Source organism: Rhizobium sp. P2_G9 (assembly GCF_056403475.1).
This window is the reverse complement of the sequence record NZ_JBFUFK010000030.1, coordinates 56011-97927: the sequence shown is the minus strand read 5'-3', so window position 1 is coordinate 97927 and position 41917 is coordinate 56011. Positions and strand designations below refer to the sequence as shown.

Sequence of the window (41917 nt, the reverse complement as noted above, 5' to 3'; positions counted from 1 at the left end):
GATTGGTTCAACAATCGACGACTTCTGGAGCCCATCGGCAATATTCCACCAGCTGAAGCCGAAGAACGATACTACGCCATGCTGGACGAACCAGCCGTGGCCGCATAACTTAAACCAAACGGTCTCCGGCAAAGCCGGGGCGGTTCAGACCCTTTTGGTGGACGTCCGGCAAACCCCATCCGTAAGAAACCTATGGAAATGGCGTCGCTTCGGATTCCTTCTGATAATAGGGGCGAAATCGCAGTACTATGGATAGGTCGTCACCAAAAGTCTTAGGATGTTCGACGTCAACTAGGCGACAAAGACAAATATCGCCGTCAGGATTTGCTGTCGCAAATAGCTCCCCTCGATTCAAACTAATTGGACCTTCCCAGTGTATTTGGATTGGCTCCGCGGTGGCGGTGGCAGGGGTTATGTCGCCCACTATGTTTTCGTCGATGCCGTGGACCCAGATCGAGTCAACACCGTTCTCTGCAACGTGAAACATGAACTGTAAGCTACCTTGCTCGATCTGGATTGATCCACCGCCATAGGAGAGCACGAAGCGTACGGAACGGGTGGAAAGATCTGCAAATCCTGCAACCAAAGGGGTTCCATCACTCGCAGGTAAGACATTTCCGAGAACATTGTCGATTTTTGCCCTCTTAATGATCCTGAGCTTCGATCTCGCCCACGAGAATTCTGGGCGCAACGTGCTGATCTCACTGAGCATTGCGAAGCGCCGTTGGGCAAACCTCTCAAGCGCCGCAAAAAAACCAGCCGATTTCGGAAACTCTGTGAGCCGGCGCTCGTCGTATTTCTGGGCTAGTTCAGAGGAGAAAGATTTGAAATCCTTGGTTTGCTTTGCGGCCTCCCAGAGGAAGCGTCCCGCTCCTTGCATCGCCAACACGGTGAAAGCCGTACCTGCGGAACCCATCATCCACGATAGGCCCCCTACAATTGCAACCAGCGCTGAAGCGGTGAACACCATCCTAAGATATCCACTCCGTGCGGGTTGAGGATCGTTCGGGATCGGGCGTGTTATCTCTACGATTGCATCGCCAGTTGAAGGCTCAATAAGCTCGGTCGCTTCCGACAAGGCAACTCCGAATTCCTCTATGAGCCTGTCTTCACGCTGCCTGTCGTGGGGAGTAGCATCATATTCTCTTGCGTTTGCAACAATTTTCCTGCCCGAGGCCGATGACATAATCAGTGGACCATGCAAATCGCAAACGGTATCGATGGCTTCCCCCTCAGCCGGCTCTAAACGGGGCCACTCCCCGGACGATACTTCTTGTTCAGCGCGGCGTTTCGCGGCAATAAGCCGTGCCCCACGCGAATAGAGTAAGGTGAAATTGATCTCCCTTGGTTCTTTGATGAGTTCGGCGAGATAGGCTAAGGTGAGTGGACCTAATAGCATGGCTTGCGGAGTATTAGATTCTTGCGAATATCGTTGCTGCAGGAACTGAAGAAGCTCCAAAAGCTCATCTCTGAATGCCTCGATGCTAGCATAATCGTTTTCATCGCTCGATGTGGCGACAAGATGCAATTTCCCGCCCGCCGACACCTCAAACCGGACAAGAGGGTCCTGGTCTGGAATAGACGCGGCATTTTTAATTAGAGCCTCGCCTTGCTCGTCCGGTGGGGGGTTGGCATCAAGAAAAAGCGTCGAAAACGTCTTAAGATCCCTATAAAAGATTTCTGCTTCGAAACCGAAGGGTGCAGAAAGCTGTTGACTGACTTTCCGGGACAGCTCGTTAGTGTGAGCGGCTCGGGAGAGCGTACTCCCGGCCAAATTGACATAGGATGCCAGCTTTGAGATGCTGGCAGGTCTCTGAATTAAACCTGCTGCCGTCGCAAAGTGGGTGAGAATCCACAACTTATCTCTCATGTTGGGTGCGTGTCTAATTGTTACCGCCATCGGCCTTTTACCCAACAAACGAATGCGTGCATTGCGCTTTAACGTACAAGTCGGGCTGGGCAGATACAAGTCGGCACGCGTGTCCTTGCCGTTACAAAATGCCTTGACAATACTAGTATTGGCGACACACGACGATGATGCCAGGGCCACAATCCGAGAGTTGTTGCTTGATGCCGACTTCCTGCGCGATCAGCTTCACACCGCGTCTTGCTTGATGAGCAGCGGCATGGGGCGCGGATGGCGGCCTAAATACGAGAGGGTGACGTCATGAGCCGTGAGGATGACCCGGCGATGGACGTGGCGGTCGTGCTGCGAATTACTTTGAAAGCTTGTCGTGAAGCCGCCCCATCGTTCGGCAACATTAAGTTGAAAAAGAGGCGAATATCCCCTATCCTCTTCGTGTGGGTTGAAGACACCATTCTTGGAGACAGCTAGAAATTTGACGTGCATTAGGCTCGGTAGGCTCCGAGCTGGCATTGGAAACGATGGAGATTTCAAGCATGCCTAAGGACTTCAAGGTTGTTGTTGTCTCAGTTAAGAGCCCACGTTGGGCAAACGCGGAACACACAGCGATTGATTGCATTGTGGAGACCGAGCATATGCGCGGGGCACACCCGTTTACCGCGAGTCCGTACGATGTCGAGCCCCACGGTATCGCCATATTCAATCGTTGCAAAGCTGGCGAATTCGGTGACGTCGCCGAATACGTTCCCAGGCATAAAAACGAACAAGCTGATTCCGGCGACTTCGAGTTACCGGACGCTTGGCCCGATATTCACGCGTTCCTGCGCGACGCGAACGACGAGAATGCTAATGGGACGGAACGCGGCTGCGTTCTCGTGTGGACGTCGATGATAGACGAGCTACTTCGGAGACTTCTTGAAGTGTTCTTCGTTGCTGACAGCGCACGATCAGTAGATTTTTTTCGTCATAATGGACCCGCAGGTTCGTTCTCAGGTAGAGCAAAGCTTGCGTATTTCTCGGGGCTAATCGCAGAGGATGAGCTCAGAGTAATCGATAAACTGCGGGACATTAGGAACGATTTTGCGCATCAATATGGGAATACCCTTGCCGACCCTGACTATGCCGGACGATGCGAGTACCTTTACAAGACCTTGTGCGGAGACGCTGTGAGCTTCCCACCCAGGCTTCAGTTTACGAGTGCCTGCGCAAGAGTTGTAATGATCTTGGTGCAGCGATATGCGGCCGCGAAGGCTGAAAGGCGGACGGCACCAAAAGATTTGTTGCCTTTGAATGAGCGGTAGCATTTGACACATTAGTACAACTCCTCAAAATGGGACCCGATGGCGGCACGACGAACGTGCGGAATACTCCAAGCTCTCACTGGCGGCCATGGCTTGGGGTGGAAAACCGCTGCATCGTCCCCGTAACGCAATTCGCCGAGCCTGTGACCCCGCAAGCAAACCGGAAGGTGGCCGGACGCCGAACGCATGGCTTGCTTTGAGCGAAGACAAGCCGCTGTTCTGGTTTGCCGGCATATGGGTGCCGCAATGGACCTCAGTGCGAAAGGTCAAGGAGGGGCCGGTCACGGTGGACCTGTTTGGCTTCCTAACGACCGAGCCGAATGGCATCGTTGCGCCGATCCACCAGAAGGCCATGCCGGTGATCTTGAAGGATGACTTGGAGATTGACTTATGGCTCACGAAGCTCTGGAGTGACGTCAAGCACCTCCAGCGGCCGTTGCCTGATGATGAGTTAGTATTGTTGCCGAGAGCGGCCTAGGTCTGCGCACATCCGCCGTGGCGGTGCCGGGCAGTTCTTCCCGGCGGTCGGACTCGGTGGTAACAACGTTAGGAAATCAAGTACAGTCAATCTCGTAACCGCACTGCTAAGGCGAATGCCCCGAAACGAAACGGAGCCACGATGCGCATGTTGCTTGCCGCCTTGTTACTGTTGCCCGTTGTAGCCCACGCCGACAGCACGCTGAACTTTTCTGGAAAATATCTTTGCAGGACGACATCAGCTGTTAGTTTCGCGGCAGCCAGTTCGGCGGGCGTTCGACCGCAGGAGGTGCCCCCAAAAAATGAATACGTCGTGACAGTCACCCCCTTAGACTTTTCGGCTGGCTATCTAATTCAGGTCAATCGGATTGGGAAAGAAAACCTGGGAGACCTATGCAAACGATTTGTTTGGGGCGATTTTACCTCAAATGTCGGAGTGCCAGAAATCTTGCCTTTCAAAGATTCCCTCACTTGTTATGACAGATGGGGCCGGTTCCGCTTTGAGCTTATAAGCGGCCAATTTACGCATCTGGCAGAGGACGTCGGACTAGAATACCACGGCAGCCGCCTAGTTGGACCGCTACTGGAACTCGGAGGATGCGAAAAGATATAGCCTGAAGCCATATGTGATCGCGGAGCCTGAATTTCTTGAGGAATGACAGCTAAAAGGAACGAATTACCTGCGTGTCATGGCGTGAAGCCAATCGAGTTGACTACAACCTATGTGGCATAGCAAACTTTCACAGCATCCTTGAAGCCCGGCACAGCGGTCATCAACTTGACGCTCGCCTGAAAGTCCAATGTCTTGGGATCGGACTGCCCGCCTGCATCGAAATCCATAGCCCGGTGCATCGCGGCGCACGTGTGGTCAATGACTGACTGCCTATCCCAGATGATGCCGCCAAGGATTACAAGGGTGACCAGGAAAGGCCATCGGAATCGATGCCTAACCGCTTGTAGCTGATCGGGCCTACCAGGATTGGGACAAAGGGACCCATACGCAGCGCAAGCGGTCAATGCTGCAAGGCCGCTAAAGATCAATACTGTTTCCATTGTGTTCCTACCCTCCATACGGAGTCGAGGTTGACCTGCGTTTAGTGCTTGGGAGTGTCCGACCTACCAAAAAGAACAAAGCTGGTTGTTATGATGGGGATGGGCAAGGACGGAAACTATGTGCAAAGTTGCCTTGAGCTCTTTCGAGCGGCAAGACCTGGACCATGGACAAGCGTCAACGACGTGGCCTATGCGGACGGTCAAATCGTGGTGGTGCTGCATACAGATCATTTTAAAGTGCAAGGCGCTCACCTGACAAATTGGCTTTCAGGGAAGGAGCATCCGCGGGGACGGTTTGGCATCTTAGCAAGGGAAGCCGTATATTACTCGTTGACAAGAGATCGGAAGGCTGCGGGAGGCAAAGCTTGACCACCATCCTCGCCGACAGCTTTACCGCCGCCCTCGCCAAGCTCACCAATGACGAACAGAAACAGGTCAAGCTGGCGGCGTTCGACCTGCAGGCCGATCCCGACCGGCCCGGTCCGACCCGGGGAGATAGGTAACAACCTGGTGCTGAACGGGTTGTCGATGGTTTGCAGGGTTCTCTATTCCAAATCGATATATCCGAGATCATAGCGCATGACTGTGCCGAAATGACCCGCTCCGCGCTTGCTCACTTGGCAAGCACAACCCCTCCGGCCTATGACCACTCTCCACCAACAACCATCATCCCCCACCGCCATGTCCGACGACGAAAAGCACCCACAGCACCTGCTCTCCATCGATCCCGTCACGCGGGCAGCGATCGGGCGCATGACGCATCGCGCGTCCTGCCCCTGCCTGACGGTTCGGACAAAGAAGGGGACGCCGCTGGTTCCGAAGATGCATGTCGAAGCGCAGGATGAAACCAAGCCGGGTTGGGCGCTGATTAAGCAATTGGTCGCGCATGCCGAAATCGCGCACTCATCCGTTCTCGAACCGTCGGCGCATATCCCCTGGGACGATTGGCTGCATGTCGTGACACTTCCGCCGGACATCGGCTCTCTCACCGAGATCCGCGCGTTGCGCCTCTATGGCAGCCCCCTGCGCCGGCTGCCGCCGGAGATCGGCGCCATGTCGGCGCTGCAGGATTTGGACGTCTATACGTCCTATTGCCTGCATTGGCTTCCCTATGAAGTCACGCGTTGCCGGCATCTCACCTCCAGCCGGATGAGCACGCGCGCGCTCTATGGAAACCGGAAGACCCGGCTGCCGTTTCCACCGCTTCGTCAACCCATCGAAACCTTGCTGCCCCAGACCTGCAGCGTCTGCGACCGGGCGTTTGGCGAGCGGGCGCCAGAGCTCTTCTGGACAACGCAGCGGATCGGCACCGACTTTGTGCCGCTGCTGATCCACGGCTGTTCGCGCGATTGCATCGACTCGGTGCCATCCGCGCCCGCTGGATTTTTCGCGCGGCCGCACAAGGGTGGCGGCGGCGTGGGGATGCCGTTGACAGGTCAGGATTGAGCAGTTCCGGTGGGTATGCGCCCCAGACAGTGCGAGACATCAGACATTGCCGGGCGTCCGATGCTTTGCACCAACGTCTCCGCCTGCTTCCTCTCCAGAGCCAGGCAACTGTTCGTCAAGCACAGCGTGGATGGAAGAAGCCGGTTTCAAGTTTTGTTTTTGTTTGGTTTTGTTTTCCATCTCCGTTGTCTGTCTCAGTCTGCGTCTCTGTCTCTGTATGTCGACACCCGTGCGACACCGGTGTCTGACCGGTGTCGGATGGGTGTCTGAGGGCTATCATAGGGCTGCCGCCATTTGTCGTTACTCAGCGCGACGCGCGCCCGGCTGAAACCCGGCGGCCTCGATCTGCCGACCCTTTCCCTCCGCCCTCTCCGCCTCCGCTGCTCGCCGGCCCCACACTGGCAGCGGGTCCCTACCTGCCGCTCTGCGCTGGTCGAAGCCTTTGCACACCGCCGGTCATCAAAACACGAAATCCGACTTGCCGAGATTGTCGATGTCGACATTCTGCAGCGCCAGCACGTCGCCAAGGCCGTCATCGCACCAGGTGTCCTTGCCGTGGGCATGAAGCAGCGTCACGACATCCTGGAACGTGTCGATGCCCTTCAATCTCGTGAGGTCGACGACGTCGTGATTATGGCCTCTGGCCTTGAAGTCCTCGATCGTGTCGTCGCCGTCGCCCTTGGCGAAAATGAAGGTGTCGGCACCGGCATCGCCCCTCATCACGTCGTTGCCCCTATGGCCCGCGATGCGGTCATTGCCGGCAAAACCTTCCAGGAAATCATTGCCGCCGCTGCCGGAAAGCACATCGTTTCCGTGCAAGTGGCTCGACATATATTTGGGGATGAGCGCCGGGTGCGAAAGAACGTAGACGGCGTCTTCGACCGACAGCCTTATTCCGGCAATGGACCCGATTTCCTGACCATCGCGCGTTTCGACGATTTTTGTCACGCTGCCCGATCGCACGTGGCCGAGTGAATCATGCGCAAAGCCCGATCCATGCACCTCGAAAGTGCCGACGGCGGTCTCAATATCGAACTGCGATCTGGTGAAATGGGCCGCCGGGAAAAGCGTGATCGTGCCCATCTCGAACGGGTTGTCATGCGTATTCATGGCGAAACCGGATTTCCAAACGACGCCCATGATCCACCTCCCAAACTTTGCCGCATAGTCATGGCTGCGGCATCACAGGATCGCAAACATCAGCGCCATTGGCTATCTATTTCATTAGCATTCGCAAATATATATCCTCCAAGCGTGCGATTTGACCACGACAATCACTGACCTGTAGCCCCGCCCGGCTGTGTCCGGGGCGCTCCCTGCGCCGACAGTCCCATCCGATGTGTCCATTCGTCTTTCGCAGCGCCACGCGCGGGAGACATGCCCCTGGCGGGTGAGGAGGCAGCGTTTCCTCTATGGCTGGGTCGCCAGGGCAAGGCGACTGGCCTCGACCCTCAGCCAGCCCAGAAATTCATTCGCAGCCTCCTTCGGCTTGCGCCGTTTCGGCAGCACGACGAAATAGGCGTTTCGGGTTTTCACCGTGGCGTCCGTCAGTCTCGTCAGCCGGCCCTGCGCCAGCAGATCGTCGACGAGCCGTTTCCACCCCAAGGCAATGCCTTGCCCGTTCAGCGCGGCATAGATCGCCTCTGTATAGAAGCTGCAACGCAGGCCCAAGATTTTCTTCGGCGCTTTCACCGAAAACGCGGCCAGCCACTCGGTCCATCCCGTCCATGTGGGATCGTCGACATCGTTGGAGATCAGCGGGTATTCGACGAGGTCGCCCGGCGACGAAATCCTTGCCGCGGCATGCGCATATGACGGGCTGCAGATCGGAAATATCTCGTCGTCGAACAGCAGCTCCGCCTGGCCATCCCCCCACATGCCGCTTCCGAACCTGATGGCGACGTCGAGTTCGCCCGATTCGATATTCGGCATCGTGTCCTGCGTCACGATCCGCAGATTGATCTTCGGGAACTGACGCGAAAACTCCGAAATCCGGGGCAACAGCCAGAAATGCGAGAAGGCCACTGTGGCCGATATGGTCAGCTGATCGGCTTGTCCCTCGCGGGTCAACTCGGCCACCGATGTCGAAATAATGTCGAAGGCGTCGGCGGCCGCCGATGACAAGGCCCTGCCCTTTTCCGTCAGTTCGATCCGTCTGTGCAGCCTGGCGAACAGGGGAAAGCCGAGATGGTCCTCCAGCAGGTGAATCTGGCGGCTGACGGCCGCTTGGGTGACGCCCAGTTCATCCGCCGCCCTGGTGAAGCTCGAAAGCCGCGCCGCGGCCTCGAATGCCGTCAGTGCGGTCAGCGGCGGCAGATTCCGTCTCAGCGCCATCATCGACCTCCGTTAGCGGTTTTCCCGGGCCATTCTAGCATTACAATTTGTAATGCCAACGAGAATTATTTATGCCGTTGAAAGGGATGATATTTCCGAGCATGCTCCGGCAGAACGCATAATCTGTGGTGCCGTCATGCTCAACAAGCTCCAGTCATCCATCACCTCGCTGCTCGACTCCCGGCTGGAGGGTCATTCCCTGCCGGCCGGTCTTTACACCCGCGAAGACGTCCTGCAGGCGGACCTGGATGTCATGTTCGCCAGGCATTGGATCCAGGTGGGCCTGGAATGCGACGTGCCGGAGCCGGGCGATGCGGTGGTCATCGATATCGGCAAAACCAGCCTCATCCTTCTGCGCGACGACGACAGCCAGATTCGCGTCGTGCACAATGTCTGCCGCCATCGCGGTTCGCGCCTGGTCGATTCCGGCCCCACGGTTCTTTCCAAACTGGTATGCCCCTACCACCAGTGGACTTACGAGCTGTCGGGCGAACTCAGCTACGCGCCCCACATGGGCAAGGACTTCGACAAGGGCTGCAAGAACCTCAAGCCGGTGCATTCCAGGTCGATCGGCGGCCTGATCTTCGTCTGTCTCTCCGACAACCCGCCGAAGGATATCGCCACGCTCGCAGAGGTGATGGAGCCGCGCCTCGCGCCTTATGGCCTGCGCGACGCCAAGGTCGCGCATCAGGTCGATGTCGTCGAGAAGGGCAATTGGAAGCTCGCCATCGAAAACAATCGCGAATGCTATCACTGCTCGGCAAACCATCCCGAACTCTGCGTCTCCTTCATCGATCTCGACTTCGGCTATGATCCGGAAAATCTCAGCGAAGAAGACCGGCAGGAAGCCGAACGGCATTTCGCCATGTACAGCGATCGCACCGAAAAGTGGGAGGCCGAAGGCTATCCCTCGGCCACGATCCAGCACACGCGCGATTGCGTCACGAATTTCAGGACGCAGCGCCTGATCATCGCCGGCGCGGGAGAGTCCCAGACCGAAGACGCCACCGCGGCGTGCTCGAAACTGCTCGGCACGATGACCCGCAAGGACCTCGGGGACATGCATCTCTGGGGACACAATGCCTGGAGCCATTTCATGGGCGACCATGCCGTCGTCTCCACGATCATTCCGCTGTCGCCCGACACCACGCTGGTGCGCACCAAATGGCTGGTGCACAAGGATGCGGTCGAAGGCGTCCACTATGACCTGGAAAAGCTGACCAGCGTCTGGATCGCGACCACAGACCAGGATTCCGAGCTGGTCGGCCGCTCGCATGCCGGCATCCAGGATCCGGCATATGAACCCGGCCCCTATTCGCGTTTCACCGAAGGCGCGCTGGACGATTTCGCAACCTGGTATGTCGAAAGGATGCGTGCACATGGCTACTGAATTGCTCGACAGGCCGGCACGGTCCGCAGCAGCCGGTTTCTGGAATCCGGAGACCGACGACCAGCTTGTCTGCGTCGATGTCCATGACGAAACCCATGATGTCAAAAGCCTGACATTCGTTTCGCCGGAGCGGAAAAACATCGCCTTCAGCGCCGGGCAGTATTTCATGTTCGAACTGGGCGTCGACGGCGAAGCGGACGGGCGCTGCTACAGCATTTCGTCCTCGCCGTTCCGCACCAATGCCATCACCATCACGGTCAAGCGCGTTGCCGGAGGCAAGGTGTCGAACTGGCTTCATGACAATCTCAGGCCCGGCATGACGGTGAAGGCATCCGGCCCGCTGGGCGCATTCGCGCGGCCGGCGGCGAAGAAATACCTCTTCCTGTCCGGCGGCAGCGGCATCACCCCGGTCATGTCGATGGCGCGGGAACTGGCGGATGCCGGCGAAGCCGCGGACGTGGTTTTCCTGCATGCGGGACGAAGCCCCGGGGATCTGATCTTCCGTGCCGAGCTGGCCAACATCGCCAACCGCCTCAAGGGCTTCCGGCTGCATATGCTGCCGGAGGATGTCTCGACCGAACGCTCATGGCCGGGCATTTCCGGCAGAATATCGAAAGAATTCCTGGCACTGGCCGTGCCTGACATCGCCGAACGCGTGGTGATGTGCTGCGGGCCTGCGCCGTTCATGGCGGCAGCACGCCGGCTCAGCGCCGAAATGGGCGTTCCGGCCGGACACTATCTCGAGGAGAGTTTTGACGCTGCCGTCATCGAGGACGCGCCAGCGACGGAGACGGTCGAAGCGAGATCCTTCAGCGTCCAGTTTGCCAAACAGGCAAAGTCGATCGACGTGCACGCCGACCAGACCGTGCTGTCCTGCGCCAAGAAATCCGGCGTCAGGCTTCCATCGTCATGCGCCAACGGCATCTGCGGCACATGCAAATCAAAGCTCGTCAGCGGCAGCGTCGACATGAAGCATGGCGGCGGGATCAGGCAGCGGGAGATCGATGCCGGCTTCTTCCTGCCATGCTGTTCGAAGCCGTTGAGCGACCTGGTGGTGGATCGCTGAACGCGCCAGGCCTCCGACTTCGCCGTGGAACATTAACGAAACGGGTGCGTTTCCTTCCGGTCGCTCGACCATGTTCCAGACGACGGAAAGCAAGATGCAAGACCTCGATAGCGAATCCGCTTTGAAAGCGCCTCGTCCCGACGAGCGCCGCGAAATCACCGACGCCGCGTTCCGGCAGATCAGGAAAGCCCAGACGGAGGCACGTCAGGCGAAATCCGAGCGCCTGCGCCAGGCAAGAATGGCGGCGGCAGTCGATTCGTGACGCCGTGTCGGATCATTTATTCGATGGCAGGCGAATGCCTGAAGCCACGATGGTGATGGCGGATGCCGCAGTTCCGGCTAAGCAAAGGACTCCAAGCGGATGGTTCGTTGGCTTGCCGCCGAAAGTCCGCTAGCCGACGATGGAAAAACTGGCCGCTGTGAGCGCAAGGTTCTGGCTGATCGTGGCGAACAGGACCTGCGCCTGCCCGCCGGTGCCGTCGGCGTCATAATAAATCCTGCCGGTCGATGCGTCGTAGATCACACGGTCGTCGCCATCATGCGCAGCGGTTCCGGCGAAGAAAGCCGAACCGGCGAGCGCGCCGACTTGGCCGGCTGCGGTGAAGACAGTCTTGTCCAGCCCGATCATATCGTCGGCGATTGCGAAGTCGGTGATCCCGTCGGCATTGGCAATGTCGAGCACCGCGTTGAAGACGAAGAGGTCCTTGCCGTCTCCCCCATGCAGCTCGTCCGTCCCCCCGCCGCCGATCAGCTTGTCGTCGCCGGATTTGCCGTAGAGGCGGTTGTTGCCGGAATTGCCGATCAGCGTATTGTTGTCGATACTGCCGAAGAGATCGAAATTGATGCTGCCCAACAGCACGCCGATCTCGACATTGCTTGGCATGACATAGCTGTCCGGCGCGCCGTCGATATGGATCGTCGTTATCTCGATCCTGTCCTTGTTGCCGCCGCCGGCGTCTTCCGAGAGCAGATCGTAGGCGCCGCCGGACGAACGGTCTATCAGTTGGTATGTGTCATTGCCGGCGCCGCCGAACAGGAAATCCTGGCCATTGCCGCCATTGAGCGTGTCGTTGCCGTCTTCCCCGAACAGCGAGTTGTCACCGAAATCGTCGAACATCAGGTTGTTCATGCTGTTGCCGTGCAGCGAAAAGCCCGATGCATCATGGCCGATGATGGCGCCGCGCTCGACATTATCCGTCATCGTATATTCGCGCACGTCGCCGTGGGTGTCCCGCACCAGGACGATATCGTCGCCGGCATTCTTGTTCTCCAGCACGGTGTCGTAGGCGCCGTTCGTCACGTCGAAGAGATTGTAGACGTCATTGCCCGATCTGCCGTCGAGCGTATCGTTGCCGGTGCTTCCATAGAGCGTGTCATTGCCGCTCCAGCCGATGATCAGGTTGTCGAGTTCATTGCCGTTGCCGGTGAAGTCGGAAAAATTGTTGGGGCCGACAAAGTTCAGTTCCTCGATGCCGGCACCAAGCGTATAGCTGGTCAGCGCCACGTTGATGCGGTCGGCGCCACCGCCGCTGTCTATGACCACGTCGCCAGGATTGTCGACCCGGTAGGTGTCGTTGCCGCGCTTGCCGATCATCGTGTCTGCGCCGCCGAGGCCATCGATGACGTCGTCGCCGTTCCAGCCCAGGATGGTGTTGTCGAGATCGTTGCCGGTGCCGGTGAAGCCGGATGTCGACGGACCTTGGTAATAGAGATTCTCGACATTGGCCGACAATGTATAGCGCGCCAGCGTCACCTCGACCGTGTCCTTGATATTGTCCAAGGTGGCGCTTGCGACCTCCTTGACGATGTCGTCGGCACTGTCGACGAAATAGGTATCATTGCCGGTGCCGCCAACCATCCGGTCCGCGCCCTTGCCGCCGTCGATAACGTCGTCGAGGTTGCTGCCGTAGATCGTGTCGTCGCCGCCGCCGCCGACCGCTCTGTCGAGGTCGCAGGCAAGGAAGATGTTGTTGGTCAGGCCATCAGCGCTGGAAAAGGTGCCGGTGACCATGCTGATCGTCGACGGCGTGTTCCAGCCTGACAGGTCCAGCGTATTGTTGCTTCCGGTGCCCCAGATCGTCACCACCGGGTCTTTGTTGATGTCGAAATTGAAGAACAGGCCGACATCGCCGGTGATATTGCAGTTGAAGCCATAGACATGGTTGCCGCCGACCAGCGGTCCCGTGGTCGGCGCCCCGTAAAGGCGCTGGATCGCCAGGATGTCGAGCAACATCGGCGTGGTGGGCGCCACGACATAATCAGTGTTGTCGACCGCATCGTGACGAGTGCCCCATTGCGTGTCAGTCACCGGATAATCATCGAAGAAAAATGCGCTTTCATCATCCGGCTGGACATAGGACATAATGCTCCAGAGCCGGCTGTCGAGCCGGCCGAACTGCTGCTTGGCCGGGTCGTCGTTCTTGAGGGAGGCATCGTAGGGACCGGTATGGCCGAGTCCGATCAGGTGACCCATTTCATGAATGATCGTATCAGCGCCATAGCCGGCGTCGCGCTGGAACAATGCGCCTGATCCGGGGTCGCCAAAAAAGCCGAAACCACCGCCTCTGGTGAAGTGCATGACACCGTCGGTCGCCTGGGGAAGGTCGAACGATCCGACGGTTGCCGAGGAATCGGCATGGACGGTCGTATTGCTCTTGCCGTCATTGCCACGCTCGATCGTGACGTCAGCGGAGGAGGCGTGTCTGGTCCGGGTGAAACTGATATTCGCCTCCGCGCTCCACAGCGCAAAGCATGCAGTGAAGGCATGCCGCTCCCCGGCAGTCCACTTGGCCGCCGGGGCGAAGTAGTAACGCACGGTCCCGCCGCCATCAGGCGTTTGGTGGCTACCCCATTTGAGCGCCCCCGTATGCTCCGCGTCATAGGTTGCGGGCTTGTCGAAGTGCCAGCCTCCATAGCTGATCGGAATCACTTTCTGAGCGAAATCGATCCCGCAGATGAAGCTGATTTCGTCCCGGTCGGAATCGGTGAAGTCCACCGGTGTGGGTGCGGTAGGCGCGGCCGCCGCGATCACGCCGCCGGCGGATGCGCCAGTTTTCACCAGACCCGGCTGCATCCCACCCTCGTCAATCCTCGACCCAGCCTCACCAGGTGCGAGGTCGATCAGACCGGGATAGAACGCCGGTTCGGCAGTCCATGATTGCGATTGCGGCAGAGCCGCGAACGCCCATCGTTCAGCCGAGCCCCCAAGACGAACATCACCCCAGGCACTATCGAGAGGGTCAAGCCATCCGATATCGAGACCATCCAGGTTTCCTCGGGAATCCGACTGAATGCGCATCATCCGCCTCCCATCCCATAAGGGCAAACAATTGGCGTGGCCGGTCGCTGTCTTGCGCCCGAACCGAAGCCAAAGAATACGGCGATACTGCTGTTTGTATTATGAGTTAATAATATGCTGCATATTGGAAACCGATGCAACGCCGATTTACATGGGCGCGCGATTTGCCAGCCTGCATGAGAGCCCGGAAACGCTCCAGGTTGCAGTCAGGGTTCGTAATTAGACTACGGGTAACTATCGCTACATCGCCGTATGCTCGATGACCCGATCCGGACGTGAGCACATGTTCCGCCGTCTCGTCGATCATCCCGTCATGTCCTCAGCACCCGGTAGATGGCCGGGATGACCAGCACGGTGAGCAGGGTCGAAGAGATCAGACCGAACAGCAGCGAGATCGCCAGCCCCTGGAAGATCGGATCGGTGAGGATCACAGCGGCGCCAATGATTGCCGCCAATGCGGTCAGCAGGATCGGCTTGAAGCGGATCGCACCCGCCTCGATCAGCACGTCGGTGAACGGCCGGCCGGCCCTGTCAGCATGACGAATGAAGTCCACGAGCAGGATCGAATTGCGCACGATGATGCCGGCAAGCGCGATGAAGCCGATCATCGATGTCGCCGAAAACGGCGCGCCGAACAACCAGTGGCCCAGGAGAATGCCGATGAAGGTCAGCGGCACCGGCGTCAGGATGACGAGCGGCAGCTTGAACGAGCCGAACTGGGCGACGACCAGGATATAGATGCCGACGAGCGCGATCATGAAGGCGGCGCCCATGTCTCGGAAAGTCACCCAGGTCACCTCCCATTCACCGTCCCAGAGCAGGGTCGTATGCCGCTGGTCATCCGGCTGTCCGTGCAGCGCGATGACGGGCTTCTGCAGCCCCGTCCAATCCTGCCTGTCGATTGCCTGCTGGACGGCGAGCATGCCGTAGAGCGGCGCTTCATAGCTGCCGGCCAGTTCGGCGGTCACCATTTCGGCCGCATTGCCATTGTGCCGGAAGATCGGAAAAGACGTCTTTTCGTCGCTGACATGCACGACATCGCCGAGTTCGACGACACCGTTTGCACCGGGCAGCACGTTGGCCGGGATCGGCGTCGTCAGAAAGCGTTCGTCCAGCGTCTTCTCGCCCTTCGCCCGTTCGAGGCGGATCGGGATGGGCGGACGGCCCATGCCGCGATGCGAATAACCAATGGTCTTGCCGTTTGAAAGCACCGCGATCGTATCGAAGACGTCGCTTTCCTCGACCTTGAAATAGTCCGCATCGTCGGTGGAGATGGTCAGCCGCTTTCGCGGCGCCTGCGTGCCATAGGAGTTATCGACATCGACGATGAAGGGCACGGAGCGGAAGGCAGCCTCGACCTTGTCGGCGACCTTGCGCCGCGTCTCGGCGTCGGGGCCATAGATTTCGGCAAGCAGCGTCGCCATGACCGGCGGTCCGGGTGGCGGCTCGACCACCTTGAGGCTGGTCCCGGCCGGGATCTTCACGGCCGCCAGCCGCTTGCGGATGTCGAGCGCGATCGCGTGGCTGCTGCGGCTACGCTCGCCCTTGGGCGTCAGATTGATCGCCACGTCGCCCATGTAGGGCGAGGCGCGAAGATAGGAATGGCGCACCAGGCCGTTGAAGTTGAAGGGTGCAGCCGTTCCGGCATGGGTCTGCACCGAGACGACTTCGGGCATGGCGAGCACGATGCGGGCGATCGATTGCGCCACCGCATCGGTCGCCTCGATGGATGCGCCTTCCGGCAAGTCGATCGTCACGGACAGCTCCGACTTGTTGTCGAACGGCAGCAATTTGACCGTGACGTCCTTGGTGTAGAACAGGCTGAGCGAGCCGAGCGTCAGCGCACCGACGACAAGCAGAAAAGTCCAGCTCGCCGCCTTTGACGAGAGGATCGGCCGGGCAACCGCTGAATAGACGCGGCCGAGCATGCCGCCCCCATGGCCGTCGTCATGAGCATGGGCGGGTGCCCTGCCCGCAACCTTCAGCATCAGCCAGGGCGTCACCATCACGGCGACGAAGAACGAGAAGATCATCGCCGCCGAGGCATTGACCGGAATAGGGCTCATATAGGGTCCCATCATGCCGGAGACGAACAGCATCGGCAGCAATGCCGCGACGACGGTCAGCGTCGCCACGATGGTCGGATTGCCGACTTCGGCGACGGCCTCGATAGCGGTGCGCCGGCGTGACTTGCCCTCGCTCATACCCCAGTGGCGGGCAATGTTCTCGATCACCACGATCGCGTCATCGACGAGAATGCCGATCGAGAAGATCAGCGCGAAAAGCGAAACGCGGTTGAGCGTATAGCCCATCAGCCGCGAGGCGAACAGCGTCAGCAGGATCGTCACCGGGATGACGACGGCAACGACGAAGGCCTCGCGCCGGCCGATGGCGATCCAGACGAGCGCGATGATGGAGAGCGTCGCAAGCCCGAGATGGTAGAGCAGCTCGTTGGCTTTCTCATCGGCCGTTTCGCCATAGTTACGCGTCACTTCGACCTGGATATCGGCAGGAATGAGATTGCCTTTCAGCATCTCGACGCGGTGCAGGATCGTCTCGGCAACGGTGACGGCATTGGAGCCGGCCCGTTTGGCGATCGCCAGCGTCACCGAAGGGACGCGCTCCATGGAGGCGCCGCTCTTGCGAACGGTCGCCACCAGCGCATCATTCGTGTCCGTCGCGAAGGACACGTCTGCGACATCGCGGACATAGACCGGACGGCCGTCGCGCGACGTCAGCAACAGATTGCCGATGGCGTCGGGCGATGAAAGGGTCTCGCCCGCCATGACGTCGATCTGGTTGCCTTGGTCGCGCACCGTACCGGCCGGGACCGCGCTGTTGGCGCCCTGGACCTTGGCGGCCAATTGCTGCAGCGTGATGCCATAGAGCGCCAGTTTTTCCGGCTGCGGCGAAATCCGGATGATCTCATCGGTTTCGCCGACGAGATAGGTCAGGCCGACATCGTCGACTTTGGCCATTTCCGTGCGCAGTTCACGGACGACGCGCGTCAGGTCGTTGGCGGTGATGCGGCTCGCGGCGGTCGGCTTAGGCGACAATGTCAGCGAGACGATCGCGACATCGTCGATCCCCCTGCCGACGATCATCGGCTCGGCTATGCCGACCGGAATGCGGTCCATATTGGCGAGCACCTTGTCACGCACCCTGAGAATGGCCGCATCCGCCGACGTGCCCACCATGAACCGGGCCGTGACCATGACGCGGTTGTCCGCCGACTGCGAATAGACATGCTCGACGCCGCCAATGCTCTTGACGATGGTTTCGAGCGGCTCGGTGACAAGCTTCACCGCATCGTCCGCCCTCAACCCTGGAGCCTGCACGATGATGTCGACCATCGGCACGGAAATCTGCGGCTCTTCCTCGCGCGGCAGCGTCAACAGCGCCACGAGGCCAAAGGCGAAGGCCGCCAGGAGGAAGAGCGGCGTCAGCGGCGATTTGATGAAAATGCGCGTCAGGTTGCCGGCTATGCCCAGATTGGTCAGCCCTACATCTTCATCGACAGACGGCACTGGCGGATTTGGTGACCTGTCGGGATTTTGCATCGTCTCGTCGTCAACGGTCACGGCACCACCACGATATCGCCGGGTTCGAGGCCGGTGAGGATTTCAATGCCGGGCCTGCCGTCGATCTCGATGGCGTCGCCTGCGACGACGGCGCGCTCCACCGGCTTTCCGTTCTCGACCACCGTAACGAAATCGATCCCGGACCGCGTCGCCACCGCCGAACGCGGAACGACCAGCGCCCGGCGCGAGCCGACGGGAAGCTCGACGAGCACGCGGGCATCGACAAAACTCGTGTCGAGATTGCCGACCTCGACATCGGCGATCACCCGGCCGTTCTCGATCCGGGGATAGATTTTTGCCAGCGTGCCGGCGAGCGATTTGCCACCGGCGCTGATCCGGATTGCCGCGCCTTGCCTGAGCGAAGCGGCATGCCGTTCGGGGATGGCCAGCCTCAAAAAGAAACCGCCGCCGCCGATATCGGCGATCGCTTCTCCAGGCAGCACGACCGCATCCTTGGTGACCGGGACCTTGAGGACACGCCCGCCGCTCGGGGCAAGCACGCTGCCCTCCGCCTCCTGCTGCACAAGCACGGAGCGCTGCGCCTGGGTCGCGGCGATCTGGTTGCGCACGATATCGGCCTCGGTTCGCAACTGGTCGAGCCGCGCGACGGTGGTCGCACCGCTCTTGATCAGCGTCTGGGCGCGGTCGAGTTCAGTCTCGGCATTCTTCAACGAAGCTTGTAGGCCAAGCAATTGGGCATCGATCGCCTTGATCTGGAAGTCGATCTTGTCGTCCTTGACCACGGCGACGACGGCTCCCGACTTGACCATATCGCCCTCCGTGACGCGGAGTTCGATGATTGTGCCGCCGATGCGGGCGCGGGCCAGCACGCTGTCGCGCGCTTCGACCTGACCGTAGACGGCCTTCCATTCGGGGATGGTCGTCGACGTCAAGGTCAGGTTCGCAGCATGGGCGGAGATCGGCATGCCTGTCAGAACCAGCATGCCCCAGACGGAAAGGCGCATCATCGCGTCACCTCGATTAAGGCATGTCTCGCGAAAAAGACATGCGCAGACAAAGAGCTCTGAAGCGTATCGCGTGAACCCTTATTCACCCGACACGCTTCAGAATGCTGTGCCCGATCGTAGGCCGATTTTCCGCAACAGCATTGCGGCAGGACAAAAGCCTGTGAACGCGGACTGGATAAGATTTGCGCCGACGAATACCGTCAGCCAGACAAAGCCTGGATGCACGAAGTGGGTCAGCAGCACGGATACCAGCACCATGGCGCCGGCGAAGGCGAGGACTGCGCGATCGATTGTCATAGGACGCTCCTTAATACATAATTTCGTACCTACGATAATATGAATATTTTGGATGTGGATTGTCAAGGTCTGGCACACTGGTTCCCGATTTTTTGTTATGTCGAAGCCTGCGACCCGATCGCGAGGCGCTGCCAGCCTAAGATATACAATCTTCTGTGCGGCAGAAATTGTTGTAGAGCGTGTTCACCACCGCACGTGCCGGCTCGCTCTCGATCCGGTACCAGATCGTCTGGCCGTCACGGCGAGCAGCAATGATCTTGTCACGCCGCAACAACGCCAGATGCTGCGACACAGTCGAATCGCGGATGCCGAGGAAGTCCGCCAATTGGCCGACGGAATGTTCTCCATCGGCAAGGCGGCAGAGGATAAGCAGCCGATAGCGGTTGGAAAGCGACTTCAACAATTCGCTCGCCATTTCGGCGCCGGCTTTCATGGCTTCAGAATCAATCTTCATAGATACGAATATACATAAGGATCTTGACGTTTCAAGGTGACGAGCCCTCGCGATCGTATCTCAACATTGAAGATCGAATAGAGGAAAGCCCGGCAGCGCTGGACTGCCGGGCGGCATGTGTCGAGCATGTGCCGGTCGCCGGCGGCCCCCGGCGGCAAACACCCATTCGGCTACTTCGTGCAGTTGGCCTTGATGTCCTTTGCCTTTATCCCGCTGGACTTGGCGCAGTCGTTTCTCTTTGCAACCTTGCCGACATGGCTCTTATTGCTGCTGGTGCCGCCACTGTCGGCGGCAAAGGCGATGCTGGCGCCGGCGATGGACGCGATGGCGAAGGCGGATGCGAGTGTGGTTCTGAGGATTTTGGACATGCGGTATTCCTCTCTGTTGCTCTCCGCCGAAAGAAACGAAATCGGTGCGGAAATGTTGCCTGGTGCGTCAAAATGGCCAGGGCCGGCGCTCAACACAGGCAGACGCGCGAATGTGCGATATCGGACCAATATTAAGTATTGCTAATATAAAAGGATTCCACCAAGGCAGTAGGATGGCGTAATCTGATCCGGCTCAATGCCGCGTTCTTTTTGGAGAAGTGCATGAAACTGGTGCGTCGTCCATCTGATGGCTCCGATCATTTGGAAGATTTACGAACGCAATTGTACGCCGTGATATCGGAACTGATCGCACAGGCGAACGAGGCGGGTTTTTCGACGCGCGAAACTGTCGATGTCCTGGCCAAGCTGATCCGCCAGCAACAACAGTCCTTGACGGAAGATTCCGATCCCGCCGACGCCCCCGAATAGGGACGAGTTCACGGGGCTGTCGGGCATGTTTTTCCCATGGCGATCGAGGCTTTATCCGATCATCGACTTTGGCCGGCGAAACGGCCGGGAATTTTTGCCTATTGCGGCAAGCCGGCTGGGTGCGGCATCGTGTCTCCGGGCAATCTCTCTGGTTTCACTCCCCCAGTCTGGCCGCACCTCATCCGCGGCCTGTTTCGGCCGCTTCGTGCGGCCTTCTTTTTTCTTGGGGCCGGACAGGTTGGCCAAGCCCATGTTACAGCAGCCGTCGCGTCAAACAGCCGACACGCAGCGATTGAGATGATTTATTTCACCAGTGACACGCATTTCGGCGACGCCCGCGTGCTGCGCATCGATCGCAGGCCGTTCGCCAGCATGGTCGAGCACGATGCTGCGCTGATCGACAACTGGAACAGGATCGTCAAGCCGCATGACGAGGTCTGGCATCTCGGCGATTTTTCAGCCAAGCGACCTGGTCTGGCGGAAGGGTTGCTTGCGCAACTCAACGGGACGAAACATCTGATCATCGGCAACAACGATCCCGTTGCGACGACCGCGGCCGCCGGTTGGGCGAGCGTGCAGCACTATGTCGAACTGACGGTCGACGGACAGTTGCTCATTCTCTGCCATTATCCCTTCCGGACCTGGAACCAGATGGGCAAGCGCTCGATCAACCTGCACGGCCATTCGCATGGCCGGCTGAAACCGATGCCGAGGCAGTTCGACGTCGGCATCGATCCCCAGGGCCTGCAACCGCGGACGCTCTCGGAGATCTTGACGCCGCACCGCGGCAGGTAAATCGGATTGCTCGGCCCGAAGGCGGCGAACAAGCTCACCGGGCCGTTTTGTTGCTCTCCTGTCACGCAAGCATAGCTCAGCCGGACGCCATTACAATTTCGCACAATATTGCCTTGATATTGACGCGGTCACCCCGTTAAGGCGCACAAAAAATTCTGGAGTGACCCGTGCCGTTCCTGACCTTCAAATTCTTCTTCGCCGTGCTGCCGCTGCTGATCCTGGGCTATATCCTCGGGACGCTGTTGATCGCCACCGTCCAGGGTTGGCACGTCAACCCGCTCATCCTGGTGCTGAACGCCGTCGGCATTCTCATCGGCATCTGGAATTTCCGGGAAAAGTATTTCTTCAGCTAAAGCGTTGACGAAGCTTCGGCTTCCGGCTTGCCTCCATGGAATTTGGCGAGCCGAGACGACCTGCGCCGCCCTCTCGCGATGTCGTCCGCGACCGACACCATATCTCTGGCTGTTGTTCCGCTCTTCGTCACGCAGCACGACAGGCCGGATCGGAAAAAAGAGCGACGCATCCGTTCTCAATTGAACAACAACGGCTATCATCGCCCGCAGCAAGGGTGCTAACGGTTCCAAGCGACGCTCGCCAAACGGCTGCCTTACCGATCCTGATGATGCTTCCTTCACGAGATATCCGAATGACCGACATTCCAGACAGCAACTGGGCAAAGAGCTTTCGCTACGGCTTCCGCGCCGGCCTCTTCCCGGCATCAATCGACGAACTGGCGGAAACGGTTGCCGTTGCGGATCGCATCAAAGTGCTGGGATCGCGGCATTCCTTCAATGCCATCGCGGACGGCGATGTGGCCGTCATCCTCAGCCGGATTCCGCTGGCACCAGCGATCGAGGATGATGGTCGGAAGGTTTCCATCGCCGGTCACGCCACCTATGGCGATCTTGCCGCCTTTCTCTCGGTCCACGGTCTCGCCGTTCATAATCTTGCTTCGCTGCCGCATATTTCCATCGCCGGTGCGATCGCGACGGCCACCCATGGATCAGGCGAACGCAACGGCAATCTGGCGACGGCAGTCAGCAGCATCGAGATCATGGCCGCCGATGGGAACATCGTCAAATTCAGCCGCGGCGAGCCTGATTTCGATGGTGCCGTGGTGCATCTCGGTGCCCTGGGCGTGGTCACCCGGGTGACGCTTGACGTTCAGCCCGCCTTCGAAATCCAGCAGAACGTCTATGAAGGGCTGAGCTGGGAGAGTCTGTATCAGAACCTCGACGACATCATGCGCGCCGGATACAGCGTCAGCATCTTCACCCTCTGGGGCGATCCGGCCGGGCAGGTCTGGGTGAAGCGGGCCGCCTCTTCGGATGATGTGCCGGCAGTGCTGCATGGCGCCACGCTTGCCGTCGTCAAAAGGCATCCGATCCCGGACATGGATCCGACGCACGCGACCGACCAGATGGGCGCTTCCGGTGCGTGGTCGGACAGGCTGCCGCATTTCAAGATGGGTTTCACGCCGAGCAATGGCGATGAGATCCAATCCGAGTTTCATGTTCCGCGCAGACATGCTGCCGCTGCGATCAAGGCGGTTGCCTCCATCCGCGGCAGTTTCCGCTCGCTGGTGCAGACCACCGAATTCAGGGCCGTCGCGGCCGACACGCTTTGGCTCAGCCCGCAATATAAGAGCGACACGCTCTCGATGCATTTCACCTGGTTCAAGCACGCGGAAGCCGTGGACGCCGCAGTGAGGCGCATCGAAGAGGCTCTTTCGCCATTCGATGCACGACCGCACTGGGGCAAGGTCTTCTCCCGCGGCCATGTCGGCCCGCGTTACGCCATGTTGCCAGCCTTCAAAGTAATCCGCGACCGGATGGACCCTAAGCGCAAATTCTCCAATGAATGGCTGGAAGACGTCGTCTTCGGGGAAACGACGGCGCCCCTGGCCTCCTGATCGACGCCTTCAGAATCTACCGGCTGTCGCCGCTGATCGACGGAAGATGCGATTCTACCTCTTTGCGCTTCTTGGACGGAAGCGAGGCGATATTGGCGTTCCAATAGGTCTCCGCCTCTTCCGGCTCGTCCTGCCAGAGGCGGGTGGACATGGCGTTGTCGTCGGCCGCAGATTTCCGCTTACCGCCAAGCCGAAGATACTTCCTGGCAAGATTCGCCGTTTCGGTGCGTTGCATGACAATCTCCCAATCGCTCCTGGCTTTCTCGAGTAACCAACAGGCGGCGGGTTTGAAAGTTCCGGGCCTTCCCGCTTGAGACGAGAATTCGCCGGACGGACACCAGAACGAGAGTAAAAAACCCAGCGTCACCGCCGGGTTTTTCGTCAGATATCTCTCGCTATCAGCAGCGATGGCGGCGCCACCGCGGGCCGCACCATGCCCAGCCACGACGCGGTGCAATAACAACCGGGCCGAATGCCACCGGCGGATACCAATAGCCGCCATAGAAGCGCCAACCGGGACGACGTGCGCGATAGCCACGATAGCCACGATAGTAACCGTAGCGAATCACCACGCGTGCCTGCTGCACGTCGGTCGACTGCTTGACCACCGGGTTGGTCACGGGCATGGCTTCGGCCGGCGCAAGGGCTGCAACACCCATCAAACCGCCCAAGGCGAGAGCTATAATTGAGTTTTTCTTCATAGACTTGACCTCTGTTTTCCCCCTTGCCGAATGCTACATTAACTCAAAAGATGGCAAAATGTTCACTGGGAGAAAAAAATTTGTCGGGCCGGTGTTAAATCGATTCAGTGCGGGCGAACGAGCCTTTCGCTCGCCCGCAACCATAAATTTAGTAGGCCCGTTCGACATGCCGATAATGGCGATGCTTGATCACACGGCGGTGATCGTTGTCGACGGCCGAACCAATCGTATAACCGGCCGCTCCGCCGATCACGGCACCCACAGGGCCGCCGACAATAGCGCCGGCAACTGCACCACCGGCAAGTCCAGTCACCTTGGCGCTGGCCGCCTCGGCAACAGGCGCCGTCGCAACGAGCGCCACCACGGTGGCGGCAACGAACATCTTCTTCATTTCGAGCTCCTTTCCTGAGATAGCACTAATGCTCGGCAAACGCGTGATTCAGGCGTTTGTTCCGTCGATCAATGCCTGCGGAAAGGACCTAATGTGCGACCGGCGTCAGCCAACCGGCAAAGCTGCCATCCTCGTGAAAGCCGAGATATCTGTCCGGGGAGGCGCGATAAAGGCGATAGCATTGGTCATCGACGCAAGCCTGATTCGCATGCGCGGTCGCCGGGCTTTCGAAATCGCCATCGGCAGCGGCGATCTCAACCTTGCTGTCACCGAAGCGCAGCACCTGGACATTGATATCCGGCGTCGTCATGACGAATTGAGTGCCATCAATCTCTTTCTGGTCGGCTGGCGCGAAAGCCTTGTCGGCCTGGACATCCTTTTCCGTCAGCTTGCCCGCAGCGACCGCCGGCGGGGTCTGCTCGCCACAGCGTGTGGTCTTCGGCGCTTGCAGGAAATTGCCGATACAGCCGGCATAACGATCGGCGAATGGCGGCAGCCAGCCGGCACCATGACCGGCAAGGCCCTCCGGACGGTCGATCAGCAGGAGCGGCGTGGCGTTGCGCGCCAGAAAGGCATCGGTGACGTCGCCGCGCTGGCCGGGATCGAAATCGTCACCGTTGAAGAAGACTGCAACGGTCGGCGTCCTGACCGACTTGATATGGCGGACATATTCGGTGAGGTTCTGCAGATAGTAAGGATTGTCCGAGCCCTTCCAGACTTTCGATCCATAGGCCGCGGGTGCCACCAGCATCAGCCCGTCGAGCTTGGCGGCGGCATCCTTGACTTCGGCGACATTGATCGACACCCAGCCACCCCAGGACTGTCCGGCAAGCACGATGCGTTTATAGCCTTTGGCCTTGAGCGCCTCGACGCGCGCCTTCACATAGGCCACGGCGCGCGGCACCGACGTCGCTATCTCCTTCTCGGAATTGGGATATTTCGCGTTCACCACATCCCAGCCGAACGTGCCGTTCAGTGCTGCGAGATAGGGATAGGTCGGCTTGAAATCATCCGGCGCCCGCTCTGTCGGGTCAAGCCCGTCGATGAAATAAATGACGCCGAATGCCTCTTGCGGGCCGCGATTGTGAATGCCGAGCGCCATAAATTCGGTGAGCGTCACCGGCTTCAGCATGGTCACGGCTGCTGCGCCGACCTGGCCGTTCGCCGACGCCGGAGAATGAAGAAACTGAGATGCCAGCAATCCAATGAGAGCCGCGCCGAATCGACCGAAGCGCATTCATCCCCCGCCACTGCAGTTCAGAATTCACCGATGGCCGTCCCGCTCCGCGGCTCAGCCATCGATGCATCAAGGCGTTTATCCGCCCTGTCGTCCGGCCCCGCGCCGGTACATGCAGCTTTGCTTAAGGACTGTTTGTGGCCTCAATGCGTCGCGGTCAGAGATACGGTCGTCCGCCGACCTAGACACCACGGATGATCGGCATGCCGTCGATCATCCGCACCCGCACCAGATCGGCCCGCAAGCCATCCGCAAGCCGGCCGCGGTCGCTCATGCCCAGCGCATCGGCCGGCTTCGCCGTCACCATGGCCACGGTCTCGTTGAGCGGCAGGCCCTTGTCCGCAAGGATAAACGGCGCGTGCAGCAGGCTGGACGGCACGTAATCCGAGGTCAAGACGTCGAGCAGCCCTGCTTCGGCCAGCGTCGTGGCGCTGACATTGCCGGAATGCGAGCGGCCGAGCACAACATTCGGGGCGCCCATGACGATCTTCATGCCGAGATCATGCGCGTGCTGCGCCGCCTCGATCGTGGTCGGGAATTCGCTGATCGTGATGCCATGGGCGAAGGAATCATCGACATCGGCGATCGTCGTGTCGTCATGGCTGGCGATCGGGATGTTGCGGGTCGTGCCTGCCTCATGCACCATCCGGCGATATTGCGGCACGAACTCTTCCTGCTTGCGCCGGCGCTCGACCATGTAGTCCTCGAACTCTGCGTCGGTCCAGGCCGTGCCGTTCTTAGTGCGGCGGTATTCGCGGAAAAGATCGAGGTTCCACCACTGCCGCTGACCGGGCGTATGGTCCATGACGCTGAGCAGTTTCAACAGCGGATTGTCGAGATGATCTGTGACGATCGCCGCCAGCGCCGGATCGGACAGTTCGCAGCGGAAATGGAAATAATGATTGGCGCGCATCAGCCCTTCGTCGACCGCCCGGCTGATCGCCTCGATCGCATCCTTGAGCAGCCGGCTGCGGCGGCCGGTGCCGTCATATTCGCCGAGCGACAGCGAATCGAACACCGTGGTGATGCCCGACGCCAGCACCTGCGCGTCATGCGAAAGCACCGCCATCAGCGATGCTTCCCACTGCACGCCCGGGCGCGGGAAGAAGTAATGCTCGACATTGTCGGTATGCAGGTCGATCAGCCCCGGCAGCAGATAATCCCCGCCGCAATCGACCACGACGTTGGAACCCGCATCCGGCGCGGCGCCAATGCCGGAGATCAGGCCGTCGCGGACCGAAAGGGTGCCTTCCTCGACACGGTCCTCTAGCACCAGCTTTGCATTGGCCAGGGAAACGGCGCGGGGAAAAAGCCTGTTTTCCTGCGGCGCGATATCGGTCACCACATTCATGATTTTATCCTATCGGGAGTCGTCCGGACAATCGTGTGCATTCCGGATAGAACTTGATCTTTGCACATTTATGACAGTCGGCAGACCTTTGTAGCCACCCAAGGAAGGGCACGACCAATCATCCGGCGGTGGAAGCACCATAATCTGCATCGCTGACCGGCTCCATCCAGTCGGCGGCGCGCCCATCGACGGTCTCCTGGATAGCGATATGGGTCATTGCTGTGGTCGGGCCAGCCCCATGCCAATGCTTTTCGCCCGGTGCAAACCAGATCGTATCGCCGGCGCGGATCACCTCAACCGGCCCGCCCCAGACCTGCGCCAGGCCTGAGCCGGCGGTGACGAACAGTGTCTGACCGAGCGGATGCGTGTGCCATGTCGTCCGGGCGCCGGGTTCGAACGTGACGCTGACGACCTGCACCCGGGCCGGAGCCGGTGCCTGCATGATCGGATCCTGGCGCACCGATCCGGTAAAATAGTCCGGTGACGGCGTGACCGACGGCCGCGAGCCGCAACGTTTGATCTCCATGGCGATCCTCCTGCTTGGAACCGAAAAACTTTTAATGTGCGGCGATCAATCGCGCCAGCCGTTGGCCGGTTTCGCTTCCGACAATGCCGAGATCGCGTACGCTGCTCTGATGATTCTCGCCGGGGACTTGAAATTCGGTCACCGAGAGGCCCTGAGCTCGAAGCGTTGATGCAAAGCGATCGGCCTGTTCGAGGAAGGGCGGCGTTTCGTCCTCGCCGACGACTACATCGACGGCAACGGCCGGATCGAACCGATGCGTCAGCGGCGAAAAATTCGCGACTTCCTCCTCCGTGATGCCGTTCTCGGCCTGCAGGAAGGAGGATTGCAACGGTTTGAGATTGTAAAGCCCGCCAAGAAGCAGCGCCGCCCGGACTTGCGATGGCGTCTCCGCCGCGTCGAACAGGAAAGTCGAGAGATGCGCCCCTGCCGAATGGCCGCTCACCGTCAGCCGCGACGGGTCGCCGCCGTGCTCGGCAATATGGTCGAGCACCCAGCGCTTGGCGCGCCGCACCTGGTCGACGATATGGCCCATCCGCACCGTCGGCATCAGTGCATAATCGATGATGACGGCGATTGCGCCAGCGGCAGTGATCGTGTCGGCGACATAGGAGTGATCGCGCTTGGAAAATGCCCGCCAGTAACCGCCATGGATGAACAAATGCACCGGCAGCCCCTGCCCCCGGTCCGCCGGAAAGAACAGATCGACGGTTTCCGTCGGGTCCGTACCATAGGCGATATTCACGGCCATCGGCAGGCGCAGCCGCGCCGCCTCACTGCGCTCAAGCATATCGCGCAGAATGTCCTCGAAGTCCGCGACATGCGCGCGAATCCGGAATGGATCGCTCTCCAAGACTTCCCTCCCCTGTTACAGCTCTGCGGCAACCCAGGCCAAGCGGTCCGAGACAACAGAGATGATAGCCTTCGAATTCGTGGAAGCAAGAAGAGGCAGTCGGAATACCAAAAGGCCGCCCGGTTTCCCGGACGGCCAATTCTCAGATCCGCGTTTCCGATTAACGGAAGAGCGACAGGATGTTTTCGGAGTTCGAGTTGGCGATCGACAGCGCCTGGATGCCGAGCTGCTGCTGGGTCTGCAGGGCCTTGAGCTTGGTCGATTCCTCATTCATGTCGGCATCGACGAGGCGGCCAACGCCCTTGTCGATCGTGTCCATGAGGTTTTTGACGAAGTCGTTCTGCATGGTGATGCGGGAGTTGGCCGCACCGAGATTGGCGGCGGTGTCCGTCATCGTGCTGAGCATGGAGTCGACCGCGGAGATCATGCMGTCGATGTCCTGGTTGGTGGTCGACGCATCCAGCTTGATTTCGGTGCCGCTCGGGCCTGTCGCGGCACTGACGTTGAGCAGGTAGTATGTATTGGTCACGTTGCCGGTGCTGGTGACAACCGTCGTGGAATGGTCGGCGGTCAGCAGGCCGAGCGAGGAGTCGCTGCTGTCGATCAGCGTCGACGTGGCAGTGTCGAACTTGAGCACGCCGACCGAGACGGCACCCGTGTCGGAGCGGTTGAACGAGCCGACCATTTCAACGGTGGTGTTGGCGGTCGTGTCGGCGTTGTACAGCCAGTTCTGGCCGGAGAACGAGGCAGATTCGGAAATCGAGCTCAGCTGGCTCTTCAGTTCGGTCAGTTCGGCATTGACCTTGGCCTTGTCCACGCCCGGTTCGCGGGCGGCGACGAGCTTGGTCTTGATGGTGGTCATGACGTCGATGGCCGAGTTCAGGCCGGTATAGGCGGTGTCCGTCTTGGCGGCGCCGAGACCGAGAGCGTCCTGGACAGTGCTCATCGCCGACTTGTCGGACTTCATGGTCGTGGCGATCGACCAGTAGGCAGCATTGTCGGCCGCCGATTCGACGCGATAACCGGACGAGATGTGGTTCTGCGTCGTGGCCATCTGCTCGTCCATGGAACGCAGCGTCTTCAGGGCGGCGATGGCGGAGACGTTGGTGATGATGCTAGACATGGGAAGTCCCTTTTTACGAGTTACCAGGTTGGGACACGCCGGGTTCGAAAATCTTACCGGTCACAGCGTAGTGGCGTCATGCCCGTCGGTTTGCTTCTCGCTTGAAACCTTAACGTCGTGTGAGGAGAAGTATTTACCCTATCCCTTGCTAAAGAATTAAGGTTAAGCCGCCAGCAAAAGTAACCGCTTGTTATGGTTAATTATCGGTTATTATGGCATGCCTTCATATTTATCTGCCTAAATATTCCGTAAATTTTCTATTTAACTTAGATTTATGCAATTAATTATTATAAATATTTATGTTTAACATGGTTAATCTCCATTCACCATTGAATTGCTTTTCGTTCATCGGGATCAGGTCGCGTCACAATTCAAGGAATACGCTGTCGATTTCTGCACAATACAATCGATAAGGCATGACGAGGCAAGACAGGCAATGACGAAGATCTATCACGCGCAATGTCCGTGCGCTGTGCTCCGCATCGAAGCCTGCGGTGATCCCGTGCCTAATCATATCTGCACTTGCAACCGCTGCCGGTGCGCATCCGGAAGCGGGGCTTGCGGAAGAGACCGAACGCATCTCCAGAAACGAAGTATGTCGTCCGAAAGCGGTTCCTGTTTCGGGATAAGGTCATGCGAAAAACGAAGGGATCAAGCGCGTCACTTGAACCGAAAAAGTTGCCACGGGCTTTGGCTTCGGAGCTCGTTTCAAAAGTCCTGCAAGTGCGACGAGTTGAAGCATTGACTGGAGTGTAGAAACCCTACAGTGAGCCGGTGTTGCGCAGCACTGCGACCAACAAGGAACCCAACATCATGCCAAGCGACAGTTACAGTCGATTGACTTCGCCGCTTCCTCCTTTCGTGTAGGGCTGCCCCAGGGTTGCTCATCCCGGATGGCTGGCGGCGGCCAATCCAGGTGAACACGATGGAAAACACCACCGAACTTGCAGAGCCCTTTGACGTTCAGGCGACTGCCGAGCGTATTCCGAACGAGCACGTCGCCGACAGCGTCGAGATCCTCAACGAATTGGACCAGGATGAGGCCGTGGCGGTCCTGGCCTTGCTGCCGCTTGACCGGGCCGTCGACATTTTCGACCAACCCGGACTGAATGAGCCGCACGAGCTTCTGCAACTGCTTCCGCATGCCCAGGCGGTGGCACTTCTGGAGCATATGTCGGCCGACCAGAGGTCCGATATATTCCGGCGCATAGACGAGCCGGCGCGCGAGAGCCTGCTCACGGGCCTGAGCATCGACAGCCAGGCGTCTGTTCGCCAGTTGCTGGCCTATCCCCGTCGCACCGCCGGCAGCATCATGACCACGGAATTCGTCAGCGTGCCGTCGAACTGGACGGTGGCGCAAACCTTGCACCACATTCGCGTCGTGGAGCGCACCCGGGAAACCGTCTATTCCATCTACGTGCTTGACCCAAAGACAAAAGCCCTGCTCAAGGCGGTGACCTTGCGCCAGCTCGTCGTCAGCGATCCTGCCGCAATGATCCTGTCGGTTGCTCCGCCACGAAAGCCGTTGCTGGTTCACCCTCTCACGGACAGAGAGGAAGTGGCGCGGCTCATCTCCAAATATGACCTTCTGGCCGTGCCGGTGGTCGATGACAGGCACCATGTGCTCGGGATCGTCACTGTCGACGACATTATCGACGCCATCGTGGCCGAAGGCACGGAGGATGCCCAGAAGTTCGGCGGTATGGAAGCCCTTGACCAGCCTTATATGGACATCGGCCTTGTTCAAATGTTGCGCAAGCGGGCCGGCTGGCTTGCAGTTCTGTTTCTCGGAGAAATGCTGACGGCCAACGCCATGCAGTTTTTCGAGGGAGAGCTGGAAAAAGCGATCATACTGACGTTGTTTATCCCGCTGATCATGAGTTCGGGGGGCAATTCGGGTTCTCAAGCCACCTCGCTCATCATCCGCGCCTTGGCCCTGAGGGAAATTCAGCTGGGAGACTGGTGGAGAATTGCGCTCAGGGAATTACCCACAGGGATCGCCTTGGGAGCCGTACTCGGTGTGCTGGCGATCATTCGGATCACCGCGTGGCAGATGTTCGGCCTGTATGATTACGGCCCACATTGGGTTCTCTTGGCCGTCACCATCGGGGCTGCGCTGATTGGCATTGTGACATTCGGATCGCTGTCCGGCTCGATGCTGCCTTTTATCCTCAAGCGGCTCGGCTTCGACCCGGCCAGCGCATCCGCCCCTTTCGTCGCGACGCTGGTGGATGTGACGGGTCTGGTGATCTATTTCTCCGTGGCCTTGCTGTTTTTGCGGGGCACGCTTTTGTGATGAGCAACCCAAGTCGCCTCAACCTGTGATCTCAGATCGACAGGTTGAGCGACTTTTCCCGGTCGATATAGGCGCGCTGCTGATCGGTGATATAGTCCCGCACGATCGGCGCCGCGTCGCGCTTGCGCGACAGCTGCATGTGGAAAACGAGCTGGCTGCCGGTGCGGAACATCATCTCGGCACTGATCAGGTAGAATTCCCACATCCGCGCAAAACGTTCGTCATACATCTCGACCACCTTGGCGCGGTTGGCCTCGAAGCGGCTGTGCCAGTGGGCGAGCGTGGTGGCATAGTGGACGCGCAGAAATTCCAGGTCCGTGACCCAGAGCTGGTTCTGCTCGACGACATTGAACACTTCCGACAGAGCCGGCGAATAGGCGCCCGGGAAAATATATTTCCGCAGCCATGCGCTCGCCATGCCGGGCGGGCTCATATGGCCGATCGAATGCAGCACCGCAATGCCGTCATCATGCATCAGCGCATTGAGCTTCTTGAAGAACTCGTCGTAGTGATGCACCCCGACATGCTCGAACATGCCGACCGAGACGATCCGATCGAACTTTTCCGAGACATCGCGATAATCGCGCAGTTCGAAGCGGACCCGGTCGGCCAAGCCAGCCTTCTTCGCCCGCTCCGTCGCCAGCGCCTGCTGCTCTTTGGAGAGCGTCACGCCAAGCACCTGCACACCCTCTTCGAGCGAAGCGAGGTAGAGCGCCAGATCGCCCCAGCCGCAGCCGATATCGAGCACCTTCATGCCCGGCTTGAGCTGCAGCTTGCTGGCCAGCAGACGCAGCTTGTTGCGCTGCGCATCCTCCAACGTCTCATCCGGCGCGCGGAAATAGGCGCAGGAATAGAGCATGTTCTTGTCGAGGAAGAGCTTGTAGAAATCGTTGCCGAGATCGTAGTGATGCGCAACATTCTGCTGCGCCTGGCCCCTGCGGTTGGACTGCTGCTGTTTGCGGAAGCGCATGCGGATGGCACGCAGGACTTTCTGGATCGGATAGGAGCCGAGCGACAGCCGGTTGACCGAGAAAAGCGTCAGGAAATCCCGGAGCGTCGAGCCTTCCTCGAAGCGCATCGTGCCGTTCATATAGGCTTCGCCGGCTGCGAGTTCGGAATTGAACACCAGCGAGCGATAGAGCTTCCTGTCGGTCAGGTGCATCGTCACCTTCGGACCATCCGGTGTACCGGCAAACACATGCCGCTTGCCGTCGGCATCGATCACCGTCAATTGGCCTTTCTTGATGAAGGCTTTCATCATATGGGAGAGGAGATACATGTCCGGCCCTTCATTCATGAATATGAGCATGAGCTTTAGGGGCGCATAAAGACGATGACAACATCATTTTGCCGCATCGCAGCCATCACAGTTGCGTGACGGAACCGCCGCCGGACCGAAGTCGTTCAAGCGCCGGGGATGAACTGAGATAAGGGACTATGATGCCACAATCGCCATTCGGACTGTTCGCTGACATGACCCGCCTTGCCTTCGAAGCGAACTTCGTCATCGGGCTCAGGATGATGAAACTCGCRACCGGCGGCCCGGCCGCGACCATCGAGGCGCAGCGCATGGTGGTCGAAAAGATCACCACCGCCCATGCGCTGGCCTTCGAAAATGTGCTGGCGCTCGCCACCGGCAAGTCTCTGCATTCAGTCGGCAAACATTCGGTGGCGAAATAYCGCAGGGCCGTGAAGGCCAATCACCGGCGGCTCAGCCGCTGAAGCCGATGAAATAGCCTGTTGCAATCCGTCCTGCGGCACGCCAAGACACCGGCATGACGACAAAAGACATTGCAATCATCGGCGGCGGGCCGACAGGGCTGATGGCGGCGGAGGTGCTCTCCGCGTCCGGCCATCGCGTCACGGTCTACGAAGCCATGCCGACCGTCGGGCGCAAATTCCTGCTCGCCGGCAAATCCGGCCTCAACCTCACCCATTCCGAGGATTTTTCCCGTTTCACCGCCCGCTTCGGCGCGGCATCCAAACGGCTGCGTCCGGCCCTCGACGCCTTTACGCCGGATGACCTCAGGACCTGGGCCGACGAACTTGGTGCAAAAACCTTCGTCGGCACATCCGGCCGCGTTTTCCCCGAAGTGATGAAGGCGTCGCCGCTGCTGCGCGCCTGGCTGGGGCGACTGGAAGCACAGGGCGTGACAATCTTCAGGCGCTATCGCTGGATCGGCTTCGACGGCAATGCCCATGTCTTCGAGACGCCGGAAGGCCGCAAGACCGTCGAGCCCGACGCTACCGTTCTCGCCCTCGGCGGCGCAAGCTGGCCGCGGCTGGGTTCGGACGCTGCCTGGTTGCCATGGCTGCGGGACAAGGGCGTCGACATCCGTGATTTTCAGCCTGCCAATTGCGGCTTCGACATCGCCTGGAGCGATCTTTTCCGCGAGCGCTTTGCCGGCACTCCGGTCAAATCCGTGGCCGCGACCTCCCCCACGGGCACCATACCAGGCGAGTTCGTCATTTCGAAACACGGCATCGAAGGCAGCCTCGTTTATGCCCATTCGGCAAGCTTGCGCGACCGGCTGGCGAGCGAAGGCCGAGCCGAATTGCTCCTTGATCTCGCGCCGGGCCGCAGCGAAGAACGCCTTAAGCGCGATCTCGCCAAACAGCCGACCAAAGAGAGCCTTTCCAACCGCCTGCGCAAGGGGGCCGGACTGGATGGAGTGAAAGCAGCGCTCGTCCGCGAGGCCGGCTCCCTCGGCGATCCCGGTCGGTTGTCCGATCCCGCCTGGCTCGCTCATCGGATCAAGGCCCTGCCCATTCCCCTCCTCCGCATACGCCCGATCGCGGAAGCCATTTCCTCGGCCGGCGGAATTGCCTGGAACGCCATCGATGCCAACTCTATGCTGACTGCCCTGCCCGGCACCTTCGTTGCCGGAGAAATGCTCGATTGGGAGGCCCCGACCGGTGGTTATCTGCTGACCGCCTGCCTCGCCACCGGCCGGGCCGCAGCGCATGGCCTCCAGGCTTGGTTCGGCCGAAAGATTTAAGCTTGAAATAATCTGCCGTTGGATTAGCCTGTGCTCAAATGATCAAAAGCGCTGGGAGAGCCACATGACACATCCGTTGAAAGGTCCCAACAAGCTCAAGCTCGGCGTCTTCTCCACCAATGCCGATGGCGGGCTGGCGATCACCGATGTACCCGAACGCTGGAAAGCCACCTGGGACGACAATGTCACCGCAGCCCAGATCGCCGATCGCGCCGGGCTGGAATTCTTCCTGCCCATTGCCCGCTGGGCTGGCTTCGGCGGTAAGAACCATGTGCGCGAATGGTCGTTCGAAACCTTTACCTGGGCCTCGGCTTTGGCCGCCGTCACCGAGCGCATCGGCATTTTCATGACCGTGCATGTGCCGCTCGTCCATCCGCTCTATGCGGCGAAATCGCTAGCCACCGTCGACCATGTCAGCCATGGCCGCGCTGGCCTCAACATCGTCTGCGGCTGGAACCCGAAGGAATTCGGCATGTTCGGCACGCCGCTGGTCGAGAAAGGCTATGAGCAGGCAGCGGAATGGATCCGCGTCATCGAGCAAGCCTATCATGCCGACGAGCCCTTCGATTTCAACGGCGTTTATTACACGCTGAAAAACGCCATCAGCCGGCCGTCAAGCGTCCAGGTGCCGCGCCCGGTGACCATGAATGCCGCCTTCGGTAGCCCCGGCCGCGATTTCGCCGCCGCCCATTGCGACTATCTGTTCACCACCTTCACCGAGATCGAAGGCTCGGAAAAGCATGTCGAAGACATCTCCGCCCGCGCCGACAAGGTTGGCCGCCCGGTGGGCGTCTATACGGTGAGCCACGTCATCTGCCGCCCGACCCAGGCCGAGGCCGAGGATTATTACGAGCGTTATGCCGTGACGCTGGCCGACACCGCTGCAGTCGATATCCACGTGGCCGGCAAGAAGGAATTTTCCCAGTCGCACGATCCGGTCTCCTACGACCGCTATCGCAAGCGCTTCGCCGGCGGCGCCGGCAGCTATCCGCTGGTCGGCACGCCGGAGAAGATTGTTGAAGAGATGCGGGCAATCTCGGATAAAGGCTATTCCGGCATCGCGCTATCCTTCGTCAATTACACCCACGAACTCCCTTATTTCTGCGACAGCGTGCTGCCATTGATGCGCAAAGCCGGCTTGCGCCACTGAACGTGCAATAGAACGAACGAAAGGATGAGCGGCTGGTGAAAGAGGCAGGACTGACAAAAGTCTCGTCACGCGTGACGGTGCAGGACAGCGTCTACGAGCAGCTTCGCCACGCGCTGATGTGGGGCATGTTCGAGCCGCAGCAGGTCGTCACCATCGCCTCGCTGGCCGCCGAATTCGGCACCAGCCACATGCCGGTGCGCGAGGCACTGCGCCGTCTCGCCGCCGAAAACGGCCTGGAAATCGCCCGCAACGGCTCCGCCCGCGTGCCGCCCGTCTCGCGTGCCCGGCTCGACGATCTCTGCATCGCCCGTGTCTCGCTCGAAGGCCTGGCAACGGAACTTGCCACGCCGCGCCTGAAGCCGGCCGACATCAGCCGTTGCCTCGCAATCGCCGGGGAACATGAGGCGCTGGGTAAGACCGGCAAGGTCTACGACATGCTGCGCAAGAACCAGGAATTCCATTTCTCGATCTACGACATGTCCGGGTCGGAGGTCCTGCCGCAACTCATCGAGACGCTCTGGCTGCGCTTCGGCCCCTATATGCGCATGCTGTCGAATCTCGTGGCGCAGCAATGGGACGCCGGCGAAATCCATCCCTATTCGGGCTACCATTACGATATGATCGATGCTTTTCGCGCCGGCGATGCGAAGCAGGCGGGCGCACTGATGGTCAAGGATATCCAGGCAACACAGAAGCTGCTGCAGGCGATGTGCTGAAAAAACGGACGGCGAATCACGCAATCCGAGGCAAGGTCACTTCCCGCACAGTTCCGACAATTTAGCCTGCGCCAGCCCCTGGGCAAGGCGCTGGAACCCGGGCTGGCCTGCCAGTAGCTTTCCGGCGTCGCCGCCAAGATCCATCTTGGCTTCGGTCACCGTGCAGGTACCGATATCCACCGCGACATCCGCCTTGACCGACGCCTTCGCGGTGATCTGGATCAGGCCCTTGGGGCTCGATTTGCACGACAGCGCCGCCTCGACATGGAAGCGCAGGCCGCCGGGTGCGTCGCAGACGTCGAAGTCGGAAATCGACAGCTTGTCCGTCCGGTTGGGACCGGCGGGAAGCGCCTCGCACAGTTTGACTTTATGGAGGGACGTCTGGACTTCCGTCCATTTGGGGCTCTTCAGGATAGACCAGCATCCCGCGGAAGCGGGAGAGCCGAAAAGCACGCCGGCCGCCATCAGAACGAGTGCCGACGCCATGAGCTTCGAACGGCGTGAAACCTTGAGACCTTGAACAGACATGCTTTCCTCCGTTGCCGCAGGGTCCCGTCGTCCGACGGACACTGACCAGATGCTCTACGCCGCGAAGACGTTCCGGCCAACCGAAGATCGCCGTCGCGGATGTCTTTTGCATGACCTTAATGACAGCACCATGTCCAGCGATCAATCCGCGTTTCCATGGGACCGGGGTGCCACGGGACGCTACCGGTTTTCCCCCGCAACAACACGTGATCATGCATTCGGAAAATTTAGTTGAACTTTCAAATATCTTGTGATCAAATAATCAAAACAAAATTTCAAGGCCACTCTGCACCGTCAGAATTGCCGCCACGACAGGGAACGATCATGACCGCATCGGCCACAGCATCCGGCACTTCGGGCCGCAACGAATTCCCCGTCGATGAGATCAGGGCGCTGTTCCCGGCGATCCGCAAGGCCGGCGATTTCATCTTTCTCGAAAATGCCGGTGGCGCCCAGGTGCCCCAGACCGTCATAGACGCGGTCAGCCAGCATCTCGTCGATTTCAACGTCCAGCGGATGGCGAAATATGAGCACAGCCAGGGCGTCGACAAGAATCTGGCCGAGGCGCGCGAAACCGTCGCCATGCTGGTCAATGCCTATCGCCCCGAGGAAATCTCCTTCGGTCTCAACGCAACCTCGTTCATCCGCCTCGTCAGTCTCGGCATCGCAAAGCTGCTCGACGAGCGCGACGAGATCATCGTCACCGACATGGACCATGACGCCAATATCGCCACCTGGATGGCGCTGGAGGCCAACGGCGCCAAAATCGTCTGGTGGAAGATGAACGAGGACGGCACGCTCCATACCGAAGACCTGAAGCCGCTGTTGAGCGACCGCACCCGTCTCGTCGCTTGCACGGTGACCGCCCATTCGATCGGCACCATCGTCGACGTCACCACCGTCGGCAAGCTGGCGCACGCTGCTGGCGCCGAAGTCTTCCTCGATTGCGTCCATTATGGCCCGCATGGCCTGATCGACGTACAGGCCTGGGATTGCGACTATCTCGTCTGCTCCGGCTACAAGAATTTCTCGCCGCATATGGGCTTCCTCTGGGGCCGCTACGACGCGCTCGTCAAGCTGCCGACCTTCAAAGAGGATTTCATCCCCGACGTACCGCCCTACAAGATCGAGGTCGGCACTTTCACCTATGAGAATGTCGCTGGCATGAATGCCGCCGTGCACTATCTCGAAGACCTCGGCCGCCGCTTCCTCGCGGGCTCCGGCCATTCGCGCCGCGAAGCGTTGGCCGCCGCGATGGGCGCGATCCGCGACTATGAGCAAGGCTTGTCGCGCGAGATGATCCGCGTGCTGAAAAAGCACGGCGCCAGGATCTACGGCATTTCCGACGAGGCAAAACTCGGCGGCCGCGTGCCGACCATCTGCTTCTCGCTGCCCGGCGTGACGCCGCAATATGTGGCCGAGGAAATGGGCAAGCGCCGCATCGGCATCCGTGATGGCCACATGTTCGCCCCGCGGCTGATGAAGCGACTTGGCCTGACCATGGAGACTGGCTGCATCCGCGTGTCGCTGGTGCATTACAACAAGGTCGAGGAGATCAGCCGTTTCGATGATGAACTCGGCGACATCCTCGCCAATGCGGGCCTGAAGAAGAGCGCTTGACAGCGCGCTTCCGGCCCCGTGGATTTGAGAGACGCGGACGACAACCTGCAGCTTTAGTTGGTTGAGGGTCTTCCGCGACAGGGTGGGAAAAACTTCGCCGGCCGATCTGGCCGGCACAGGAATGACGGTCCGCGCAACGCGGAACGGCAGTTGCCGCCGGATATGGCGGTCATAACCAGAGGGAGAAAAGAATGAATCTGACCCGTCGCAACATCATCGCTTTGGCTGCCGCCATCGGCATGTCCAGCGTCGCATTTACCGCTTTCGCGGCTGACGTGCTGAATGTCGGATCCTATCCGAACAACCCGCCCTTCGAATACAAGGATGCCGACGGCACGTTCAAGGGTTTTGAGGTCGATATCGTCAACGAAGCCGCCAAGCGCATCGGCATGACCACCAACGTCGCCGATTATGGCTTCCAGGCGCTGTTCGCCGCCACCTCGTCCGGCCGCATCGACGTGGCGATCTCCTCGATCACCATCACCAAGGAACGCCTGAAGTCGCAATCCTTCACCCAGCCCTATTACGACTCCGACATGGGTATCGCCACCAAGGCCGACAGCCCGCTGAAGAGCCTCGAAGACCTGAAGGGCAAGACCATCGGCGTGCTTTCCGGCTCGACCGGCGAAAAGTGGACCAAGGACAACAAGGACAAATACGGCTTCGCCGACATCAAGGGCTATAACTCGCAGCAGGAATGCATGCTCGACCTCAACGCCGGCCGCGTCGATGCGGCCATTTCCGACGTCCCAGGCATGCAATACCTGTTCCTGAAGATGACGGGCCTGGCGGTCAAGGATCACATCAAGACCGGCGAACAGTACGGCCTGATGATGACCAAGGACCACAAGCTGCTGCAGAAGCTTTCCGACGCTATCGGCGCGATGAAGAAGGACGGCACGATGGCCAAGATCCACAAGACGTGGTTCGGCGACGACGCCCCGGCCGGCTCTTCGACGGTGACGGAAGCGCCGATCCCGACGCCCTGAACGACAAGCAGTCGTATTTGGGCCAACGCCCCTCCCCAACCCCTCCCCACAAAGGGGAGGGGCGCCAGAGCCAAACCACAGTGCGGCAATTGGGGCGGGATGGCGCCGCAAGTCTTCTCCCTCTGTGGGCAGGGCTATAGCATATGGCGCAAGGGGAGATGGCCGCCCTTCGACAAGAGCTCAGGAGCCCAGCAGGGTTTCCGAGGCACGGCCTCGCCCAAGCAACGCATTCTAAACGTCACCTATCCGCACTAAGCTGGTGCGTTCTTAAGCCCCTACCGAGGTGCGGCCATGTCGTTTGTCGACACTTTCTTCAATACCGAAGTCCTCTGGGCTTCCCTCCCTGCTCTGCTGCGTGGGCTGCTCAACACGTTGCTGCTCGGTATCGCCTGTATCGCCATCGGCGTCACCGCCGGCATGTTCGTCAGCATCATCAGGCTCTATGCGCCGAAGCCGGTCCGTATCCTTTCGATTATCTACATCGATATCTTCCGCGCTACCCCGGTCCTGGTGGTGCTGATCCTCGTTTACTACGCCCTGCCCTTCATCGGCATCAACCTGTCGTCCTGGACATGCGTGATCCTGTCCTTCTCGCTGGTCATGGCGGCCTATTCGGCGGAAGTCTTCCGCTCCGGCATCGAGAGCGTGCCGAAGGGCCAGTTCGAAGCCGCCGCCGCCCTTGGCATTCCCTTCATGATCACACTGCGCAAGGTGGTTCTACCGCAGGCGATCCGCATCGTCATCCMGCCGACCACGTCCAACTGCGTGTCGCTGTTCAAGGACACATCGCTCGCCTCGACCGTGGCGCTGCCGGAGCTGCTCAAGGAAGCGCAGGACGCGCAGGCCTTTTATGCAAACCCGTCGCCGCTGATCGGCATGGCGGTGATCTACATTCTCTTCCTCTGGCCCATGGTGCGACTGGTCAGCCTGCTGGAAAGACGCTTCGCCGCGGAGAAGCATCGCTGATCGCTGATGAGACAAGCACGTCGCCATGCTGCAACTCACCGTCTTCATCGGCGGTGAAAAAGGCGAGCCCGATCAGCGCCGTAATTGCGACAACCAAAGTGCCTGACAGTGAACCAGACGTCGCATTGCGGTGTGCACTCCATGTTGGGCAATTCCGGATTTTCCCGCATAAGCGCGCAATCCGCTTTGGTTCTCGCCTGCGAGGGAACCCTGCCTCTTCCGGATAGTTCTACGGTTTGCAAGGAACCGTCAGATGCCCGCGCTGATCAGATTTATGATTTCGAATTTCACGACGGGCTTTCTGCTCGGCGCCGCGACGGCGCTGGCGCTCATGCTTGCGCGCCAGTTGCCATCCTCGAACCACGAACCCCTCGCCATCTGGCTTCAGGTCTTCGCGCTGGGTGCTCCCTTCGGATTGGGATTTCTCGGCACTGCGCTATTGCTCGATGCCGAGGATTAGAGATCCCGCGCCTCGATGCTGTCGACCCGGTTGGGATAGAAAGCCAGGTAATCTCTGATCTCGTGGACCGCGTCATACGGACGCTCATAGGTCCAGATCGCGTTTGCCGAGCGCTCGCCGCCCAGCGGAATGCTGTAATAGGACGCATCACCCTTATAGGGGCAATAACTCTCGTGCGTGCTGCGCTGGAGCAGCGACATGTCGACATCCTTGCGCGGGATATAGCTCACCGGTGGATAGTTCGCTTCCTGCAACGTCAGCGACTCATTGGTTTCGGCAATCGTCTTGCCGTTCAGGCGGACGACGACTTTCGCAGGATTGGGCTCGATGGTGATCGGATGGTCGGGACCGGGAATCTTGATCGGCTTGGCGGACATGTGCGTATCTCCGTAGCGAAATTACACGCCAGACATAGGTAATCATGCCCTCTGTTCAAGGCAGCTTTCCGCTGGACAGATGCCGTATGGGCATTATTTTGGACATCGCCGTCCAATCGGGAGAATAGCCATGATCCGGCACATCAAGTCGACCTGCACCACCGTCCTTTCTCTTTCACTCCTCATCCTGACCGCCATCCCGACACACGCCGCCTCCCCCGCTCCCGTCGAGGCCGAGCATGGCATGGTGGTGACCGCGCAACGGCTCGCCTCGCAGGCCGGGATCGACGTTTTAAAGAACGGCGGCAATGCTGTGGATGCGGCAGTGGCGGTCGGCTATACGCTCGCCGTCGTCTACCCGGATGCCGGCAATATCGGCGGCGGCGGCTTCATGACCGTCCGGCTGAAGGACGGCCGCACCACTTTCCTCGATTTCCGCGAACGGGCGCCGCTCGCTGCCACCAAGACCATGTATCTCGACAAATCAGGCAATGTGGTGAAGGGGCTCAGCACCGACACGATGCTCGCCGTCGGCGTGCCGGGTTCGGTCATGGGCCTGGAAACCGCACGCGAAAAATACGGCACCAAGTCGCGTGCCGAACTG

44 protein-coding genes (1 of these 44 cut by a window edge) are annotated in these 41917 nt (G+C 59.6%); 23 read left to right on the top strand and 21 right to left on the bottom strand.

Features of this window, described 5'->3' with window-relative positions; genetic code table 11:
* Nucleotides 1–190 precede the first annotated feature (190 nt).
* Nucleotides 191–1858 carry a hypothetical protein gene (locus AC1DYF_RS23755; RefSeq protein WP_477879237.1) on the bottom strand — a complete coding sequence of 556 codons (1668 nt, stop codon included), beginning with the start codon at nucleotides 1856–1858 and terminating at the stop codon, nucleotides 191–193.
* Nucleotides 1859–2167: 309 nt separating this feature from the next.
* Between AC1DYF_RS23755 and AC1DYF_RS23750 the strand changes: the two genes are divergently transcribed.
* From AC1DYF_RS23750 to AC1DYF_RS23725, 6 genes are all read left to right on the top strand, one after another.
* Nucleotides 2168–2335 (top strand): hypothetical protein, encoded by a 168-nt coding sequence (locus tag AC1DYF_RS23750; RefSeq protein WP_477879236.1) that lies wholly within the window; start codon nucleotides 2168–2170, stop codon nucleotides 2333–2335.
* A gap of 65 nt (nucleotides 2336–2400) precedes the next feature.
* Nucleotides 2401–3165, top strand: coding sequence for a hypothetical protein (locus AC1DYF_RS23745; protein WP_477879235.1), 765 nt, complete (start codon nucleotides 2401–2403; stop codon nucleotides 3163–3165).
* A 196-nt stretch (nucleotides 3166–3361) separates the two neighbouring features.
* The gene (locus AC1DYF_RS23740; protein ID WP_477879234.1) at nucleotides 3362–3643 is read left to right on the top strand and encodes an SOS response-associated peptidase family protein; all 282 of its coding nucleotides are present in this window, start codon (nucleotides 3362–3364) and stop codon (nucleotides 3641–3643) included.
* 141 nt (nucleotides 3644–3784) lie between these two features.
* Entirely contained in the window at nucleotides 3785–4255 is a 471-nt protein-coding gene (locus AC1DYF_RS23735) for a hypothetical protein (RefSeq protein WP_477879233.1), read from the top strand.
* 805 nt (nucleotides 4256–5060) lie between these two features.
* Nucleotides 5061–5198: a hypothetical protein gene (locus AC1DYF_RS23730; protein WP_477879232.1), complete on the top strand. Its 138-nt coding sequence runs from the start codon at nucleotides 5061–5063 to the stop codon at nucleotides 5196–5198.
* Between the two features lie 319 nt (nucleotides 5199–5517).
* Nucleotides 5518–6141: a hypothetical protein gene (locus tag AC1DYF_RS23725; protein ID WP_477879231.1), complete on the top strand. Its 624-nt coding sequence runs from the start codon at nucleotides 5518–5520 to the stop codon at nucleotides 6139–6141.
* A 39-nt stretch (nucleotides 6142–6180) separates the two neighbouring features.
* On the opposite strand, the gene AC1DYF_RS23720 is transcribed toward AC1DYF_RS23725, so the two are convergent.
* The 3 genes from AC1DYF_RS23720 to AC1DYF_RS23710 form a co-directional block, all read right to left on the bottom strand.
* A complete protein-coding gene (locus AC1DYF_RS23720) occupies nucleotides 6181–6321 on the bottom strand; it encodes a hypothetical protein (RefSeq protein ID WP_477879230.1) in 141 nt (46 codons plus the stop codon).
* Nucleotides 6322–6600: 279 nt separating this feature from the next.
* Complete coding sequence (locus AC1DYF_RS23715) at nucleotides 6601–7281, bottom strand: hypothetical protein (protein ID WP_477879229.1); 681 nt, start codon at nucleotides 7279–7281, stop codon at nucleotides 6601–6603.
* A 270-nt stretch (nucleotides 7282–7551) separates the two neighbouring features.
* Complete coding sequence (locus AC1DYF_RS23710; protein WP_477879228.1) at nucleotides 7552–8475, bottom strand: LysR substrate-binding domain-containing protein; 924 nt, start codon at nucleotides 8473–8475, stop codon at nucleotides 7552–7554.
* Between the two features lie 136 nt (nucleotides 8476–8611).
* Between AC1DYF_RS23710 and AC1DYF_RS23705 the strand changes: the two genes are divergently transcribed.
* The 3 genes from AC1DYF_RS23705 (at nucleotide 8612) to AC1DYF_RS23695 (ending at nucleotide 11193) form a co-directional block, all read left to right on the top strand.
* The gene (locus AC1DYF_RS23705) at nucleotides 8612–9865 is read left to right on the top strand and encodes an aromatic ring-hydroxylating oxygenase subunit alpha (protein ID WP_477879227.1); all 1254 of its coding nucleotides are present in this window, start codon (nucleotides 8612–8614) and stop codon (nucleotides 9863–9865) included.
* Nucleotides 9855–10931: an FAD-binding oxidoreductase gene (locus AC1DYF_RS23700; protein ID WP_477879226.1), complete on the top strand. Its 1077-nt coding sequence runs from the start codon at nucleotides 9855–9857 to the stop codon at nucleotides 10929–10931. The genes AC1DYF_RS23705 and AC1DYF_RS23700 overlap by 11 nt, the downstream gene beginning before the upstream one ends.
* Nucleotides 10932–11025: 94 nt before the next feature.
* On the top strand, nucleotides 11026–11193 hold the full coding sequence (locus AC1DYF_RS23695; RefSeq protein ID WP_477879225.1) for a hypothetical protein: 168 nt from the start codon (nucleotides 11026–11028) through the stop codon (nucleotides 11191–11193).
* 129 nt (nucleotides 11194–11322) lie between these two features.
* On the opposite strand, the gene AC1DYF_RS23690 is transcribed toward AC1DYF_RS23695, so the two are convergent.
* From AC1DYF_RS23690 to AC1DYF_RS23665, 6 genes are all read right to left on the bottom strand, one after another.
* Complete coding sequence (locus AC1DYF_RS23690; protein WP_477879224.1) at nucleotides 11323–14004, bottom strand: M10 family metallopeptidase C-terminal domain-containing protein; 2682 nt, start codon at nucleotides 14002–14004, stop codon at nucleotides 11323–11325.
* Nucleotides 14005–14540: 536 nt separating this feature from the next.
* Complete coding sequence (locus AC1DYF_RS23685) at nucleotides 14541–17789, bottom strand: efflux RND transporter permease subunit (protein ID WP_477879242.1); 3249 nt, start codon at nucleotides 17787–17789, stop codon at nucleotides 14541–14543.
* Between the two features lie 17 nt (nucleotides 17790–17806).
* Nucleotides 17807–18778: an efflux RND transporter periplasmic adaptor subunit gene (locus AC1DYF_RS23680; protein ID WP_477879223.1), complete on the bottom strand. Its 972-nt coding sequence runs from the start codon at nucleotides 18776–18778 to the stop codon at nucleotides 17807–17809.
* A 96-nt stretch (nucleotides 18779–18874) separates the two neighbouring features.
* Nucleotides 18875–19075: a YgaP family membrane protein gene (locus tag AC1DYF_RS23675; protein WP_477879222.1), complete on the bottom strand. Its 201-nt coding sequence runs from the start codon at nucleotides 19073–19075 to the stop codon at nucleotides 18875–18877.
* Between the two features lie 136 nt (nucleotides 19076–19211).
* Entirely contained in the window at nucleotides 19212–19529 is a 318-nt protein-coding gene (locus AC1DYF_RS23670) for an ArsR/SmtB family transcription factor (RefSeq protein WP_477879221.1), read from the bottom strand.
* A gap of 170 nt (nucleotides 19530–19699) precedes the next feature.
* Complete coding sequence (locus AC1DYF_RS23665; protein WP_477879220.1) at nucleotides 19700–19897, bottom strand: hypothetical protein; 198 nt, start codon at nucleotides 19895–19897, stop codon at nucleotides 19700–19702.
* A 222-nt stretch (nucleotides 19898–20119) separates the two neighbouring features.
* On the opposite strand from AC1DYF_RS23665, the gene AC1DYF_RS23660 reads away from it, so the two are divergent.
* The 4 genes from AC1DYF_RS23660 to AC1DYF_RS23645 all read left to right on the top strand — a co-directional run bounded on the left by AC1DYF_RS23660 (nucleotide 20120) and on the right by AC1DYF_RS23645 (nucleotide 23033).
* Nucleotides 20120–20326, top strand: coding sequence for a hypothetical protein (locus tag AC1DYF_RS23660; protein ID WP_477879219.1), 207 nt, complete (start codon nucleotides 20120–20122; stop codon nucleotides 20324–20326).
* A gap of 297 nt (nucleotides 20327–20623) precedes the next feature.
* A complete protein-coding gene (locus AC1DYF_RS23655) occupies nucleotides 20624–21121 on the top strand; it encodes a metallophosphoesterase family protein (RefSeq protein ID WP_477879218.1) in 498 nt (165 codons plus the stop codon).
* A 167-nt stretch (nucleotides 21122–21288) separates the two neighbouring features.
* Nucleotides 21289–21474 carry a hypothetical protein gene (locus tag AC1DYF_RS23650; protein WP_477879217.1) on the top strand — a complete coding sequence of 62 codons (186 nt, stop codon included), beginning with the start codon at nucleotides 21289–21291 and terminating at the stop codon, nucleotides 21472–21474.
* A gap of 293 nt (nucleotides 21475–21767) precedes the next feature.
* On the top strand, nucleotides 21768–23033 hold the full coding sequence (locus AC1DYF_RS23645) for a D-arabinono-1,4-lactone oxidase (protein ID WP_477879216.1): 1266 nt from the start codon (nucleotides 21768–21770) through the stop codon (nucleotides 23031–23033).
* 16 nt (nucleotides 23034–23049) lie between these two features.
* Here AC1DYF_RS23645 and AC1DYF_RS23640 read toward each other — a convergent pair whose 3' ends face one another.
* The 8 genes from AC1DYF_RS23640 to AC1DYF_RS23605 form a co-directional block, all read right to left on the bottom strand.
* A complete protein-coding gene (locus tag AC1DYF_RS23640) occupies nucleotides 23050–23268 on the bottom strand; it encodes a hypothetical protein (RefSeq protein WP_477879215.1) in 219 nt (72 codons plus the stop codon).
* A gap of 163 nt (nucleotides 23269–23431) precedes the next feature.
* Nucleotides 23432–23692, bottom strand: a complete 261-nt coding sequence (locus AC1DYF_RS23635; protein ID WP_477879214.1) for a hypothetical protein — start codon at nucleotides 23690–23692, stop codon at nucleotides 23432–23434.
* Between the two features lie 190 nt (nucleotides 23693–23882).
* Complete coding sequence (locus AC1DYF_RS23630) at nucleotides 23883–24125, bottom strand: hypothetical protein (RefSeq protein ID WP_477879213.1); 243 nt, start codon at nucleotides 24123–24125, stop codon at nucleotides 23883–23885.
* A gap of 88 nt (nucleotides 24126–24213) precedes the next feature.
* Nucleotides 24214–25362, bottom strand: a complete 1149-nt coding sequence (locus AC1DYF_RS23625; RefSeq protein WP_477879212.1) for a hypothetical protein — start codon at nucleotides 25360–25362, stop codon at nucleotides 24214–24216.
* Nucleotides 25363–25543: 181 nt separating this feature from the next.
* Nucleotides 25544–26713 carry an alpha-D-ribose 1-methylphosphonate 5-triphosphate diphosphatase gene (locus AC1DYF_RS23620; protein ID WP_477879211.1) on the bottom strand — a complete coding sequence of 390 codons (1170 nt, stop codon included), beginning with the start codon at nucleotides 26711–26713 and terminating at the stop codon, nucleotides 25544–25546.
* Between the two features lie 118 nt (nucleotides 26714–26831).
* Nucleotides 26832–27239, bottom strand: a complete 408-nt coding sequence (locus tag AC1DYF_RS23615) for a (R)-mandelonitrile lyase (protein ID WP_477879210.1) — start codon at nucleotides 27237–27239, stop codon at nucleotides 26832–26834.
* Nucleotides 27240–27270: 31 nt separating this feature from the next.
* Entirely contained in the window at nucleotides 27271–28089 is an 819-nt protein-coding gene (locus tag AC1DYF_RS23610; protein WP_477879209.1) for an alpha/beta hydrolase, read from the bottom strand.
* Between the two features lie 160 nt (nucleotides 28090–28249).
* Complete coding sequence (locus AC1DYF_RS23605) at nucleotides 28250–29212, bottom strand: flagellin N-terminal helical domain-containing protein (RefSeq protein WP_477879208.1); 963 nt, start codon at nucleotides 29210–29212, stop codon at nucleotides 28250–28252.
* A 925-nt stretch (nucleotides 29213–30137) separates the two neighbouring features.
* On the opposite strand from AC1DYF_RS23605, the gene mgtE reads away from it, so the two are divergent.
* On the top strand, nucleotides 30138–31508 hold the full coding sequence (gene mgtE, locus AC1DYF_RS23600; RefSeq protein ID WP_477879207.1) for a magnesium transporter: 1371 nt from the start codon (nucleotides 30138–30140) through the stop codon (nucleotides 31506–31508).
* A gap of 31 nt (nucleotides 31509–31539) precedes the next feature.
* Here the strand turns inward: mgtE and AC1DYF_RS23595 are convergent, their stop codons facing one another.
* Entirely contained in the window at nucleotides 31540–32787 is a 1248-nt protein-coding gene (locus AC1DYF_RS23595; protein ID WP_477879206.1) for a class I SAM-dependent methyltransferase, read from the bottom strand.
* Nucleotides 32788–32948: 161 nt separating this feature from the next.
* Between AC1DYF_RS23595 and AC1DYF_RS23590 the strand changes: the two genes are divergently transcribed.
* The 4 genes from AC1DYF_RS23590 to AC1DYF_RS23575 all read left to right on the top strand — a co-directional run bounded on the left by AC1DYF_RS23590 (nucleotide 32949) and on the right by AC1DYF_RS23575 (nucleotide 36373).
* Complete coding sequence (locus tag AC1DYF_RS23590) at nucleotides 32949–33230, top strand: hypothetical protein (protein ID WP_477879205.1); 282 nt, start codon at nucleotides 32949–32951, stop codon at nucleotides 33228–33230.
* Nucleotides 33231–33283: 53 nt separating this feature from the next.
* Nucleotides 33284–34507, top strand: a complete 1224-nt coding sequence (locus AC1DYF_RS23585) for a TIGR03862 family flavoprotein (RefSeq protein WP_477879204.1) — start codon at nucleotides 33284–33286, stop codon at nucleotides 34505–34507.
* A 64-nt stretch (nucleotides 34508–34571) separates the two neighbouring features.
* Nucleotides 34572–35657, top strand: coding sequence for an LLM class flavin-dependent oxidoreductase (locus tag AC1DYF_RS23580; protein WP_477879203.1), 1086 nt, complete (start codon nucleotides 34572–34574; stop codon nucleotides 35655–35657).
* A 35-nt stretch (nucleotides 35658–35692) separates the two neighbouring features.
* The gene (locus AC1DYF_RS23575) at nucleotides 35693–36373 is read left to right on the top strand and encodes a GntR family transcriptional regulator (protein WP_477879202.1); all 681 of its coding nucleotides are present in this window, start codon (nucleotides 35693–35695) and stop codon (nucleotides 36371–36373) included.
* 36 nt (nucleotides 36374–36409) lie between these two features.
* Here AC1DYF_RS23575 and AC1DYF_RS23570 read toward each other — a convergent pair whose 3' ends face one another.
* The gene (locus tag AC1DYF_RS23570; protein ID WP_477879201.1) at nucleotides 36410–36901 is read right to left on the bottom strand and encodes a hypothetical protein; all 492 of its coding nucleotides are present in this window, start codon (nucleotides 36899–36901) and stop codon (nucleotides 36410–36412) included.
* A gap of 324 nt (nucleotides 36902–37225) precedes the next feature.
* On the opposite strand from AC1DYF_RS23570, the gene AC1DYF_RS23565 reads away from it, so the two are divergent.
* The 4 genes from AC1DYF_RS23565 (at nucleotide 37226) to AC1DYF_RS23550 (ending at nucleotide 40936) form a co-directional block, all read left to right on the top strand.
* The gene (locus AC1DYF_RS23565; RefSeq protein WP_477879200.1) at nucleotides 37226–38521 is read left to right on the top strand and encodes a cysteine desulfurase-like protein; all 1296 of its coding nucleotides are present in this window, start codon (nucleotides 37226–37228) and stop codon (nucleotides 38519–38521) included.
* Between the two features lie 191 nt (nucleotides 38522–38712).
* On the top strand, nucleotides 38713–39510 hold the full coding sequence (locus AC1DYF_RS23560; RefSeq protein WP_477879199.1) for an ABC transporter substrate-binding protein: 798 nt from the start codon (nucleotides 38713–38715) through the stop codon (nucleotides 39508–39510).
* A 291-nt stretch (nucleotides 39511–39801) separates the two neighbouring features.
* Nucleotides 39802–40476 carry an amino acid ABC transporter permease gene (locus AC1DYF_RS23555; RefSeq protein WP_477879198.1) on the top strand — a complete coding sequence of 225 codons (675 nt, stop codon included), beginning with the start codon at nucleotides 39802–39804 and terminating at the stop codon, nucleotides 40474–40476.
* A gap of 253 nt (nucleotides 40477–40729) precedes the next feature.
* Nucleotides 40730–40936 carry a hypothetical protein gene (locus AC1DYF_RS23550; protein WP_477879197.1) on the top strand — a complete coding sequence of 69 codons (207 nt, stop codon included), beginning with the start codon at nucleotides 40730–40732 and terminating at the stop codon, nucleotides 40934–40936.
* On the opposite strand, the gene AC1DYF_RS23545 is transcribed toward AC1DYF_RS23550, so the two are convergent.
* Complete coding sequence (locus AC1DYF_RS23545) at nucleotides 40933–41313, bottom strand: DUF427 domain-containing protein (protein WP_477879196.1); 381 nt, start codon at nucleotides 41311–41313, stop codon at nucleotides 40933–40935. The genes AC1DYF_RS23550 and AC1DYF_RS23545 overlap by 4 nt on opposite strands.
* A gap of 130 nt (nucleotides 41314–41443) precedes the next feature.
* Between AC1DYF_RS23545 and ggt the strand changes: the two genes are divergently transcribed.
* Nucleotides 41444–41917, top strand: the start of a protein-coding gene (ggt, locus tag AC1DYF_RS23540) for a gamma-glutamyltransferase (RefSeq protein ID WP_477879195.1). 1269 nt of this gene lie beyond the right edge of the window; 474 of the gene's 1743 nt are visible here — the first part of the coding sequence; its start codon is at nucleotides 41444–41446; the stop codon falls past the right edge of the window.

Bases quoted from the DNA above. Each gene is read 5' to 3' on its own strand.
- AC1DYF_RS23725 (WP_477879231.1), top strand. From the start codon at position 5,518: ATGCATGTCGAAGCGCAGGATGAAACCAAGCCGGGTTGGGCGCTGATT.
- AC1DYF_RS23735 (WP_477879233.1), top strand. From the start codon at position 3,785: ATGCGCATGTTGCTTGCCGCCTTGTTACTGTTGCCCGTTGTAGCCCAC.
- AC1DYF_RS23690 (WP_477879224.1), bottom strand. From the start codon at position 14,004: ATGCAGCCGGGTCTGGTGAAAACTGGCGCATCCGCCGGCGGCGTGATC.
- AC1DYF_RS23585 (WP_477879204.1), top strand. From the start codon at position 33,284: ATGACGACAAAAGACATTGCAATCATCGGCGGCGGGCCGACAGGGCTG.
- AC1DYF_RS23615 (WP_477879210.1), bottom strand. From the start codon at position 27,239: ATGGAGATCAAACGTTGCGGCTCGCGGCCGTCGGTCACGCCGTCACCG.
- AC1DYF_RS23705 (WP_477879227.1), top strand. From the start codon at position 8,612: ATGCTCAACAAGCTCCAGTCATCCATCACCTCGCTGCTCGACTCCCGG.
- AC1DYF_RS23620 (WP_477879211.1), bottom strand. From the start codon at position 26,713: ATGAATGTGGTGACCGATATCGCGCCGCAGGAAAACAGGCTTTTTCCC.
- AC1DYF_RS23645 (WP_477879216.1), top strand. From the start codon at position 21,768: ATGACCGACATTCCAGACAGCAACTGGGCAAAGAGCTTTCGCTACGGC.
- AC1DYF_RS23560 (WP_477879199.1), top strand. From the start codon at position 38,713: ATGAATCTGACCCGTCGCAACATCATCGCTTTGGCTGCCGCCATCGGC.
- AC1DYF_RS23660 (WP_477879219.1), top strand. From the start codon at position 20,120: ATGAAACTGGTGCGTCGTCCATCTGATGGCTCCGATCATTTGGAAGAT.
- AC1DYF_RS23580 (WP_477879203.1), top strand. From the start codon at position 34,572: ATGACACATCCGTTGAAAGGTCCCAACAAGCTCAAGCTCGGCGTCTTC.
- AC1DYF_RS23715 (WP_477879229.1), bottom strand. From the start codon at position 7,281: ATGGGCGTCGTTTGGAAATCCGGTTTCGCCATGAATACGCATGACAAC.
- AC1DYF_RS23750 (WP_477879236.1), top strand. From the start codon at position 2,168: ATGAGCCGTGAGGATGACCCGGCGATGGACGTGGCGGTCGTGCTGCGA.
- AC1DYF_RS23630 (WP_477879213.1), bottom strand. From the start codon at position 24,125: ATGAAGAAGATGTTCGTTGCCGCCACCGTGGTGGCGCTCGTTGCGACG.
- AC1DYF_RS23655 (WP_477879218.1), top strand. From the start codon at position 20,624: ATGATTTATTTCACCAGTGACACGCATTTCGGCGACGCCCGCGTGCTG.
- AC1DYF_RS23680 (WP_477879223.1), bottom strand. From the start codon at position 18,778: ATGATGCGCCTTTCCGTCTGGGGCATGCTGGTTCTGACAGGCATGCCG.
- AC1DYF_RS23635 (WP_477879214.1), bottom strand. From the start codon at position 23,692: ATGGGTGTTGCAGCCCTTGCGCCGGCCGAAGCCATGCCCGTGACCAAC.
- AC1DYF_RS23665 (WP_477879220.1), bottom strand. From the start codon at position 19,897: ATGTCCAAAATCCTCAGAACCACACTCGCATCCGCCTTCGCCATCGCG.
- AC1DYF_RS23695 (WP_477879225.1), top strand. From the start codon at position 11,026: ATGCAAGACCTCGATAGCGAATCCGCTTTGAAAGCGCCTCGTCCCGAC.
- AC1DYF_RS23670 (WP_477879221.1), bottom strand. From the start codon at position 19,529: ATGAAGATTGATTCTGAAGCCATGAAAGCCGGCGCCGAAATGGCGAGC.
- AC1DYF_RS23595 (WP_477879206.1), bottom strand. From the start codon at position 32,787: ATGTATCTCCTCTCCCATATGATGAAAGCCTTCATCAAGAAAGGCCAA.
- AC1DYF_RS23675 (WP_477879222.1), bottom strand. From the start codon at position 19,075: ATGACAATCGATCGCGCAGTCCTCGCCTTCGCCGGCGCCATGGTGCTG.
- AC1DYF_RS23720 (WP_477879230.1), bottom strand. From the start codon at position 6,321: ATGGAAAACAAAACCAAACAAAAACAAAACTTGAAACCGGCTTCTTCC.
- AC1DYF_RS23625 (WP_477879212.1), bottom strand. From the start codon at position 25,362: ATGCGCTTCGGTCGATTCGGCGCGGCTCTCATTGGATTGCTGGCATCT.
- AC1DYF_RS23550 (WP_477879197.1), top strand. From the start codon at position 40,730: ATGCCCGCGCTGATCAGATTTATGATTTCGAATTTCACGACGGGCTTT.
- AC1DYF_RS23570 (WP_477879201.1), bottom strand. From the start codon at position 36,901: ATGTCTGTTCAAGGTCTCAAGGTTTCACGCCGTTCGAAGCTCATGGCG.
- mgtE (WP_477879207.1), top strand. From the start codon at position 30,138: ATGGAAAACACCACCGAACTTGCAGAGCCCTTTGACGTTCAGGCGACT.
- AC1DYF_RS23545 (WP_477879196.1), bottom strand. From the start codon at position 41,313: ATGTCCGCCAAGCCGATCAAGATTCCCGGTCCCGACCATCCGATCACC.
- AC1DYF_RS23700 (WP_477879226.1), top strand. From the start codon at position 9,855: ATGGCTACTGAATTGCTCGACAGGCCGGCACGGTCCGCAGCAGCCGGT.
- AC1DYF_RS23685 (WP_477879242.1), bottom strand. From the start codon at position 17,789: ATGCAAAATCCCGACAGGTCACCAAATCCGCCAGTGCCGTCTGTCGAT.
- AC1DYF_RS23745 (WP_477879235.1), top strand. From the start codon at position 2,401: ATGCCTAAGGACTTCAAGGTTGTTGTTGTCTCAGTTAAGAGCCCACGT.
- AC1DYF_RS23710 (WP_477879228.1), bottom strand. From the start codon at position 8,475: ATGGCGCTGAGACGGAATCTGCCGCCGCTGACCGCACTGACGGCATTC.
- AC1DYF_RS23565 (WP_477879200.1), top strand. From the start codon at position 37,226: ATGACCGCATCGGCCACAGCATCCGGCACTTCGGGCCGCAACGAATTC.
- AC1DYF_RS23640 (WP_477879215.1), bottom strand. From the start codon at position 23,268: ATGCAACGCACCGAAACGGCGAATCTTGCCAGGAAGTATCTTCGGCTT.